Here is a 56584-nt window from a genome sequence, read left to right on the forward strand (position 1 = left end):
CCGCCCAGGAGGAGATCGACCACCTGGCCTGGTGCGACGCCCGCCTGCAGGAACTCGACGGCCATACCAGCCGGCTCAATCCGCTGTTCTACGCGGCCTCCTTCGGCATCGGCGCGGTGGCCGGGGCTATCGGGGATCGCGTCAGCCTGGGCTTCGTGGCGGCCACCGAGGAGCAGGTGGGCCGCCATCTCGATGCCCACATGGCGGAGCTGCCGCCGGGCGACCATCGCTCGCGGGCGGTACTGCGCCAGATGGCCATCGACGAGGCCCATCACGCCCAGCAGGCGCTGGAGGCCGGCGGCGCCCGCTTCCCGCGACCGGTCAAGGCGGGCATGACCTTGATGTCCAAGGTGATGACCAAATCTGTCTACAAGCTGTAAGCGCCCCTGCGGGGCGAGCTGGAAGCTATCAGCTTAAAGCTTGAAGGCCCCCCAGCAACGCAACCCCCACCGCGGACTGGCCGAGGTGGGGGGGGCGCTTTTTCTTCCAGCTTCGAGCTTGCGGCTTACAGCTCCCGCGCTCCGCGCGGATCAGTCCATGTTGCGGGAGTAGAAGATCTCCAGCATCTCCTTGCGCAGGCGCCCCTCGATGTCCCGGGCCTCCTCGAAGGTGATGTCCCGCCGCGAGGTGCCGAACAGATAGTTCTCCAGCTCGAAGTCCTTGAGCAGCATCTTGGTGTGGAACATGTTCTCCTGATACACGTTCACGTCCATCATCTGGTAGGCCTGCTTGGTGTCCTCGGCCAGGTAGTCCTGGATGGAGGTGATGTCGTGGTCGATGAACAGCTTCTTGCCGTCCACGTCCCGGGTGAAGCCGCGCACCCGGTAGTCCATGGTCACGATATCGGAATCGAAGCTGTGGATCAGGTAGTTCAGCGCCTTCAGCGGGCTGATGTGGCCACAGGTGGAGACATCGATGTCCAGGCGGAAGGTGCTGATGCCGTTGTCCGGGTGGGATTCCGGATAGCTGTGCACCGTGACATGGCTCTTGTCCAGGTGGGCGACCACGGTCTCGGGCAGCGGCCCCGGGCCCGGCTCGAGCTGCTCCGGGGCGGCCTCCTCCAGTTCGTGCTCGGCGATCAGGATGGTCACGCTGGCGCCATGGGGCTCGTAGTCCTGGCGCGAGATATTGAGCACATGGGCGCCGATGATGTTGGTCACATCCTTGAGGATCTGCGTCAGGCGCTCGGCATTGTAAAGCTCATCGATGTAGTCGATGTAGGCCCTGCGCTGCTCCTCGGTCTTCGCATAGCAGATATCGTAGATGTTGAAGCTCAGGGAGCTGGTCAGGTTGTTGAACCCGTGGAGTCGGAGATTGTCGGTCACGTCCGAGCCTCCCTCTGTGGCAGATGATGTCATCCCGACGAGCGGCGCCGGAACCCAGGCGTTCGAAAGGCGCGTATTATGCACAGCCACCGATGACGGCGCACCCGCCGGGCCACATTTTTTCGTCGCCCTCAGTCCTCGACGATGGTGAAGGAATGCGTCACTTCGACGCCCCCCCTGGCCAGCATGATCGAGGCGCTGCAGTACTTGTCGGCGGACAGCTCCACAGCCCGCTTGACCTGCTTCTCCTTGAGCCCCTGGCCGCTGACGGTAAAGTGCACGTGGATCTTGGTGAACACGCTCGGCACGCTGTCGGCGCGCTCGGCCTCGACGCTGGCCACGCAGTCGCTGACCGGGGCCCGGGACTTCTCGAGGATCTCCAGCACGTCGAAGGAGGTGCAGGCGCCCAGGCCCATCAGCAGCATCTCCATGGGCCGCGGGCCGGTGTTGTGGCCGCCGTGGTCGGGCGGGCCGTCGATGACCACACTGTGGCCGCTCCCGGCCTCGGCGACGAACTGGCGACCGTCGGTCCACTTGACGCTGGCTTTCATGGGCAGGGGTTCCTTCTCTTCGGTGGTGGAGGCATTGGCCCGGCATGCGGTCAGGCAGCATAGCAGCAGATGGCCGTCGACTCAGCCCCTGGACCCGCCGAGGGCCCGGTCCAGGGCCGCCAGGCGCGCGGGGGTGCCCACGTCGACCCAGGCACCGCGATGGTGGTGGCCCCCGACCCGGTCCTCGGCCATGGCCGCGCGCAGCAGCGGCGCCAGGGCGAAGGCCCCGTCGGGCCGGTCGGCCACCAGGACCGGGTCGAGCAGCGCCAGGCCGGCATAGGTCAGCCGCGGTTCGCCTTGTGCATGGACACGCCCCGCGGCGTCGAGGTGGAAGTCGCCCGCCGGGTGGTGGTCAGGATTGTCCACCAGCACCAGGCGCGCCCGGTCGTCGCCCAGCGGTGCCAGGGCAGACGGTGTAACGTCGCACCAGACGTCGCCGTTGACCAGCCAGAAGGGGGCCTCGCCGAGCAGCGGCAGGGCGCGGCGGATGCCGCCGCCGGTCTCCAGGGGCGTCGCCTCGCGGCTCCAGGCGATGCGCACGCCATGCTCGCTGCCGTCGCCCAGTGCCGCGATGATCTGCTCGGCACGGTAGCTGACATTGATCACCACCTCCCGGATGCCCGCGGTCGCCAGCCGCTCCAGGTGATGCACGATCAGCGGCTTGCCGGCCACCGGCAGCAGCGGCTTGGGGCAATGGTCGGTGAGCGGGCGCATGCGGGTGCCGAGACCGGCGGCCAGGATCATCGCCTTCATGCCGAGGCCTCCCGATCGATGCCGGCCTGCGCCAGCTTCGCCGCCAGGGCAGGACGGAAGGTCTCGGCGAGCCAGGCCCGGAAGGCGTCGTGGTCGTCGAGCTCGGCCAGGGCGTCCTCCAGGTGGGCGAGGAAGTGCGGCAGGCGGGCGAGGTAGCCCTCGCGGTGATCGCGCAGCGTCAGACGGCAGAAGATGCCCAGCACCTTGAGGGCGCGCTGGGCGGCCATGGCCGCCACCTGGCCCCGGAAGGCCGCGGGGGAGAGGGTGGCCGGCAACCGGCCGTCGGCCACGGCCCGCTGGCGGAAGCCCTCGACCCAGGCCGCGCGCCGCGCCGGCGCGAAGCGACAGTAGCGGCCATGCAGCAGCGAGATCAGGTCATAGCTCAGCGGGCCGGCCACCGCGTCCTGGAAGTCGATCAGGTACAGCCGGTCGTCCTGGACCATCAGGTTCATGGCATCGAAGTCCCGGTGCACGGTGACCACCGGCTGGGCCAGGGCGGCGTCGATCAGCGCCCGGCGCAGCGCCGGCCAGCCCAGCGGGGCGTCGAGGGCCAGCCAGCGGCCCAGGCACCACTCGGAGAAGAGGTCCAGCTCCCGGCCGAGCAGGTCGGCGTCATAGGCCGGCAGCCCGTCCGGGCGGGCGCGGGTCTGCAGTGCGTCGAGCAGCGCCAGGGCGCGCTCGTGCCAGGCCAGGGTCGCCGGGTCGTCGTCGCCGTCGAAACAAGCCTGCAGGGGGGTGTCACCCAGGTCGTCGAGCTCCAGGAAGCCGGCCTCGAGGTCGACGCCGTGCAGCGCCGGCACCGGCAGCCCCGCCTCCCGCTAGCGCCGGGCGATGGCCACGAAGGGGGTGCTGTCCTCCTGGACCGGCGGGGCGTCCATCAGGATGCGCGTGTCGCCGTCGGGCAGGGTCAGGCGGAAGTAGCGGCGAAAGCTGGCGTCGCCGGCGGCCAGGCGCAGGTCGAGGGCCTGGGGGGCGAGCCCGTGGCGGGCGGCGGCCCAGTGGCGCAGTCGCTGGTGGCGCGGGAGGGCATCGGCCTCTGGCATCTTCACCTCTCGGTCGTCGGGTGGCGGGGTGTCGGTTGACGGCCCCCGGGCGTCGCCGCATGCTGAGGCCCGACGTCGTCGGCGAAGACAGGGGCTCGTCGGCGGCACAGGTTGCACGGGGCCTGTATAATACCGATTCCCCCCGCCAAGGACATCGTGGAACATGGGCAAGCGACCCTCATGGACGGCCGTGGCAGGCCTAGTGACCTCTAGCGTGATGGCGAGCCCCCTGCAGGCGGCGCCTCCCGAGTCGCTGCCGGCGGCGCAGCTCGACTGGCGGCCCTGGGGCGAGGACCGCCCGGCCGGCGCCCTGTGCCGGGGCCGCTACGTGATGCCGGACTACCGCCTGGCCGCGCCCCCGGCGGGGCGCGTGGCCAGCGAGGCCGACAGCGGTCAGTACGGGGCGGACGGCGAGACCCTGCTCAGCGGAGAGGTGGTGCTGCGCCGCGCCGATACCCAGCTGGAGGCGCCACGGGTGCGCCTGCCGGCCTCCCGGGAGCGAGTCTTCGCCGAGGGGCCGGTGGCCCTGCGCGACCGCAACCTGCTGGTGCGCGGCGAGGCCGCCGAGTTCTCCCTGGAGAGCGACGATGCGCGCATCGACACCGCCCACTACGTGGCCCACGAGCAGCGCCTGCGTGGCGATGCGGTGCGCCTGGCCCGGGTGGCCGAGGATCGCTACCGGCTGACCGAGGCGAGCTTCACCACCTGCGAGCCGGGCAGCGACCTGTGGCGCCTGGTGGGCAACGACATCCTGCTGGATCGCCAGCGCGGCTACGGCACCGCCACCCATGCCCGCCTCGAGGTGGGCAAGGTGCCGGTCTTCTACTGGCCCTGGGTGCGCTTTCCCCTGGACGACCGTCGCCAGACCGGCTTCCTGTGGCCGACCCTGGGCTTCTCCGGCGACTCCGTCGACTATGCTCAGCCGTTCTACTGGAACATCGCCCCCAACCAGGATGCCACCCTGACGCCGCGCTGGATCAGCAACCGCGGCCTGCTGCTGGGCGCCGAATACCGCTACCTGCTGCCCGGCGACGCCGGCACCCTCGAGGGCGCCTACATCGCCGACGACCGCCAGGCCGGCGAGGAGGCCTCGGCGGGCTCCGAGCTGGAGAACGGCGATGCCCGCTGGTACATCGATGCCCGCCATGCCGGCCGCTTCGACCCCCGCACCCGCTATCAGCTGCGCTACGGGGCGGCCAGCGACGGTGCCTACTTCGACGACTTCGGCCTCACTTTCGGCGAGCAGGATACCGACAGCCTCGCCCGGCTGGCCCGTCTCGACTACCGGGGCGATGTCTGGCGGCTCGAGGCCAGGGCCCAGGGCTACCAGAAGCTCGACGACCCGCTCGACGAGGGCGACAAGCCCTTCTATCGCCTGCCGAGCCTGACCGCCAATGCCCGCTGGCGCCAGGACAGCGGCTTCTACCAGGAGTGGGGCTCCAACCTGACCTACTTCTGGCGGGACATCGAGGGTGACGAGAACGGCCTCTACGACTTCGCCGGCGGCCAGCGGCGCATCCCGATCCGCGAGGCGGCCAACGGCTCGCGGCTGCGCCTGACCCCCGCCACGGGCTGGCGCTTCGACGACACCTGGGGCTTTGTCGAGCCGCGCCTGGCGCTGGCCCATATCGCCTACGACCTCGACTACGGGACACGCGACACCGACCGCCCCGAGGGGCCGTCGCAGACCGTGCCGATCGCCTCGCTGGACGGCGGCCTGGTCTTCGAGCGCGACCTGGCGCTGGGCGGCGACGCCTTTCGCCAGACCCTGGAGCCGCGCCTGAACTATGCCTACGTACCGGCCCGGGACCAGAGCGACTTTCCCGACTTCGACACCAGCGAGCGGGCCTTCTCCTGGCACCAGCTGTGGTCGCCGTATCGTTTCACCGGGGGCGACCGGGTCGGCGACCTCAACCGTTTCTCCTACGGCACGGAGTCGCGCCTGCTGGAGGATGCCACCGGCCGCGAGCGCCTCTCCCTGGGCGTGGGGCAGGCGGTCTACTTCGAGGACCGCACCATCGACCTGGCCGGCGACCCCGACACCCTGCCCAGCGAGCAGAACTTTCCGCGCTTCTATGACGCCACCCGCGACCGCTCACCCTGGGTCACCCGCCTCGACTGGCGGGTCACCGACCACTGGCGCACCCGCTGGGAGTGGCTCTACGACGACCACCTGTCGCGCACCGAGCGCACCTCCCTGGGCCTGCAGTACCGGGCCGATGCCGGCCACGTGCTCAACCTCGGCTACAACTGGGAACTCGAGGGCTTCTCCCCCGCCGAGGACGCGGAGGACGCGCGGGGCTATGACCGCGAGGACTACGACCTGTCCTTCGCCATCAAGGCCACCCCAAGGCTCGACGTGATCGGCCGGGTGCTCTACGACAACACCAACGACCGGATGCTGGAGCAGCTGGCGGGTGTGCAGTGGAACGACTGCTGCTATGGTCTGCAGCTGGTCTGGCGGGAGTGGATCGACGACGAGGACACCGCCAACACCATCGACGACGACACCACCGACCGCGGCTTCTTCCTGCGCTTCGTGTTCAAGGGGCTTGGCGGCGTCGGTGGCGAGGCGGACACCCATTTCCGGGAGGCGATCCCGGGCTATCGCAGCACTGCCTTCGGCCGACCCTGAGGCAACCGACACCGATGAGAGGAAAGACAGACATGCGCAGTCGACAACTCGCCACCCTGATGCTGGGCTTGTGCCTCGCCCTGATGCCCCTGGCCGGCCAGGCCCAGGCGCGTCAGCCGCTGGACCGCATCGTGGCGGTGGTCAACGAGGGAGCCATCATGGCCTCCCAGCTCGAGGATCGCCTCGCCCAGACCCGCAACCGGCTCAGGGCCCGGGGCGTCGAGCTGCCGCCCGAGGCGGTGCTGCGCGAGCAGGTGCTCGATCGCATGATCGTCGAGGAGATCCAGCTGCAGATGGCCCTCGAGGCCAACCTCAGCGTCGACGACACCCAGCTCAACCGCCAGGTCCGGGCCATCGCCGAGAGCAACAACATGACCCTGGAGCAGTTCGCCGACGCCCTGGAGGCCGATGGCCTGTCGCTGGGCGTGGTCCGCGACCAGGTGCGCCGCGAGCTGCTGATGCGCGAGCTGCAGCAGCGCCGCGTGGCCAGCCGCGTGAACCTCTCCGAGCGGGAGGTGGAGCGCTACATCGAGCAGCAGGGCGGCAAGGTCAGCCGTGACCAGGCCCGCGAGGCGCTGTTCCAGCGCAAGGTCAGCGACGAGATGGAAGCCTGGATCCAGGAGATCCGCGCCGATGCCTTCATCGAAGAGCGGCTCGAGTCCGGCTCATGAGCGTGTCCCCGGTGCTGGCCCTGACCACCGGTGAGCCGGCCGGCGTCGGCCCCGAGCTTGCGGTGATGCTGGCCACCGAGGCCCCGGCCGCTGGGGCAGCGGACCACCGGGTCGTGGCGGTGGGGGATCCCGACCTGCTCGCCGAGCGGGCCGCGGCCCTCGGCCGGCCCCTGGAGCTGGTCGAGCTGGCCCCCCACGAGGCGCCGCCGGCGCCCTGCCCGGGGCGCCTGCCGGTCTGGCCGGTGCCCCTGCGCGCGCCCTGCCGGCCGGGCGTGCTCGACACCCGCAACGCCGACTATGTCCTCGAGACCCTCGACCGGGCCATCCGCGGCTGCCGCGACGGCGAGGCCGCAGGGCTGGTCACCGCGCCCCTGCACAAGGCCGTGATCCTCGAGGCCGGCCATGCCGGCTTCCGCGGGCATACCGAATACCTGCGCGACGCCTGTGGGGTCGACGAGGTGGTGATGATGCTCGCCACCGACCGGGCCCTGCATGCCGAGGCCCCCGACTGGCGGGGCGACCCCGCGCTGCGGGTGGCCCTGGCCACCACCCACTTGCCGCTGCGCGAGGTCAGCGATGCCGTGACGCCCGAGCGGCTGACACGGGTCCTGCGCATCCTCGATGCCGACCTCCGGCGCTGGTTCGGGGTGGCGGCGCCGCGCATCGCCGTCTGCGGGCTCAACCCCCACGCCGGGGAGGGCGGTCACCTGGGCCGCGAGGAGCTCGAGGTCATCGCCCCGACCCTGGCGCGGCTGCGCCAGGAGGGCCTGACCCTTGACGGGCCGCTGCCGGCGGATACCCTGTTCACCCCGCGTCACCTGGCGGGCGTGGACGCGGTGCTGGCGATGTATCATGACCAGGGCCTGCCGGTCCTCAAGTATGCCGGCTTCGGCCGCGCCGCCAACATCACCCTCGGCCTGCCGCTGGTGCGTACCTCGGTGGACCACGGCACGGCCCTGGACCTGGCCGGCCGGGGCGAGGCCGATCCCGGCAGCCTCGCCGTGGCCGTGGCGCTGGCTGCCGACATGGCCCGCCGCGGCGGGCACGCCTGAGGCGCCGTAGCGGCGCGTCGGATCGAATCGAACAGAAGGACACAGTCATGGCATCCCGCCCCCAGGGTCATCGCGCCCGCAAGCGCTTCGGCCAGAATTTCCTGCGTGACCCCGGCATCATCTCGCGGCTGGTGCGGGCCATCGGTGCCCGCCCCGGCGAGCGGCTGGTCGAGATCGGCCCCGGCCAGGGCGCCCTCACCGAGCCGCTGCTCGAGGCGGCGGGCGGCCACCTCGAGGTGATCGAGCTGGACCGTGATCTCATCCCGGGGCTGCGCGTGCAGTTCTTCGACCAGCCGGGCTTCGTCATCCACGAGGGCGACGCCCTCAAGGTCGACTTCCGCGCCCTGCGCGGCGACGGGCCGCCGCTGCGGGTGGTGGGCAGCCTGCCCTACAACATCTCCACGCCGCTGATCGGCCACCTGCTCGAGGCCGGCGACGCCGTGGCCGACATGCACTTCATGCTGCAGAAGGAAGTGGTGGAGCGCCTCGCCGCCCCGCCCGGCGGGGCCGATCGCGGTCGCCTCTCGGTGCTCGCCCAGTACCACTGCCGGGTCGAGTCGCTGTTCACGGTGCCGCCGGAGGCCTTCGTGCCGCGGCCCAAGGTGGAGTCGGCCATCGTCCGGCTGACCCCCCACGCGAGCCTGCCCCAGACGGCCCGGGACGAGGCGCTGCTGTTCCAGGTGGTGCGCGAGGCCTTCGCCCAGCGGCGCAAGACCCTGCGCAACAATCTCAAGGGGCGCCTCGCCGCCGGCGATCTGGAGGCCCTGGGCATCGACCCGGGTCGCCGCCCCCAGACCCTCACGGTGGAGGAATTCGTGCGTATCGCCAATCACCTGTCCGCGGAAGGGGAGGCGCCATGACCCCGTCATCGCTGGGCGACGAGATCCGCGTCGACGTCGAGCCCGCCTTCCGGGAGGACGAGTCGGCGCCGGAGGAAGAGCGCTTCGTGTTCAGCTATACCATCACGGTGCACAACCATTCCGGGCACAGCATGCAGCTGCTGGCGCGCCACTGGAAGATCACCCAGGGCAGCGGCAAGGTGCAGGAGGTGCGCGGCAAGGGCGTGGTCGGCCAGCAGCCGATGATCGGCCCCGGCCAGACCTTTCGCTATACCAGCCGGGCTATCCTCGACGGCCCGGTGGGGGTGATGGAGGGCGCCTTCACCTGCGTCGACACCGCCACCCAGCGGCCGTTCGAGGTGGCCATCGCGCCCTTTCGCCTGGCCGGGCCCAACCAGGTGCACTGAGCGTCGTCATCCACTGTCGATACGGAGGGCCCATGTCCACCTATGCCGTCGGCGACCTGCAGGGCTGCCACGCCGAGTTCGTCGCCTTGCTCGAGCGCCTGGCCTTCGACCCCGACCGCGACCGGCTCTGGCTGGCCGGCGACCTGGTCAACAGGGGCCCGGGGTCGCTGGCCTGCCTGCGCGAAGTCCGGGCCCTCGGCGAGGCGGCCCGCGTGGTGCTGGGCAACCATGACCTGCACCTGCTGGCGGTGGCCCGGGGCGGGGCGCGAGCCAAGCGCAAGGACACCCTGGCGGCGATCCTCGAGGCGCCGGATCGGGAGGCGCTGCTCGACTGGCTGCAGAGCCGGCCGCTGGTGGTGCGCGATGGCGCCACCCTGATGAGCCATGCCGGCCTGCCCCCCCAGTGGGGACTCGACCAGGCCGAGCGCCTGGCGGCGGAGCTGGAGAGTGCCCTCGGCAGCGAGCGCTCCGGCGCCTTCCTGCGCGACATGTACGGCAACGAGCCGGCCTGCTGGCGCGACGATCTGGACGGCATCGATCGCCTGCGGGTGATCGTCAACACCTTCACCCGCATGCGCTTCATCGATGCCCGGGGCTGCCTCGACTTCGTCGCCAAGGAGGGACTCGACAGCGCCCCGCCGGGCTTCGCCCCCTGGTTCCAGTATCCCCGGGACGACGATCCCCGGCTGCTGTTCGGCCACTGGGCGGCGCTGCAGGGCACCACCCCGGGCAGCCGGGTACGGGCCGAGGCCCTGGACACCGGCTGCATCTGGGGCGGCACCCTGACGGCGCTGCACCTGGAGAGCGGCAAGCGGATCAGCGTGCCCAGCCGCCACTGAATTTCCCCTGCGACCCGGAGACCCCATGACCACCGCGACCTTCCAGCATCTGGACATCCCGACCCTCGGCGCCTGGCTCGAGGACGACCGGGTCCTGACCCTGGTCGATATCCGCGACCCGGCGAGCTTCGCCGCCGGCCACATCCCCGGCAGCCGGCATCTCGACAATGCTTCGGTGCCGGCCCTGCTGGCCGAGGCGCCCCGGGACACGCCGCTGGTGGTGGTCTGCTACCACGGCCACTCCAGCCAGCAGGCCGCGGCCTGGCTGGCGGGCCAGGGGTTCGGCGAGGTCTACAGCCTCGACGGTGGCTTCACCGGCTGGCAGGTCCGCCACCCCGAGCGAGTGGAGGCCTGAGCCATGTCGGGCCGCCGTGACGGCCTCCTCGAGGGGCTCGAGGTCTACCGTGTCGGCGGGGCGGTGCGCGACGCCCGGCTGGGCTGGCCGGTCACCGATGTCGACTGGGTGGTGGTCGGCGCCACCCCCGAGACCCTCACGCGACGTGGCTTCAAGCCCGTGGGGCGCGACTTCCCGGTGTTCCTGCACCCCGAGAGCCACGAGGAGTTCGCCCTGGCGCGCACCGAGCGCAAGTCGGGGCACGGCTACACCGGCTTCGAGGTTCATGCCAGCCCCGAGGTCTCCCTGGAGGAGGACCTGGCCCGTCGCGACCTGACCATCAATGCCATGGCCGAGACCCCGGAAGGCGAGCTCGTGGACCCCTACGGCGGGCTGGCCGACCTGCAGGCCCGGGTGCTGCGCCACGTCTCGCCGGCTTTCGTCGAGGATCCGCTACGGGTGCTGCGCACCGCCCGCTTCCTGGCGCGCTATGCCGGCCTCGGCTTCGTCATCGCCGAGGAGACCCGCGCGCTGATGCGGGAACTGGTGACCAGCGGCGAGCTCGCCCACCTGGTGGCCGAGCGGGTCTGGACCGAGACCGAGAAGGCGCTGGGCGAGCCCTGGCCCGACGTCTACTTCCAGGCCCTTCACGACTGCGGCGCCCTGGCGATACTGATGCCGGAGCTCGCCGCCGACGCCGAGGCCCTGGACGAGGCCCTGGGCCGACTGCCACGCCTGCCCGACGACATTCCCCCTGACGAGGAGCCGCGCTGGCGCTGGGCCCGCCTGGTGGAGCACCTGGATGACGAGGCGCGCGAGGCCCTGGCCGAGCGCCTGAAGCTGCCCAAGGCGCCGCGCCGGTTGGCCGACCAGGCGGCCATGACGCGCACGCTGGGCGCGGCGGCCCGGGCCGGCCGGCTGGATGGAGCGCGGGTGCTGGCCTGGCTCGACGGCATCGATGCCTGGCGGCGGGGGGAGCGGGTGGCGCCGCTGATCGCCCTGGTCAGCATGGACGATCCCGGCCTGGCCGAGGACCTGGCCCTGGCCTGGCGGCTGGCGGCGCAGATCCTGCCCAGGGGGCTGGTCGAGGAGGGCTACAAGGGGCGAGGGCTGGGCGAGGAACTGGCCCGGCGGCGCCGGTCGGTGATCGACGAGGTATTGGCCGAGGACTGACCCTCAGTCCTCGCCGGACAGGGGGCGCCCGCGCCAGACGAAGGTCACCGGCCAGAGGGGCTGCTCGTCGGCGTCGAAGGCTTGCCACAGTACGCGATAGCGCTCGCCGGTGACCGGGTGACGGGTGTCGGGCAGTAGTTCCGCCAGGGGCCGCAGCACGAAGGCATGGTGCAGGATCTCGGCTCGTGGCAGCATCACGCCGTCATGCTCGCCGCTCAGGGTGTCCACGCTGAGCAGGTCGATATCCAGGGTGCGAGGGCTGAACTTGGGGCTGTTGGGGCGTCGACCGTTGGCGAACTCCAGCTGCTTGCACCAGGCCTGCAGCTCGCCCACCGACCAGTCGCTCTCGAACACCGCGACCAGATTGTAGAAATTGCGGCCGTCCTCGAAGCCTACCGGCTCGCTCTCGTAGACCCGCGACACGCGCAGGGCCTCGAAGGTCTCGGCCAGGGCGTCGAGGCAGACCCGAACATGATGTTCCCGATCGATATTGCTGCCGATGCTGACGCTGACCCGAGCCATCAGTGTCCCGCTCCCTGCTCGCCGCGCTCTATCCGCACGCCTACCGCGCCGGCGGCAGGCACCGCGCCGGGCTTGCGCAGGGTGAGACGCAGCCAGGGGATGCCGAACTCCTGGCGCAAGGCCTCGGCGAGGCGCTCGGCGAAGGTCTCGACCAGCTCGAAGCTGTACTGTGCACCGAACTCGGCGATGCGTTCGCTGATCGCGGCGTAGTTCAGGGTCTGCGCGAGGTCGTCACCCGCCGCGGCCGGGCGGATGTCGGTGGCCAGCTCCAGGTCGAGCACCAGGGTCTGGGTCAGGGTGCGTTCCCAGTCGTAGACGCCGATCACGGTGTCGACCTTCAGCGCTTCGATCAGTACGAGATCCATCGAGGGCTCCCCGAGCCGGTGGGCAGGACGGTGATAGTGCCGGATTGGCGGCCGATTGTACGACAGCGCGTCGCCAGACGACAGCGGCCGTCGGCTGTTCTGGCCGGGCCACGGCTGGCAGAATCGTGACCGAACCCTCCGCGAGACATCGTCGTGCTGGCACACCTCGAACTGACGCTGCCGTTGATGGCGCTGGGCTATCTCAGCGGCACCTGGCTCGGTGCCCTCACGGTCTGCCGGCTGGCCCGGGTGGGCGACCCCCGCCTGGCCGGCTCCGGCAATCCCGGCTTCTCCAACGTGCTGCGCCTGCACGGCCGTCGCCTGGCCCTGGCGACGCTGCTGGTGGATGCCACCAAGGGCATGCCGGTGCTCGGGCTGGCGATGCTGCTGGGTCTGCCACCCTGGTCTCAGGGCCTGGTCGGCCTGGGCGTGCTGCTGGGGCACAGCTACCCGGTCTGGTATCGCTTTCGCGGGGGCAAGGGCGTGGCCAGCGCCTTCGGGGTGATGTTGCTGCTGACGCCCTGGGTGGCGCTGTGCTGCGCGCTGTTGTGGTGCCTGCTGGCCTGGCGGATGCGTACCGCGGCCATCGCCTCGCTGGCCAGTGCTGCCGTGGCCCCCCTGGCCGCCGTCTGGCTGGCGCCAGGCTATGGCTGGGTGGTGATCGTCTTCACTCTGCTGGTGCTGGTGCGCCACGTGCTCAATATTCGCCGGCTGAGGCGCGGCGAGGAGCCGGGACTATAAGCTACCCGGCAACGCCGGGGCTTATCAGCTGGAAGAGCGGCGCTTCGCGCCTGGAAGAGCCGGGCTTCGCCCGTAGCTGGAAGATAGTCCGCTTCGCGGCCGTAAGCTGGAAGCTTGAAGAAAAAACCCTTGCCTCGGGCTCTGGAGGCTACATGCTGCCTTCCAGCTTCCAGCTTCCAGCTTCCAGCTTCCAGCTTCCAGCTTCCAGCTTCCAGCTTCCAGCTTCCAGCTTCCAGCTTCCAGCTTCCAGCTTCCAGCTTCCAGCTTCCAGCTTCCAGCTTTCAGCCTCCGTCAGGGGGCTGAAGCCCATCCATCGGCCAGCGCGGTACCGCCTGCATCTGGCCCGGCGCATCATGCTCCCCCGCGAGCAGGCGCTGAGCGCCCACATAGGCAATCATCGCCCCGTTGTCGGTGCAGAAGCGCCCGCGGGGATAGTGAACCTCGGCGCCGCGCTTGGCGGCCTCCCGCTCCAGGCGTTCGCGCAGGCGACGGTTGGCGCTGACCCCGCCGGCCACCACCAGGCGCCGAAGGCCGGTCGCCTCCAGGGCCCGGCGGCACTTGATCGCCAGGGTGTCGACCACGGCGTCCTCGAAGGCCCGGGCCACGTCGGCTCGGGCTGACTCGTCCAGGGCGCCCTCGGCCTCGAGCCGGCGGATGGCGGTCAGGGTATGGGTCTTCAGCCCCGAGAAGCTGAAGTCCAGGCCGGGGCGGTCGGTCATGGGGCGCGGGAAGCGCAGCCGTGCCGGGTTGCCCGACTCGGCCAGGCGCGCCACCGCGGGGCCGCCGGGGTAGTCGAGACCGAGCATCTTGGCTGCCTTGTCGAAAGCCTCGCCGGCCGCATCGTCCACGGACTCACCGAGCAGCCGGTAGCGGCCCAGGCCTTCGACCTCCACGAGCTGAGTGTGGCCGCCTGAAACCAGCAGGGCCACGAACGGAAAGGCCGGCGGTGCATCCTCCAGCATGGGGGCCAGCAGGTGGCCCTCCATGTGGTGGACGCCGAGCACCGGGATGTCCAGCGCCCGGGCCAGGCCGTGGGCGGTGCTGGCACCGACCATCAGCGCACCGACCAGGCCGGGACCGGCGGTATAGGCGATGGCATCGAGCTGGTGGCGCGTCAGGCCGGCCTCGTCCAGCACGCGCTGGATCAGCGGCAGCAGGCGCCGGGTGTGGTCGCGAGAGGCGAGCTCCGGCACCACGCCGCCGTACTCGGCGTGCATGGCGATCTGGCTGTGGAGGACGTCGGCCGCGAGGCCACGCTCGGTGTCATAGATCGCGACGCCGGTCTCGTCGCAGGAAGTCTCGATGCCCAGTACACGCATGGTCATGGCCTGTCAGCGGAAAATGGCGGCATTCTACGCCTTTTGGCCGGGCGGCGGCAGGGGCGTGGTCGGCGAAACGGTTTGCATGGAGCAGTCGCGGCGACTAGAATACTGTGCGCTGCAAGACTGGGTCGTGCGCCCGGGGGCGACATCCCGCGTTTTACCTCGTTTCGTTCCGGCTCGCCTGGCGATGTCGGTATTCCTCGATCGAGCGTGATGGGTGCCCCGGAAGGCGTGCGTTCAAACCGAACTCAAGTTTTCCAAGGTAGGTGAGTGCTTAATGCCTTCTGTCAAAGTACGTGATAACGAGCCGTTTGACGTCGCACTGCGTCGCTTCAAGCGTTCCTGTGAAAAAGCCGGTGTTCTCTCCGAAGTTCGTCGTCGCGAGCAGTACGAGAAGCCGACCGCAGAGCGCAAGCGCAAGGCGGCCGCTGCCGTCAAGCGCCATGCCAAGAAGCTGCAGCGCGAGCGCAAGCGTTTCGAACGGCTCTATTGATCCGTACTGGAGTCGGCCGGCGTTCTCGCGGGCCGTCTCGGGAGGGACGCCAAGCGGCCGCCAATCGGTGGCCGCTTGTTTTTGCGCCGTTTTTCGGCGCGTTGTCTTCAATGTCTGGATTGCCCGATGGCCGGTCAGATTCCCCAGCGCTTTATCGATGACCTGCTGGCCCGTGTCGACGTGGTCGAGGTGGTTGGCGAGCGGGTGAAGCTCAAGAAGGCCGGGCGCAACCATTCGGGGCTCTGCCCCTTTCATCAGGAGAAGTCGCCGTCGTTCACCGTCAGCGCCGACAAGCAGTTCTATCACTGCTTCGGCTGCGGCGCCCACGGCAACGCCCTGCGCTTTGTGATGGAGTACGACAAGCTGCGCTTTCCCGAGGCGGTGGAGCAGCTGGCGGCCCGCCTGGGGCTGGAGGTGCCCCGGGAGGGTGCCGACGATCCGCGAGCACAGGCCAGGGAGCGCAAGCGCAAGGAAGGCGTGAACCTGCTCGAGCTGTCGGCAAGCTTCTTCCGCGAGCGGCTGAAGATGCCGGAAGGGCAGGGGGCCCGGGGCTATCTGGAGCGGCGTGGCCTGTCGCCGGAGGTGCAGCAGGCCTTCGGCATCGGCTATGCCCCCGACGGCTGGGAAACGCTCAAGCGCCACCTCGGGGAGCGCGGCATCGCCGAGGCGGTGCAGGTGGAGTATGGCCTGCTGGTGCACCGCGAGGACAGCGGGCGCACCTATGACCGCTTCCGCGACCGGGTGATGTTCCCCATCCGTGACATCCGCGGTCGAACCATCGCCTTCGGCGGTCGCGTGCTGGGCGATGCCAAGCCCAAGTACCTGAACTCGCCGGAGACGCCGGTCTTCCACAAGGGGCGCGAGCTCTACGGCCTCTTCGAGGCGCGCCAGGCCGAGAGCCGTCTCGAGCGCCTGGTGATCGTCGAGGGCTACATGGACGTGGTGGCCCTGGCCCAGTTCGGTATCCGTAATGCGGTGGCCACCCTGGGCACGGCCACCACCGAGGAGCACCTGTCGCGGCTGTTCCGGCTGGTCGGCGAGGTGGTGTTCTGCTTCGACGGCGATCGGGCCGGTCGCCAGGCGGCGACGCGGGCCCTGCAGACGGTGCTGCCCCAGATGATCGACGGGCGCCAGGCGCGCTTCCTGTTCCTGCCCGAGGGCGAGGACCCGGATACCCTGGTGCGGCGCGAGGGGCCCGGGGCCTTTCAGGACCGCATCACCTGTGCCAGCCCGCTGTCGGAGTTCCTCTTCGAGCAGGCGGCTGAGGGGCGCGACCTCGAGCGTATCGAGGAGCGCGAGCGCTATGCCAGCCAGGTGCTGGCGGCCATCGGCCGCTTGCCGGAGGGTGTGCTGAAATCGCTGCTGCTGACGGAACTCTCGCGACGCACCGGCGTCGACCAGTCAAGCTTCGAGGCCCTGATGGCGAAGGAGGAGAATGGCGCGGCCGCGGTGCCGTCGGAGGTGCCCGTGGCACCTGCCGAGACGCCGGAAGTGGCATCGTCAGGCCGCCAGGCAGGCGGCGGGGCGGCGCTCGGGTTGATGGCCCGGGCCCTGCAGCTGCTGGTTCACGATCCGGGGCTGGTCGAGCGCCTCCCCGAGAGCGATGACTGGTGCAACCAGGACGACCCGGATGCCGGACTGTGTCGCGAGGTGGTGCGCCTGCTGAAGGCCGGGCGTTACCGCAGTGCCCAGGTGCTGCTGGCCCATTTCCACGGCATGCCGGAGGGCGAGCGGCTGGCCGCGCTGGCGCGGCGTGAACTGTTGATCCCGGCGCGCGCGCGCGCCACCGAGCTGGAGGGGCTGGTGGCCTATTTTCAGCGTCATCGGCAGCGGCCGAGTCGCCAGGAAGAGATCGATGCCCTGTTGGCAAAGCAGGGCAGTGGTGAGCGGTTGAGCGGCGAGGAGCGTCAGCGCCTGATGGCCTTGCTGGCCGAGGTGGGAAAATGACTCAAACGGTTGCGATAGCGCAAGAAATTGGCAGCGGGGTTGAAGTTTCTCCTACCATCACCATATACATCAGCGTCACCTGAACGGGACGCAACCTGACAACCTAACACACCTGAATGACCGCGCAAAGACATCGAACTGGCAAAACAGCGGTCTAACCCGCTATACTGTTCGGCTTATCGAGTTTTCTCCGCCTCAGTGCTTCAGGTGCTTCATTCTTCTTCGTCGAGATAGGGTTTCTATGGCTGGAAATGCGCAGCAGCAGTCACGTCTGAAGGAGTTGATCGCGCGCGGCAAGGAACAGGGCTTCCTGACCTATGCCGAGGTCAACGACCATCTACCCGAGGATATCGCCGACCCCGATCAGGTGGAAGACATCATCGGCATGATCAACGACATGGGTATCAATGTCGTCGAGGAAGCGCCCGATGAAGATACCCTGATGATGGCCGACCACTCCACCGACGAGTCGGCGGCCGAGGAGGCCGTGGCCGCGCTGGCGGCGGTGGAGAGCGATGTGGGGCGTACCACCGACCCGGTGCGCATGTACATGCGCGAGATGGGCACGGTGGAGCTCCTGACCCGTGAGGGCGAGATCGAGATCGCCAAGCGCATCGAGGAGGGCACCCGCGAGGTGATGTCCGCCCTGGCCTACCTGCCGGGTGCCGTGGACTCCATCCTCGAGGCCTACGATGCCACCCAGGACGAGGAGGCCCCGGGGCGCCTGTCCGACCTGTTCTCGGGCTTCATCGATCCCGACGAGGGGATCCCGGGTGTGGCCGAGGCGGAGGTGCCCGAGGAGCCCGAGACGACGGTCGGCGAGGCCGACGAGGACGAGGAGGGCGCCGACGAGGAAGAGGACAGCGGCGGCGGCCCGGATCCCGAGGAGGCGAAGGCGCGCTTCGAGCAGATCCGCGAGCAGAACGAGGCGGCGCGCCAGGCCATCGAGGCCCATGGTCGTGGCTCCGCTCAGGCCCAGGCCGAGCTCGCGCGGCTGGCCGAGCTGTTCTCGCCGATCAAGCTGGTGCCCAAGCATTTCGAGCGCCTGGTCGGTCAGGTGCGCATCAGTGTCGAGCAGGTGCGTGCCCAGGAAAAGGCGGTGATGCAGCTGTGCGTCAAGAAGGCCAAGGTGCCGCGCAAGACCTTCATCAAGGCCTTTCCCGGCAACGAGTCCCGCCAGGACTGGCTCGACGACTTCATGGCCGACAACGCCAAGTATGCCGATCGTCTGGCGCCCCTCAAGGCCGATATCCAGCGCGCCCAGCGCAAGATCGCCTTCGAGGAGGAGATGGTGCTGCTGCCGGTGACCGAGATCAAGGAGGTCAATCGCCGGCTGTCCATCGGCGAGGCCAAGGCCCGGCGGGCCAAGAAGGAGATGGTCGAGGCCAACCTGCGTCTGGTGATCTCCATCGCCAAGAAGTACACCAACCGGGGCCTGCAGTTCCTCGACCTGATCCAGGAAGGCAACATCGGCCTGATGAAGGCGGTGGACAAGTTCGAGTATCGGCGCGGCTACAAGTTCTCGACCTATGCCACCTGGTGGATCCGTCAGGCGATCACCCGCTCCATCGCCGACCAGGCGCGCACCATCCGCATCCCCGTGCACATGATCGAGACCATCAACAAGCTCAACCGGGTATCCCGGCAGATGCTCCAGGAGATGGGTCGCGAGCCGACGCCGGAGGAGCTGGGCGAGCGCCTCGAGATGCCCGAGGACAAGGTGCGCAAGGTGCTCAAGATCGCCAAGGAGCCGATCTCCATGGAGACCCCGATCGGCGACGACGACGACTCGCACCTGGGCGACTTCATCGAGGACGGCACCATGCTGCTGCCCATCGACTCGGCCACCGGCGAGGGCCTGATCGAGGCGACCCGCAACGTGCTCGGCGGACTCACCGCCCGCGAGGCCAAGGTGCTGCGCATGCGCTTTGGCATCGACATGAACACCGACCACACCCTGGAGGAGGTCGGCAAGCAGTTCGACGTGACCCGCGAGCGGATCCGCCAGATCGAGGCCAAGGCGCTGCGCAAGCTGCGCCACCCGTCACGCTCTGAGCCGCTGCGCTCCTTCCTCGACGAGTGACGCCGGGCGCCAGCCCGAGACCCCGACGCCCGCAGGCCTGCCTGCGGGCGTCGTCGTTTGTCAGGCCCCGGAAGCGTCGTCAAGACGCCGCCAGCGGCGGACCAGCAGCAACAGCTCGAACATCGCCAGCACCAGCAGGGTGTAGCCGAACAGCTCGGTGACCTCCTCGGCGGCATCCTTGAAGGTGCGCAGGTAGTGCTCGCCGAGGATCGCCTGCCACAGCTCGCTGCGCCCGTAGAGCCGCGAGAACACGTAGGTCGTCAGGAAGCCGGCGGCGAACAGGCCGAAGGCGAAGCTCCCGGCGCAGCGTTCGAGCTCGGCGACGAAGGCTCGGCGGCCCCGGATCACCACGAACAGCACCGGCAGCACCAGCAGGCTGACCAGGGTCTGCCAGGCGCCGTCGAAGACGTGGGCATCCAGCAGGGCATCCTGCTCGCGGATCAGCGAGGCGCCGAGCAGGCCGATCAGCAGCAGCGCCACATGGGGCAGCCGATGGTCGAGCAGGCGCACCGCCAGCGCCAGTGCCGTGGCGGTGGCCAGCAACAGGGACTGGGTCAGCTCGGTGAAGCCGAGCTCGGAGAACTGCTCGCCGGTGAGGCCCAGGGCTTCGTGCAGCACGCCCTGCATCAGGGCTCCCACCAGCAGGATATAGGCCAGGCCGCGCAGGCAGAGGGCGGGAAAACCGATTCGGTCGGGAGGCGATGTCGAGGGCATCCATGTTCTCGCGGTAACGGGGTGAAGCGTCAGAGACAAATTATACCTGTCTTGCCCTGCCGTCGCGCACCAATCGCCGACGCCCATTGGGCCGGCCGGCCTCCTCGATGAGCCAATCATGCACGGCACGCACGCGGCGATCGTCCAGGGCGCCGGTGGCGTAGACGATGCCGTAGTGCATGCCGGTGGCGACCCGCTGGTCGAAGGGCGCGATGAGTGCGCCGCTGTCCAGCTCCCCGGTGATCAGCGTCTGGCGGGCGATCGCCACGCCCATCCCGGCGATGGCCGCCTCCATGGTCAGGTGATTGCGGTTGAAGGTGTAGCCACGTCGCACGTTGACCAGGGGCGCCTCGATGGCTTCCAGGTAGTGCTCCCACTCGCCGTAGTCGTGGCTGCCGCGCCAGGCGGTGACGTCATGGAGCAGCGGGTACCAGGCGAGGTCCTCGGGGCGCCGCAACGGCGGGCGTCCGCGCAGCAGCGACGGGGCGCAGACCGGGAAGATGGTCTCCTCCATCAGGGGGGTGATCGCCAGGCCCGGGTAATGGCCGTCGTTGAGGTCCAGGGCCAGGTCGAAGTCACCCTCCCTGAGCGAAATACTGCTGTCCTCGGCGGTGACGTGCAGCTCGATGTCCGGGAAGCGGGCCTGCAGGCGGGGCAGGCGCGGCATCAGCCACTTGTTGAGGAAGGAGGGCACCGCCCGTAGCCGGATGATGCCGCTCATCACGCCGCTGCGCAGGCGCTTCACCTCCAGCCCTACCGACTGGTAGGCCTCGTCCACCACGCCGGCCAGGCGCCGGCCCTCCTCGGTGAGGGCCAGGCGCCGCGGCAGGCGACGGAACAGCTTGAAGCCGAGGCGGTCCTCGAGCTGCTTGATCTGCTGGCTGACGGCGCCGGTGGTCACGTGAAGCTCCTCCGCCGCCCGGGTAAAGGACAGGTGGCGGGCGCTGACGACGAAGACCTTCAGCCAGGCATGGGTCTGGGAATTCAGGAGACGGCTCATGGTTTAGCTATTCTATACTGTCGACGAGATATTCTCGATTGCCGAGGCACAACCCTGCCCCCAACATAAGGGGCAATCAAGGCAGAAAGCCAGCTGGCTTTAGCCTGACTGACAACAACGATGGCCACGAAGCCATCCGCCCCAGACTCGAGGCATTCCCATGGCAATCAGCGTCTTCGACCTTTTCAAGATCGGCATCGGCCCCTCCAGCTCGCACACTGTCGGCCCCATGCGTGCAGCCCACGACTTCGTCCAGGCCCTGCGTCGCCAGGACCTGCTGGAGCGGGTGGCCCGGGTCGAGGTGCATCTGCACGGCTCGCTGTCGTCGACCGGCAAGGGGCATGGCACCGACCAGGCCGCCATCATGGGACTGATGGGCGAACTGCCCGAGAGCATCGATCCGGCCATCGTCTCGCCGTGCATCGAGGAGCTGCTCGAGTCCCAGACCCTGCTGCTCGACGGTCACCTGGCGATCCCCTTCCTGTGGGCCCGGGACCTGCAATGGCACGACGAGAGCCTGCCCTATCACCCCAACGCCATGACATTGGTGGCCCACGGCCACGCCGGCGAGCTCTACCGCAACGTCTTCTACTCGGTGGGCGGTGGCTTCGTGATCGACGAGGCGCAGGCCGCCAGCGGCGAGCTGGATGCCGACACCACGGCTCTGCCCTATGACTTCAACAGCGCCGCCGAGCTGCTGGCGCTGTGCCGGCTGCACGACCTGCGCATCAGCGAGCTGATGATGGCCAACGAGAAGGCCTGGCGCAGCGAGGCCGAGGTCCGCGCCGGGCTGTGGCGGATCTGGGAGGCCATGCAGGACTGCGTCAACCAGGGGCTGGCGGCCGAAGGCGTGCTGCCCGGCGGGCTCGAGGTCCGGCGCCGCGCCGCCGCGCTGCACCGTCGCCTCGAGGCGATGGACGACGATCGCAGCCTGATCGCCTCCACCTTCTCGGCAATGGACTGGGTCAACGTCTTCGCCCTGGCGGTCAACGAAGAGAACGCCGCCGGCGGCCGCATGGTCACCGCCCCGACCAACGGCGCGGCGGGCATCATCCCGGCGGTGCTGCACTACTACATGAAGTTCCAGCCCGACGCCGACGAGCGCTGCGTGGTCGACTTCCTGCTGACCGCGGCCGCGGTCGGCATCCTGTGCAAGAAGAACGCCTCCATCTCCGGTGCCGAAGTGGGCTGCCAGGGCGAGGTCGGCTCGGCCTGCGCCATGGCGGCGGCGGGGCTGACCGAGGTGCTGGGCGGCACCCCGGGCCAGGTGGAGAACGCCGCCGAGATCGGCCTGGAGCACAACCTGGGGCTCACCTGTGACCCCGTGGGCGGCCTGGTGCAGGTGCCCTGCATCGAGCGCAACGCCATCGCCTCGGTCAAGGCCATCAACGCCGCCCAGATGGCGCTGCGCGGTGACGGCGAGCACTTCATCTCCCTGGACAAGGCGATCCGCACCATGCGCGATACCGGTGCCGACATGCAGGAGAAGTACAAGGAGACGTCCAAGGGCGGCCTGGCGGTCAACGCTATCGAGTGCTGACACCTCCTCTCTGTCGGGCGGCGGATGCCGTCGATTGCTGGCGTGCGGCCCGGAGCGGGTGGCGCGCCTTTTTTTGCTTTCAGGCGATGGGCTTCGGGACTCTACGCCATTGGTCGAGTTCGGCGTTTCTCCGGTTGCCGCTGCTCGCTTTGTCCTCTAGCTTACGTTGACGTAAAGGTAAGAACTGGCTGCAGCGCCAGTGACGCCACCGCCACCTTGGCAGCACAACAACGACAACAGCAACGCAACGGCGGATCGCCACGGCGGTCCCGAGAGGACGTCCCATGACCCAGGAGTTCGTGCTCGAGACACGCGGGTTGACCAAGGAGTTCCGCGGCTTTACCGCCGTGGACGACGTCAACCTGCAGGTTCGGGAAGGGCATATCCATGCCTTGATCGGCCCTAACGGCGCCGGCAAGACCACAGTCTTCAACCTGCTCACCAAGTTTCTGCCGCCGACCCACGGCGAGATTCTCTACCGCGGCAAGCCCATCACCGGCATGCGGGCCAACGAGATCGCCCGCCTCGGGCTGGTGCGCTCCTTCCAGATCTCGGCAGTCTTCGCCCACATGACCGCGCTGGAGAACGTGCGGGTGGCCTTGCAGCGCCGGCTCGGCACCTCCTTCCACTTCTGGAAGTCCGAACGCTCCCTCGAGCCCCTCAACGCGCGGGCCATGGCGCTGCTCGAGGAAGTTGGCCTCCAGGACTATGCCGACGTGCTCACCGTGGAGATGCCCTACGGACGCAAGCGCGCCCTGGAGGTGGCCACCACCCTGGCGCTGGATCCCACCCTGATGTTGCTGGACGAGCCCACCCAGGGCATGGGGGCCGAGGACGTCGACCGCATCGTCGAGCTGATTCGCCGCGTCTCGAAGGGCCGGACCGTCTTGATGGTGGAGCACAACCTCAGCGTGGTCAGCCGGCTGTGCGACCGTATCACCGTTCTGGCACGGGGCGCGGTGCTCGCCGAAGGCGACTACGCCAGCGTCTCCCGGGACCCGCAGGTGCGCGAGGCCTACATGGGCAGCGAAGCCGCCGACACAGAGGAGGCCAGCGCATGAGCCAGGCAGCCGAGGCAGTCACCGAGTACCGCGACCTGGACGGCGCCGAGATGCTCCGGGTTCGCGACCTGCACGCCTTCTACGGCGAGTCCCATATCCTTCACGGCGTCGATTTCGACGTGCGCCGCGGCGAGCTGGTCACCCTGCTGGGCCGCAACGGGGCCGGGCGCAGCACCACCCTCAAGGCGATCATGAACATGGTTGGCCAGCGCACCGGGTCCATCGTCATCAACGGCAGCGAGACCCTCGCCATGCGCCCGCACCGCATTCCACGGCTGGGCGTGGGCTACTGCCCGGAGGAACGCGGCATCTTCGCGAGCCTCGATGTCGAGGAAAACCTGCTGCTGCCCCCCACGGTGCGTTCCGGCGGCATGAGTCTCGACGAGATCTACGCGATGTTCCCCAATCTCTACGAGCGGCGCCGCAGTCGGGGTACCCGGCTGTCCGGCGGCGAGCAGCAGATGCTGGCCATGGCGCGGATCCTGCGCACCGGGGCACGCCTGCTGCTGCTCGACGAGATCACCGAGGGGCTGGCGCCGGTCATCAACCAGGCACTGGGCGAGGTGCTGGTCAAGCTCAAGGAGCGCGGCATGACCATCGTGCTGGTGGAGCAGAACTTCCGCTTCGCCGCCCCCCTCGCCGACCGCCACTTCGTCATGGAGCACGGCCGCATCATCGAGGAGATCCCGGCGGCCGAGCTGTCCGCCAAGCGTGAGCACCTCAACTCCCTGCTGGGGGTCTGACGGCACCGCCGTCGTCCCGGCATCGCCAACCGCTAGCCAACAACAACAAGCCGCCCCTCGGGGCACGGAGAGAACGATGACCTTCAACAAGAGCACACTCGCCAGCGCCATCGCCATCGCCGCCACCGCGCTGGCCACCGGCACCGCCCAGGCCCAGATGAGCGACGATGCCGTGCGCATCGGCTACCTGGCCGACATGTCCGGCACCTATCGCGACCTGGCCGGCCCGGGTGGCCTCGAGGCCCTGAATATGGCCGTCGAGGACTTCGGCGGCGAGGTCAACGGCGCGCCCATCGAGGTGTTCAGCGCCGACGATCGCAACAGCGCCGACGTGGGGGCCAATACCGTGCGCGGCTGGATCGACCAGGAGAACGTCGACCTGGTGGCCGGCATGGTGGCCTCGTCGGTATCCATCGCCGTGACCAAGGTCCTGGAGGAGGCCGGCGGCCTGGCCATCATCTCCGGCTCTGCGGCCTCCAGCATCACCAACGAGCACTGCACGCCGAACCACATCCACTGGGTCTACGACACCTACCCGCTGGCCCACGGCACTGCCAAGGCGGTGGTCGAGCAGGGCGGCGACAAGTGGTTCATGCTCACTGCCGACTATGCCTTCGGCCACGCCCTGGAGGGCGACGTGACCAAGGTGGTCGAGGAGAACGGCGGCGAGGTCGTCGGCGGGGTGCGCCATCCCTTCCCGACCAACGACTTCTCCTCCTACATCCTCCAGGCCCAGGGTTCCGGCGCCAATATCATCGGCCTGGCCAACGCCGGCTCCGACACCGTCAACGCCATCAAGACCGCCAGCCAGTTCGGCCTGACCCAGACCGGCCAGCAGCTTGCCGGTCTGCTGATCTTCCTCAATGACGTCCACGCCATGGGTCTCGAGGCCACCCAGGGCCTGCTGCTGACCACCGGCTGGTACTGGGACATGGACGAGCAGTCCCGTGAATGGGCCGAGCGCTACTTCGAGCGCGTCGGCCGCATGCCGACCATGGTCCAGGCCGGCGTCTACTCCAGCACCATGCACTACTTGGAGGCGGTGGAGGCCGCCGGCACGGATGAGGCCTCGGCGGTGCGCGCCCAGATGGCCGAGACCCCGGTGGAGGACTTCTTCGCCCGCAACGGCCGCATCCGCGAGGACGGTCGCATGGTCCACGACATGTACCTGGCCGAGGTGAAGACGCCGTCCGAGTCCACCGGCGAGTGGGACCTCTACGAGATCAAGAGCACCATTCCCGCCGACGAGGCCTACCGCCCGCTCAGCGAGAGCCAGTGCGATCTGGTCAACCAGTGAACTGAGCCCGACCGGCGGCGGCCGCGGCCGCCGCCCCCTACGGAAATGCTGTATAAATCGCCAAGCATAGTGAAGCGTGAAGCGCAAGGCGCACGGAGCACAGAAAGCGAGATATAACGAGCGGTTAGGCGAGCTTTCGAGCACCGCGCAACGAAGCGATTTGCATGCGCAGGCATTTATGCAGTGTTTCCCTGACGGCGAGGAGACCCTGCCATGACAATGATATTCGGGGTGCCGCTGGCGGTATTCATGGGCCAGCTGATGCTGGGCCTGATCAACGGCGCCTTCTATGCCCTGCTGAGCCTGGGGCTGGCGGTGATCTTCGGCCTGCTGAAGATCATCAACTTCGCCCACGGGGCCCAGTACATGCTGGGGGCCTTCGCGGCCCTGCTGGGTCTCCAGTACCTGGGCCTGAACTACTGGCTGGCCCTGCTGCTGGTCCCCCTGGTCGTGGGTGGGCTGGGCATGGTGATCGAGCGCACCATCCTGCGTCGCATCGCCCATCTCGACCATCTCTATGGCCTGCTGCTGACCTACGGCCTGGCGCTGATCTTCGAGGGCGCCCTGATCAATTTCTTCGGTGTGTCCGGGGCCAGCTACCCGGTCCCCGAGGCGCTGCAGGGCGGCCTCAACCTGGGCTTCATGTTCCTGCCCACCTACCGCGGCTGGGTGCTGGTGGCAGCGCTGGTCATCTGCCTGGCGACCTGGTTCATCATCGAGCGCACCCGCCTCGGCGCCTACCTGCGGGCCGGCACCGAGAACCCGGCGCTGATGCAGGCCTTCGGCGTCAACGTGCCACAGCTGATCACCCTGACCTACGGCTTCGGCGTGGCGCTGGCCGCCTTCGCTGGGGTGCTGGCCGCGCCCCTCTATCCGGTCTCGCCGACCATGGGATCGAGTCTGCTGATCGTGGTCTTCGCCGTGGTGGTGATCGGCGGCATGGGCTCGATCCTCGGGGCCATCCTCACCGGCCTGGGCATGGGCCTGGTCGAGGGGCTGACCAAGGTGTACTACCCCGAGGCCGCCAACACCGTGATCTTCCTGGTGATGATCCTGGTGCTGATGCTGCGTCCCGCGGGACTCTTCGGTAAGGAGGCATGACATGATGGCCACGACCCAATCTCTCACGCCCTCCATGAAGCGGCGCCGGCGGGCCCGCCAGCGCCGGGGGGCCCTCTATCTGGCGCTGCTGGGGATCGGCCTGGTCGCCCCCTTCGTCGCCTACCCGGTCTTCCTGATGAAGATCCTGTGCTTCGCGCTCTTCGCCTGCGCCTTCAACCTGCTGCTGGGCTATGCGGGGCTGTTGTCCTTCGGCCACGCGGCCTTCCTCGCCACCGGCGGCTATGTCACCGGCTTTCTGCTGTCGAGCTACCCGGGACTGACACCGGAGACCGGGATCCTCGCCGGGACCCTGGCCGGGGTGGCACTCGGCCTGGTGTTCGGTGCCCTGGCGATCCGCCGCCAGGGGATCTATTTCGCCATGGTCACCCTGGCGCTGGCCCAGATGATGTTCTTCTTCTTCATCCAGGCCCCGTTTACCGGCGGCGAGGATGGCCTGCACGGCGTGCCCCGGGGACAGCTGTTCGGCCTCATCGACCTGTCCAGCAACCTGGCCATGTACTACTTCGTGTTCGCGGTCTTCGTGATCGGCTTCGCCATCATCCAGCGCACCGTGCATTCACCCTTCGGCCAGGTGCTCAAGGCGATCCGCGAGAACGAGCCGCGAGCGGTGTCGCTGGGCTACAACGTCGACGCCTACAAGTTGGTGGCCTTCGTGATCTCGGCCGGCCTGGCCGGCCTGGCGGGATCCACCAAGACGGTGGTCTTCCAGCTGGCCTCGCTGACCGACGCGCACTGGCACATGTCCGGCGAGGTCATCCTGATGACCCTGCTGGGCGGGGTGGGCACTCTCTTCGGGCCCCTGGTGGGCGCGGGGCTGGTGGTCAGCCTGCAGACCCAGCTCGCTCAGTCGCCGCTGGGCAACTGGGTCAGCGTGATCCTCGGGGCGATCTTCGTGATCTGCGTGCTGAGCTTCCGCAGCGGCATCGTCGGCGAGATCCAGAAGACGGTACGCAAGAACTTCAAGTGAGCCTCAGTAACGCCTCCAGGCGGCGGAAGGGATGGGCCGGTCGACTGACCGGCCCATCTTTCTCTGGGCAGGACTTCGCCGATGCCCAGGCGCGTTCATCAGGAGTGTCCCGCTTGCCTCTCTCGCTGGAACGACGTTGAACACTGGCTCGTGGATGGGACCGATTGACCTTTACTCATGCTCGCCGATCGTTCGTGGGTGCGGGCCTTGGTGGAGGCCCCCTTGGCTTGGCAGACCGCGTCCGGGGCGGCCATCCCGGCGGCAGAGTATCCAGTCTGTCCGGCATGGTGATGAAGCGAAGTTCGTCGCGCCACCAAGGGGGCTTCGCTGGAAGGCCCAGATCGGCCCTGACGCTGTCCGGTAGAGCGGCGAGTTCGTCTCGTGCGCGGGGGAGCCGTGTCCTGAGAGACGATAGGGCCCTCAGGAGACGGCCGGCCCCCCGGAGCGGGGCGTTGTCGAAGGGCCGGACTCGGGCCAGAATTCCCAACATGGTGTCGCCTCCCTCGTGTTCCCCTCGTATCGAGGAGTCTGGGTGCGCACGGGAGTCTCCACCAGCGACGATCCCTATGGTTGGCATTAGTTGGATTTGAGGCGCTTATGGCCCATCCTCTGCCCCCGCTGAAGGCCTTGCGCGCGTTCGAGGCAGCGGCTCGGCACGGCAGCTTCGCCCTGGCCGCGGAGGAGTTGTGCGTCACGCCGGCCGCGGTCAGTCACCAGGTCAAGCATCTGGAAGCCTACCTGGAGGTGCGGCTGTTCCGGCGCCTCCCAAGGGGGCTGGAACTGACCGAACCGGGCGAACGCCTGCAGGCCGGGGTGAATGGCGCCTTCGAGCGTCTTGGTGAAGCAGTCAGTGCGGTGCGGACCTCGGCGGCCGGGCGGGTCGTGACCCTGAGCATTGCGCCTTCGCTCGCGGCGCGTTGGCTGGTGCCCCGGGTCCAACGTTTCCGCGACCGCTACCCTGACTACGAGCTGCGGATCGATGCCCGGGGGGAGGTTGTGGATCTGAGGCGCGACGATGTGGATGTCGCCTTACGTTATGGGCCCGGCGGTGAGGAGGGACGTGTCGAGCCCCTGCCGGCACAGTCGGTCTTCCCAGTCTGCAATCCCGTGCTTCTCGAATATGGCCCCCCCTTGGAGATCCTGAGGGACCTGGGGCGTCACACCCTACTGCATGTCGAGTGGCGTCATACTTCCCGCCAGGTGCCGGACTGGCGCTCTTGGCTCGAAGCTGTGGATGCCCCGGCCATGGACACCGAGGGCGGCCCGCGGTTCAGCCATCAGGCCATGGCCCTGGACGCTGCGGTGGCTGGCCAAGGCGTTGCCCTGGCCAGCGAGCTGCTGGTCGCGGATGATCTTGCCGCCGGACGCCTGGTGCGCCCCTTGGCTGAATCAGCGCCCCAGGCGTTTCACTACGCCTTGATCTGTCTCCCCGAGATGGCGCAGATACCACGGGTCCGGGCCTTTCGTGATTGGCTGTTCGATGAACTGAGGCAAGCGATCAAAGCTCAGTGAGCAGCTGACGGGACCTCTCCTCGAAGTGGTGAGGTGGGATGAAGGAGCTGCGGTGGACTCCGCGCCGGCCGATCACCAACTGGGTGACGCCGGCTAGGCGATCACCCGTCCGGGGGCCGAGACGATCGGCCATCACCACCGGGTGACGCTGCGCTGTCGGCACTACCCCGCGGCCATGGCCACGGTGGCCAGGCGCTTCCCGGGATGAGCGCGTGGGAGGTGCCGCCTGCTCCGCCGGTGCTATGGCTCCATCTCAACGGACACTGCGACCAAGCTCCCCTGCAGCGGGTGCGCCGCCGTATCCCCTCCGTGGGGAAGCCGGGTCTAGGGGGGGATATCTGGAGGACACGTCGTGGTGTCCCGCCGCGCGGGCAGGGTCTCGCCGATGTGCTCGACCAGGTAGTCGAGGAACTGGCGCACCTTGGGCGAGCGCTGCCGATGGCGGGGATAGACCGCCCAGACCGCGGTGTCGCCGTGGCGATAGGCGTCGAGGACGCTGATCAGCTCGCCCCGGGCCAGGTGCTCCTCGACGTAGTAGTCGGGCAGCTGGGCCAGCCCCAGCCCCTTGAGGACCGCATCGAGCAGCGCCGGGCCGGAGTTGCCGTGCCAGGGGCCGTCGACGCGGACCTCGCGGCGTACGCCGTCCACGTCGAAGCGCCAATGGTCCTTTGAGCCCACCAGGCAGCGGTGTCGGGACAGCTCGGAAAGGCTGTGGGGTTGGGCGATGCGGGTGAAGTAGGCCGGCGAGCCGACCACGTACTCGCGGCGCTCGCACAGCCGACGGGCGATCAGCGAGGAGTCCTCGAGCGCCCCCATGCGGATGGCGATGTCGAAGCCCTCGTCGATGATGTCCACCCGGCGGTTGGTGAAGTGCATGCGGACCCGCAGGCGGGGATGGCGAGCCATGAAGTCGTGGACCAGCGGGGCGAGGAAACGCTCGCCGAAGGTGGTGGCGCAGGTCAGGCCGAGTAGGCCGCTGGGTCGGTCCTGGAGGTCCTTGACCGCGGCTTCGGCCTCGTGGAGGCCTTCGACCAGATGGCGGCAGTGCTGGTAGTAGACCCGTCCCGCCTCGGTCAGACGCAGCCGGCGGGTGGTGCGGTAGAGCAGGGGGGTGTCGAGCTGCTGCTCGAGCTGTCCGACCAGGCGGCTGACATGGGAGCTCGACACCTTGAGCCGTTCGGCAGCAGCCTTGAAGGCGCCCAGGCGTACCACCTCGACGAAGGCCTCGACGCGGTCCCAGCGTTGCATGTGCTGTCCTCTTCATGGATTGTTGCTGTGTGGCAATAATGTGATGACTTTGATGCAGTTTATCGGAGTGTGCGCTCTTGCCTAGACTGCAGGAACCTGACACATCCATTCGAAGAGGACTGCACCATGAAATCACGCGCCGCCGTTGCCCTGGAAGCAGGCAAGCCCCTGGAGCTGGCCGAGATCGACGTAGAGGGCCCCAAGGCCGGCGAGGTGCTGGTGCGCATGGCCGCCACCAGCGTCTGCCACACCGATGCCTTCACCCTATCCGGTGCCGACCCGGAGGGGCTCTTCCCCTCGGTGCTGGGCCACGAGGGCGCCGGCATTGTCGAGGAGGTGGGCGAGGGGGTCACCGGCCTGCGCCCCGGCGACCACGTCATCCCGCTGTATACTGCCGAGTGCGGCCAGTGCAAGTTCTGCCTCTCCGGCAAGACCAACCTCTGCCAGGCGGTGCGCGCCACCCAGGGCAAGGGCGTGATGCCCGACGGCACCAGCCGCTTCTCGCTGGACGGCAAGCCGCTGCATCACTACATGGGCTGCTCGACCTTCAGCGAGTACACCGTGGTGCCGGAAGTGTCCCTGGCGGTGGTCTCCAAGGAGGCGCCGATGGACAAGATCTGCCTGCTGGGCTGCGGCGTCACCACCGGCATCGGCGCGGTGCTCAACACCGCCAGGGTCGAGCCGGGCGCCACCGTCGCCGTGTTCGGCCTGGGGGCCATCGGCCTGGCGGTGATCCAGGGCGCACAGATGGCCAAGGCCAGCCGCATCATTGCCATCGACGTCAATCCCGACAAGTTCGAGCTGGCCCGCCAGTTCGGCGCTACCGACTTCGTCAACCCCAAGGACCATGCCGATCCCATCCAGCAGGTGATCGTCGACATGACCGATGGCGGTGTCGACTACTCCTTCGAGTGCATCGGCAACGTCAACGTCATGCGCTCGGCGCTGGAGTGCTGCCACAAGGGCTGGGGCGAATCGGTGATCATCGGCGTGGCCGGCGCCGGTGAGGAGATCTCCACCCGCCCGTTCCAGCTGGTCACCGGCCGGGTCTGGAAGGGCTCGGCCTTTGGTGGCGTCAAGGGCCGCACCGAGCTGCCGGGGTATGTGGACCGCTACATGAAGGGCGAGATCAATATCGACGACTTCATCACCCATGACATGCCCTTCGAGAAGATCAACGAGGCCTTCGAGCTGCTGCACAAGGGAGAGAGCATCCGTACCGTCCTCCATTACTGAACTGCCTGCAGGAGATTGACGCATGACCATGACCGAACACCTCGAACTGGTCTCGGCCAACCGCTGCTTCGGCGGCTGGCACAAGCGCTACCGCCACCGCTCCCGGGCGCTGGACTGCGAGATGACCTTCGCCATCTATCTGCCGCCCCGGGCCGAGACCGAGCGGGTGCCCCTGCTGTGGTGGTTGTCGGGGCTGACCTGCACCGACGAGAACTTCATGCAGAAGGCCGGCGCGCAGCGGCTGGCCGCCGAACTCGGCATCGCCATCGTCTGCCCCGATACCAGCCCTCGCGGGCTGGACCTGCCCGGCGAGCATGACAGCTATGACTTCGGCTCCGGGGCGGGCTTCTACGTCAACGCCACCCAGGCGCCCTGGAAGGACCACTATCGCATGTACGACTATGTGGCCGAGGAGCTGCCGTCGGTGGTCCGCCAGCACTTTCCGGTCAACGGTCGCGAGTCGATCAGCGGCCATTCCATGGGGGGGCATGGCGCCCTGATCCTGGCGCTGCGTCGGCCGGGGCACTACCGCTCGGTATCGGCCTTCGCGCCGGTGGTCAATCCCTCCCAGTGTCCCTGGGGTCGCAAGGCCTTCGGCGGCTACCTGGGCGAGGATGTCGGCAACTGGACCCAGTACGACGCCTGTGAGCTGGTCGCCCGGGGGGCCTCCCGACAGCCGCTGTTCATCGATCAGGGCGAGGCCGATGACTTCCTCGAGGAGCAGTTGTGCCCGGAGCGCCTCGAGGCGGTATGCGCCGAGCGGGACCATCCGCTGACGCTGCGTCGCCAGCCGGGCTACGACCACAGCTACTTCTTCATCGCCACCTTCATCGACGACCATCTGCGCTACCACGCCCAGCATCTGCACGCGACCCGCTGAGGAGCTGACGGAGCATGCCGCCCGTCGGGGTGGCATGCTACTCTGACGGCCTCTGTCCCGAGGCGACACGCGGATTCTCGAGAGCGACGCGATTATCGCAGTCCACCGGGAACGGCCACCCGATAGGCAAATTTGACATGCCAAAAAACGACACCCGGGGTACATTTCGCTGTGAGCATGCCTGACAGCGACACCTGACGCGGCCGGCATGCCCAACGCCCGGATTCCCAAGAGCAATGACAAACGAATAGGGGCTAAAGATACTTGCGCTGGAGTACCCAAATGACAACCGCTCCCCAGGCCTCACGCACCGCCGTCGTCCCCCAGAGCATCGGCTTTATGCTGTTGGACAACTTCACCCTGATTTCCCTGGCCTCGGCCATCGAGCCCTTGCGCATGGCCAACCAGCTGGCCGGTCGCGAGCTCTATCGCTGGTTCACCCTGAGCCTCGACGGCTCCCCGGTGAAGGCCAGCGATGGCCTTCAGGTCACCCCGGATGCCGCCACCACCGTGCCGCTGGCGCTGGACACGGTGGTCGTCTGTGGCGGGGTCGGGCCCCAGCGCAGCGTCCAGCGCGAGCATGTCACCTGGCTGCAGTCCCAGGCGCGGCAGTCGCGCCGGCTGGGGGCGGTGTGCACGGGGACCTGGGCGCTGGCCCGCGCGGGACTGCTCGACGGCTTCGAGGCCAGCGTGCACTGGGAGTGCCTGGCCGCCATGCAGGAGGCCTTCCCCAAGGTCGCGCTCACCACCCGACTGTTCTCCATCGACCGCGACCGCGCCACCTCCTCCGGCGGCACCGCGCCGCTGGACATGATGCTGACCCTGATCAGCCGCGACCATGGACGCGAGCTCGCGGCGGGCATCTCCGAGATGTTCATCTACGACCGGGTGCGCAACGAGCAGGACCAGCAGCGGGTACCGCTCAAGCACGTGCTGGGCACCACCCAGCCACGCCTGCTGGAGATCGTCGCGTTGATGGAGGCCAACCTCGAGGAGCCCATCAGCCTCGACGAGCTGGCCGACTATGTGAACGTCTCGCGCCGCCAGCTCGAGCGGCTGTTCCAGAAGAACCTGCACTGTTCGCCGTCGCGCTACTATCTCAAGCTGCGCCTGACCCGGGCCCGCCAGTTGCTCAAGCAGACCCCGATGTCGATCATCGAGGTGGCGTCGGCCTGCGGCTTCGTCTCCACGCCACACTTCTCCAAGTGCTACCGGGAATACTTCGGCATCCCGCCGCGGGACGAGCGGCTGGGCAGCAGTGCCGTGGACCTGGTGCCGGTGACCCTGGGCAAGGAGACGGCAGCCATCCTGCAGTCCGCCTCCTACGAGCCGGTCGCCAGCGAGCCGGTGTCAGCGGCGATGACCGCCCTGGCCCAGGCCCAGGGCGAGCCCACCTATGCCAGCGTGCGGCTCAGAACATGAGCGAGGCCTGATGCGGGGCTGGTGGCGTCGGGCGGCGCGGGCCCTGGGGCTCGCCCTGCTGGGTTGGGTGGGGCTGTCGGTCTTGCTGGTGCTGATGTTCCGGGTGGTGCCGGTGGGGGGCTCCATGGTCATGCTCGAGCGCAAGGTGGAGGCCTGGCGCGGCGGTACCTCGCTGGACATCCGCCAGGACTGGCGCCCCTGGTCCCAACTTTCCAGCCAGGCCAAACTCGCGGTGATCGCCGCCGAGGACCAGCGCTTCCCCGTGCATCACGGCTTCGACCTCGTCGAGTTGCGCCGCGCCGTCACCGCCAGCCTCAACGGCGGCGACCTGCGCGGTGCCAGTACCCTCAGTCAGCAGACCGCCAAGAACCTCTTCCTGTGGACCGACCGCAGCTGGGTGCGCAAGGGGCTGGAGGCCTGGTTCACCCTGCTTATCGAGATGCTGTGGCCCAAGCAGCGGATCCTCGAGGTCTACCTCAACATCGCCGAGTGGGATGATGGGGTCTTCGGCCTGGAGGCCGCGTCCCGCCACTACTTCGGCGTCTCCGCATCGCAGCTCAGCGTCGTCCAGGCCAGTCGCCTGGCCGCCATCCTGCCCAACCCCCGCGGCTGGAGCGCATCCCGTCCCGGCTCACACGTGCTGGGTCGCAGCGCCTGGATCCGCCGCCAGATGCGCAACCTGGGCGGCCCCGGCTATCTCGACCGGCTCTAGGCGCCTGCCGGACTCAACGCTGAGCTGCTGCGAACCCAGGGCTTTCGGCCAACCTGATTCGATCGATTGCGTTAACTAGCGCGCTATTCGCCTCTATCGATCGATAAACCTGACTCGAATCCCGTGATTCGCGTGACGCTCGGTCAAGCCCGGCAGGCCCCTCGCCCTTTCCCGCCATGTCGCGATCGCGACGGCCATGACGCTTTTGGAATTTTCCCGGTCGCTTCCAGGCGCCGAGCCCGGGGGGGCGAGGGATATGCTGCCGGCAAGTTCATGCACCATTCCGGAGCCCCGTCATGACCCCAGCCGAGCTGCACCAGGACGCCATCGTCATCGATGGCCTGATCATCGCCAAGTGGAACCGCGAGCTGTTCGAGGATATGCGTCGCGGCGGCCTCACCGCCGCCAACTGCACCGTCTCCGTCTGGGAAGGCTTCCAGGGCACCGTCGACAACATCGTCAAGACCAATGCCCTGATGGCCGAGTCCAGCGATCTGGTGCGCCCGGTGCGGACCACTGCCGACATCACCCGGGCCAAGGAGGAGGGCAAGACCGGGATCATCTACGGTTTCCAGAATGCTCATGCCTTCGAGGACCAGATCGGCTACGTCGAGATCTTCAAGCAGCTCGGCGTGGGCATCGTGCAGATGTGCTACAACACCCAGAACCTGGTGGGCACCGGTTGCTACGAGCGTGATGGCGGACTCAGCGGCTTCGGCCACGAGATCGTCGCCGAGATGAACCGCGTGGGCATGATGTGCGATCTCTCCCACGTCGGCGAGAAGACCTCCACCGAGGTCATCGAGGCATCCACCAAACCCGTCTGCTACTCCCACTGCCTGCCCTCGGGGCTCAAGGACCATCCCCGCAACAAGTCCGATGCGGAACTGAAGTTTATCGCCGACCATGGCGGCTTCGTCGGCGTGACCATGTTCACCCCCTTCCTGCGTGCCGGCGTCGACGCCACCGTCGACGACTACGTCGAGGCCATCGAATACGTGATGAACATTGTCGGTGAGGACGCCATCGGCATCGGCACTGACTTTACCCAGGGCCACGACCAGAACTTCTTCGAGTGGCTGACCCACGACAAGGGCTATGCCCGTCGCCTGACCCGCTTCGGCAAGATCATCAACCCCGAGGGAATTCGCACCATCGGCGAATTCCCCAACCTCACCGAGGCGCTCTCGCGCCGTGGCTTCAGCGAATCCCAGGTCCGCAAGATCATGGGCGAGAACTGGGTCCGCGTGCTGCGCGATGTCTGGGGGGCATAAGGCTCGAGGTGTGAGGGGCGAGCCATCCTGCTGGCCAAAGCCCAAAGCCCAAAGCCCAAAGCCCAAAGCCCAAAGCCCAAAGCCCAAAGCCCAAAGCCCAAAGCCCAAAGCCCAAAGCCCAAAGCCCCGAGCGGTACCGCCAACGGCAACTGCCCGAAGCCCCATAACAATCAGCAAGATTCGAGGAATACGATCGTGACCAAGATGGCCCCCGAACTGCCCATCGAAGTGGACGCCGAGACCGGCGTATGGTCCACCGATGCGCTGCCCATGCTCTACGTGCCGCGCCACTTCTTCATCAACAACCACGTGGCCGTCGAGGAGGCCCTGGGCGCCGAGAAGTACGCCGAGATCCTCTACCACGCCGGCTACAAGAGCGCCTGGCACTGGTGCGAGAAGGAAGCCGAGCTGCATGGGCTCGACGGCGAGGCGGTGTTCGAGCATTACATGAAGCGTCTGTCACAGCGCGGCTGGGGGCGCTTCATCACGGAGGCCATCGACCTCGAGGCCGGCACCTGCCGGGTGCGGCTCGAGCACAGCGCCTTCGTCTACCAGTTGGGCAAGGTGGGCCGCAAGGTCGAGTACATGTTCACCGGCTGGTTCGCCGGGGCCATGGATCAGATCCTTGCCGCCCGTGGCAGTGAACTGCGCACCGTGGCCGAGCAGGTACAGAGCGCTGCCGAGGAAGGCTGCGACGTCGGGGTGTTCGTCACCCGTCCGCTCGACACCCTGCAGGGCTGAGGAGACATCACCATGGCATTCGACGCGATCTTCCAGCCGATCCAGATCGGCAACCTGACCATCCGCAACCGCGTGGTCAGCACCGCCCATGCCGAGGTGCATGCCACCGATGGCGGCATGACCACCGACCGCTACGTCAAGTACTACGAGGAGAAGGCCAAGGGCGGCTGTGGGCTGTGCATCTGCGGCGGCTCCTCGGTGGTCTCCATCGACAGTCCCCAGGCCTGGTGGAGCTCGGTCAACCTGTCCACCGACTGCATCATCCCGCACTTCCAGAATCTTGCCGACGCCGTGCACAAGCATGGTGGCAAGATCATGATCCAGATCACCCACATGGGGCGCCGCTCGCGCTGGGACGGCTTCGACTGGCCGACTCTGCTGTCGCCCTCCGGTATCCGCGAGCCGGTCCACCGCTCCACCTGCAAGACCATCGAGGAGGAGGAGATCTGGCGCATCATCGGCGACTTTGCCCAGGCCGCACGGCGGGCGAAGGAGGGCGGGCTGGACGGCGTCGAGCTGTCCGCCGTCCACCAGCATCTGATCGACCAGTTCTGGAGCCCGCGGGTCAACAAGCGCGAGGACCAGTGGGGCGGCAGCTTCGAGAACCGCATGCGCTTCGGCATGGAAGTGCTGAAGGCGGTGCGCGCCGAGGTCGGCGATGACTTTGTGGTGGGCATGCGCATCTGCGGCGACGAGTTTCACCCGGACGGCCTGTCCCACGACGACATGAAGCAGATCGCTGCCTACTACGACGCCACCGGGCAGGTCGACTTCTTCGGCGTGGTGGGCTCGGGCTGCGATACCCACGACACCTTGGCCAACGTCATTCCCAACATGGCCTATCCGCCGGAGCCCTTCCTGCACCTGGCGGCCGGCATCAAGGAGGTGGTCAAGGCGCCGGTGATCCATGCCCAGAACATCAAGGACCCCAACCAGGCCGAGCGCATCCTGGAGGGGGGCTACGTGGACCTGGTGGGCATGACGCGGGCCCACATCGCCGATCCCCACCTGATCGCCAAGATCAAGATGGGCCAGGTCGACCAGATCAAGCAGTGCGTGGGCGCCAACTACTGCATCGACCGCCAGTACCAGGGGCTGGACGTGCTGTGCATCCAGAACGCCGCCACTTCCCGGGAGTACCTGGGCCTGCCGCATATCATCGAAGCCAGTGAGGGCCCCAAACGCAAGGTGGTGGTGGTCGGCGGCGGGCCCGGCGGCATGGAGGCGGCGCGGGTGGCCGCCGAGCGGGGCCACGACGTGACGCTGTTCGAGGCCGCCGAACAGCTCGGCGGGCAGATCACCACGGCGGCCAGGGCGCCACAGCGTGACCAGATCGCCGGCATTACCCGCTGGTACCAGCTCGAGCTGGCACGGCTCGATGTGGATCTGCGTCTGGGCACCCGGGCCGACGAGGCCACCATCCTTGACCTGCGCCCCGACATCGTCGTGCTCGCCACCGGTGGCCAGCCGTACCTGGAGCAGTATCCCGAATGGGGCTATTCGGAGAACGCCGAGGAGAGCCTGGTGGTCAGCACCTGGGACATCCTCGATGGCCGGGTCGCGCCGGGCAAGAACGTGCTGATCTATGACGCCCTTTGTGAGTTCGCTGGCATGTCCGCGGCGGACTACCTGGCCGACAAGGGAGCCAAGGTCGAGATCGTCACCGACGACATCAAGCCCGGCGCGGCCGTGGGCGGCACCACCTTCCCGACCTACTACCGCAGCCTCTACGAGAAGGAGGTGATCATGACCTCCGACCTGATGCTGCACAAGGTCTACCGGGAGGGTGACTCACTGGTGGCGGTGCTCGAGAACGAGTACACCGGCACCCAGGAGGAGCGCGTGGTCGACCAGGTGGTGGTGGAGAACGGCGTGCGTCCCGACGAGGCCCTCTACTACGCCCTGAAACCCCAGTCCCGCAACAAGGGGCAGGTGGACCTGGAGGCTCTCTATGCCATCCAGCCCCAGCCGTGCCTGAGCGAGGAGGGCGAGGGACCGCTGCTGTTCCGGCTGGGTGACTGCACCGCGCCGCGCAACACCCATGCGGCGATCTACGACGCCCTGCGCCTTTGCAAGGACTTCTAGGCGAGCCCGGACGCGGCGCCTGACGCCGTCAGCGGCCCAGCGACCCGGTCGGCCATGACCGGGTCGCCCAACAATTCCAAGATTGCGAGGTGAGCCGAGATGCTCGATACCCTCCTGCCGATCCTGATCGCCGCCGCCCTGGCGCTGGCGGTGATCGGCGCCGGGCGGCGTGTCCGCCTGTGGCGCCAGGGGCGTCCCGCCCGGGTCCCCCTGCTCAAGGGACTCGCCGCCATGCCGCGGCGCTATCTGGTGGACCTCCACCACGTGGTGGCCCGCGACAAGGTGATGTCCAACACCCACGTGGCCACCGCCGGCGGCTTCGTCGCCGCGGCGGCACTGATGATCCTGGTACATGGCCTGGGCCTGGCCGAGGGCGTGCTCGGCTGGCTGCTGCTGGCGGCCAGCGCGACCATGTTCGTCGGCAGCTGCTGCGTGGCGCGGCGGCGTCGCAACCCGCCGTCACGGCTCTCCAGGGGGCCGTGGATGCGCCTGCCGAAGAGCCTGATGGCCTTCTCGCTTGGCGTCTTCGCCGTGACCCTGCCAAGCGTCGGCCTGCTGCCCGAGGACTTCGGCAGCTGGCTGCTGGCGCTGGCCCTGGCCGCGGTGGTGACCTGGGGACTCGCCGAGATGGTCTTCGGCATGACCTGGGGCGGGCCCATGAAGCATGCTTTCGCCGGCGCCCTGCACCTGGCCTTCCACCGTCGCGCCGAGCGCTTTTCCACTAAGAAGGGGGGGAGCGGCCGTTCCACCGGCCTCAAGGCCCTGGACCTGGACGATCCCGAGGCGCCGCTGGGCGTCGAGAACCCCGCCGATTTCACCTGGAACCAGCTGCTGGGCTTCGATGCCTGCGTGCAGTGCGGCCGCTGCGAGGCCATGTGCCCGGCCTTCGCCGCCGGTCAGCCACTCAATCCCAAGAAGTTGATCCAGGACATGGTGGTGGGCATGGCCGGGGGCAGCGATGCCGCCTATGCCGGCAGCCCCTATCCCGGCAAGCCGGTGGGCGAGCATCAGGGCAGTACCCATGGGCCCATCGTGGCGCGGGAGGGCAAGGCCCTGGTGGACGCCGAGACCCTGTGGTCGTGCACCACCTGCCGGGCCTGCGTCGAGGAGTGCCCGATGATGATCGAGCACGTCGATGCGATCGTCGACATGCGCCGCTTCCTGACCCTGGAGCACGGCAACACGCCCAACAAGGGCGCCGAAGTCCTCGACAACCTGATCGCCACCGACAACCCTGGCGGCTTCGACCCGGGGGCGCGGATGCACTGGGCCACCGACCTGGAGCTGCCGCTGATGGCGGACCGGCAGCAGGTCGACGTGCTGCTGTGGCTGGGCGACGGGGCCTACGACATGCGCAACCAGCGCACGCTGCGGTCGCTGGTCAAGGTGCTGCGCGCCGCCGGCGTCGACTTCGCCGTGCTCGGCAACGAGGAGCGCGACAGCGGCGACGTGGCACGTCGCCTGGGTGACGAGGCAACCTTCCAGAGCCTGGCCAAGCGCAACATCGCCACCCTGGCCCAGTACCGCTTCCAGCAGATCGTCACCTGCGACCCGCACAGCTTCCACGTGCTGGGCAACGAGTACGGCGAGCTGGGCGGTCACTACCGGGTCTATCATCACACCACCTTCATCGCCGAACTCTACGAGGCGGGCCGCCTGACCTTCCGTCCCTGGAAGAGTGGCAGCGTGACCTACCACGATCCCTGCTACCTGGGCCGCTACAACGGTGAGTACGAGGCGCCGCGCAACGTCCTGCGTGCCCTGGGCATCCAGGTCACCGAGATGGAGCGCTCCGGCTTTCGCTCGCGCTGCTGTGGCGGTGGCGGCGGCGCGCCGATCACCGACATCCCCGGCAAGCAGCGGATCCCGGACATGCGCATGAACGACGTGCGCGAGACCGGCGCCGAACTGGTGGCCGTGGGCTGTCCCCAGTGCACAGCCATGCTGGAGGGGGTGGTCGACAGTACCGCCGAGGTCCGCGATATCGCCGAGCTGGTGGCCGATGCCCTGGTCGAGGCGCCTTCCGGCCCGGCCGGCCGCGGCGAGGAGCAGATGCGGACGGTCCGTCCGCTGGCCGAGGAGGTAGCGTAATGTGCGACATCCAACGTCGTGATCCCCGCCAGGAGTGGATCGCCCGCAACCGCCTGCACCCCCGGCATCTCGAAGTGCTGGCGGATCTTGGCGGTCAGGCCGGCGGAGGGGCGGCCCGTGAGTGGATGGGGCCGCATGGCCTGATCCGCAGGAACCCCCATGGTGCGGGCTTTATCGGGCCCAATGGCGTGAAGCGCATCGACCGCAGTGGCGGCCAGCAGGGTCAGGGCGCCAGCGGTGCCCGTGCCTCGACCGCCGCCAGCAAGCCGCGGGTCGATATCGAGGTGCCGGCCTTCCTGGTGGCCGTGGTGCCGGATATGGCCGGCGGACGCCTGACCGGCCACGACCGCGACCTGCTGGGGCTGGCCCGGCAGCTGGCCGATGCCGACCCGACGGCCCGTGGCGCAGTGCTGGCCGTGGTCTTCGGTGAGCACAAGGAGGACGACTTCGCGGGGGCCGGTGTCGACCGCCTGTTGCACCTCGCCGAGATCGACGGCTTCGCCCCCGAGGCCTGCCTCGGCGCGCTGGTGGCGGCCGAGCAGGCCTGGACCCCACGGCACTGGCTGCTGCCGGATTCCAAGCTGGGCGGGGCCGACCTGGGGCGGCGCCTGGCGGCACGGCTCGGCGAGCGCCCGGCCACCGCTGTCTGGCAGCTCGACGCCGACGGCGAGGCACCCCTGGGCTGGCGCTGCACCGCCCGCGGGGCGGCGGGAACCCTGGATTTCCAGCGGCCCCTGCCTCGCCTGGTACTGGCCCTGGCCGAGTGTGCCGAACCGGTCAGCGAGACGCGCCACGCCGCCGAGCCCCTGGCGCTGTCCGTGGCCCTGCCCTCGCAGCTGGCGCGCATCGAGGACCTCGGCCAGGTGGCGGTCGACCCCGCCGGGGTGGCGCTGTCCGAGGCCGAGTTCATCCTCTCCGCCGGCAACGGCGTGCGTGACTGGGACGCCTTCCACCATGCCGCCGAGGTGCTGGGGGCGACGGAGGGAGCGTCCCGGGTGGCCGTGGACGACGGCTTCATGGCCCGCGACCGGCAGGTCGGGGCCACCGGCACCTGGGTCACCGCCCGGGTCTACGTGGCGGTGGGGATCAGCGGGGCGATCCAGCACCTCCAGGGCATCCAGACCTGCGACAAGGTGGTGGCCATCAACATGGATCCCGGTTGTGACATGATCAAGCGCGCCGACCTGGCGGTGATCGGTGACTCGGCCAGGGTGCTCGAGGCCCTGGTCGCCCTGGTGGAGCAGTCAAGGGAGGAGAAGCGCAATGCAGCCTGATACGCATCACGAGGGATCTCTCGCGGTGACCGTGCTGGTCTCCGTGGGGCGTCATCCGCTGACCGGGCGCGGCCGGCGCGCCGACCAGGATGCCCGCGGGGTGGAGCTGGCGCGCACCCTGAGGGGCGCCGAGGTCGAGCTGCTGCACGCCGGCCGCCTCGACGAGGGCAGTGAAGCGGCCCTGCGTGGCTACCTGGGCATGGGCTTCGATGCCCTCTCGCTGCTCGAGCAGCCCGCCGGGGCCGACGTGCTGCCCGCCCTGGCCGAGGCCCTCGAGGCGGCGGGGCCGCAGCTGGTGGTCGCCGGCGAGCGGGCCGAGCAGGGCGAAGGATCGGGCCTGCTGCCGTACCTGCTTGCCGAGCGACTGGGCTGGCCGCTGGTCAGTGGCCTGGCCGCCGTGGAAGACGTCGAGCACGGCGTCGCCACGCTGTTGCAGGCCCTGCCCCGGGGCCAGCGGCGCCGGCTCAGGGTTCGCCTGCCGGCCATCGTCACCGTCGACGCAGCGGCCCCGGCGCCGCGCCAGAGCGCCTATGGCCCGGCCCGTCGAGGCCGCCTGGACGTCCAGGCGGCACCGGTGATGGACGACGTCGATCTGGCCCAGTGGCCGGCCCAGCCGGCGCGCAAGCGGCCCAAGCGTCTGAAGATCGTCAAGGCCGCCTCGGCCCGCGACCGGTTCAAGGCCGCTGCGGCCAAGGCCGAGGGTGGTGGGGGCCAGGTGCTCAGCGATGTCACCCCGGAGGAGGGGGCCGAGGCCATCTTCAAGCTGCTCAAGGAAGAGGGCGTGCTGCGCTAGGTGCACGCCCTTCGCTGCCGTAACGCAAAGGCCCCGGTCATCGACCGGGGCCTTTCTACTGGGGGACAGGATAGGCTCAGGGGGCGATCCGCTGGCTGGCATCGGTGAAGCCCATCAGGGAGATGTCCAGGTCCATGCGGTTGCCGCGGGGGCCGACCAGGCTCAGGGTCGCGCTGCTACCGGAGCGCAGCGCCTCGAGCAGTGACGGCTCCACCGGGAGGTCGGCGCGACAGCCCTGGCGCAGGCAGACCTGGTAGGGGAACTGGGCCGGCTGGGCACTGCCTGCGCTCAGCTGCAGGCCGGGCGCGAGGCGCACGCCCAGCGGCAGCAGGAAGGTCATCGCCGGGCGCCCCTCGAGCTGCGGCGGGTAGGCGACCACCACCCGCATCATGGGCTGGTCACTGTCGGCGTTGGTGACCACCTGGTTCATGGTGCAGTTGCCCTGGCTGCTGTCGCTCGGGCAGACCACCTCCCAGTCATTGAATTGCTCGGTGGTGACATCGGTACGGGCCTGCTCCGATGAGGCCTGCTGGGCGAAGGCGTTGGGCGCCAGGGCCAGCAGCGACAGCAGGCCGGTCAGGCACAGGCGGCGGGCAACAGGGTTCGGCATCGGTGGTATCTCCTTGGCGTGGGTGGCCATGAACGTTCGATCGGGTCATGCAGCCGCGGCCGGCGCCCGGCATGGGGCCGCCTGCCGGGCGATGGCCCGGACGGGAACTCCTACCATGCCCCCTCGACCCCCTCGAGGTCGAGTCCCGAGCGGATTTCGCCGGCCTCCCGCGGTGGCGTGGCGGGGGAGGGGGGCAAACGACGACCCCGGCAGGGGCCGGGGTCGTCGAGACGTGCGGGGGACCGTATCACGCAGCCGGGGCGAGCCCCAGGCTGCGATGTTCCTCCCGCAGGCTCTTCACCAGACCCACGCACATGACCAGCAGGATGAAGGTGAAGGGCAGGCCGGTGGCCACGGCTCCCGCCTGGAGGGCGCCGAGGGCCTTGTCACCGCCGCCGTAGAGCAGGATGCCAGCGATCACCCCTTCCAGGGTCGCCCAGAAGACCCGCTGGCTGCGCGGGGCGTCGACCTTGCCCCCGGCGGTGATGTTGTCGATCACCAGGGAGCCGGAGTCGGAGGAGGTGATGAAGAACACCAGTACCAGGACGATGGCCATGGTGGAGGTCAGGGTGGACAGCGGCAGGTGCTCGAGCATCTGGAACATCGCCAGCGAGACCTCGCCGATGCCGTCGGCCAGGGCGCCGACGCCACCCGCGGACTGGGCGAGGGCGTTGCCGCCGAAGGCGGACATCCACACGATGGTGACCAGGGTGGGCACCAGCAGCACCGCCATCAGGAACTCGCGAACGGTGCGCCCACGGGACACTCGGGCGATGAACATGCCGACGAAGGGCGACCAGGAAATCCACCAGGCCCAGTAGAACACCGTCCAGCCGTGGAACCAGGTGCTGTCCTCGCGGCCGACCCAGCTGGACAGCGGTACGATGCGGCTCAGGTAGGCGATGCTGGTGTCCCACAGGCCGTTGACGAACATCATGGTGGAGCCGGTGATCACCACGAATACCAGCAGCAGCAGGGCGATCACCATGTTGATGTTGGAAAACAGCTTGACGCCGCCGTCGATGCCGCGCCACACCGAGAACAGCGCTACGCCAGTGACGCCGACGATGATGGCGATCTGGGTGCCCAGGGTGTTGGGCACGTCGAACAGGTAGTTGAGCCCGCCGGCCGCCTGGGAGGCGCCGAAGCCCAGCGAGGTGGCCAGGCCGAAGATGGTGGAAAGCACCGCGACGATATCGATCACGTGGCCGAACCAGCCGCGTACCCGCTCGCCGAGCAGCGGCGTAAAGGCTGAGCGAAGGGTCAATGGCAGACCGCGGTTGTAGGCGAAGAAGGCCAGCGACAGGCCGACCACGGCATAGATGGCCCAGGGATGCAGGCCCCAGTGGAACATGGTCGCGCCGATGGCGGCGCTGGCCCCCTCGGGAGTGCCGGCGGCGGCATTCAGCGGCGTGCCGTACCAGTCGGTGTAGTAAGCGACCGGTTCGGCCACGCTCCAGAACATCAGGCCGATGCCCATGCCGGCGGCGAACAGCATGCTGAACCAGGACAGCGTGGAATGCTCGGGCCGGGCTCTTGGGCCGCCCAGACGGATGCGCCCGAGGGGCATCACGATCAGTGCCAGGCACAGGATCACGAAGACGTTGCCGGCGATCATGAACAGCCAGTCGAAGTGCTCGATGGCAAAGCCGCGTGCTGCTGTCAGCTGAGTGTTGGCGGCGTCGGGGTAGACCAGGGCGTAGAGGATGAAGGCCAGGATGGCCAGGGCGGAGAAGGGAAAGACGGGGTTGTGGAAATCCAGCCCCAGGATCTGCTTGTTGTCCTGGCCGGGGGTCAGGATGGGGTCGTCGTCATGCGTCATGCGAGGTCCTCTTTTGTTGTTGTCGCGTGGATCATGTTTGAGACGCTTTGTTGTCGTTTTTTACCGGATAGGCGTGAGCTTCTTGTTAATTAAGCATCGAAATATGGCCACCATCATCGATTTTCGTCATTGGAATCGGGGTGATTGGAATGCCGTCAATCGAAGAAGGCTATTTCGGATGGCTTGAAGGGGTAAAGCTAATGTTTCTAAGCGATAGGCTTACCATTGGTAACCTATCATCGGCTATCTACCCGTCATGTCTCGGTCGGTTATTCATCCGGAAACTACCCGGACAAACGCCGAACATTCTCGGCGCGAGCGGAACCCGGGGGGTGTCGCGAGAACGACCTCCGGATGGGCGTTACCGTCACGACGGCGACGATGTCTCGATCAGGCATGCCGGTGACTCGCTCGGAACATTTTGCAGAGGCGAAGAGGCTATGGTCGTGGGGCGGCGTGCGCGCCGCCCCCTACAACAACGTCGAAGGAAGCCAGCCATGAGTGCAGCCAACCGCGGAGTCGTCTACAAGGGCCCGGGAGAGGTCGCCGTCGAGTCCATCGCCTATCCGGAGCTCGCCCTGGGCAACCGCAAGTGCGAACACGGCGTGATCCTCAAGGTCGTCACCACCAATATCTGCGGCAGCGACCAGCACATGGTGCGTGGCCGCACCACCGCGCCCTCCGGCCTCGTGCTGGGCCACGAGATCACCGGCGTGGTGGTGGAGTGCGGACGCGACGTCGAGTTCCTCACCCCGGGCGACCTGGTCTCGGTGCCGTTCAACATCGCCTGCGGCCGCTGCCGCAACTGCAAGTCCGGCCAGACCGGCATCTGCCTCAACGTCAATCCGGCGCGTCCCGGCGCCGCCTATGGCTACGTCGACATGGGCGGCTGGGTCGGCGGCCAGACCGAGTACGTCATGGTCCCCTATGCCGACTTCAACCTGCTGAAGTTCCCGGACGCCGACCAGGCCATGGAGAAGATCAAGGACCTCACACTGCTGTCCGACATCTTCCCCACCGGCTTCCACGGCTGCGTCACCGCCGGTGTCGGCCCGGGCTCCACCGTCTACATCGCCGGGGCCGGCCCGGTCGGCCTGGCCGCGGCCGTGTCCGCCCAGCTGCTGGGGGCGGCCTGCGTGATCGTCGGCGACATGATCGAGGAGCGCCTGGCCCAGGCCCGCAGCTTCGGCTGCGAGACCATCGACCTGACCCAGGACGGCGACATGGCCGACAAGATCGAGGTGATTCTCGGCGAGCGCGAGGTCGATGCCTTCGTCGACTGCGTCGGCTTCGAGGCTCATGCCTGCGGCTGCAACCACGGCAAGGAGGCGCCGGCGACGGTGCTGAACTCCGCCATGTCGCTGACCCGTGCCGGCGGCCAGATCGGCATTCCGGGGCTGTACGTGACCGAGGACCCGGGCGCGGCCGACGAGGCGGCCAAGCAGGGCAGCCTGAGCATGCGCTTTGGCCTCGGCTGGGCCAAGTCGCACAGCTTCCATACCGGCCAGTGCCCGGTGATGAAGTACCACCGGCCGCTGATGCAGGCGATCCTGTTTGGCAAGGTGAACATCGCCGACGCGGTCAACGTCCAGATGATCACTCTGGACGAGGCGCCGAAGGGCTATGCCGACTTCGATGGCGGGGCAGCGAAGAAATTCGTCATCGACCCCCACGGCAGCGTGGCAGCCTGAGAGGCTTGAATTCGGCCGAGGGGGCGCGCCAGGTAGCCGGCGCGGCGAGCCTTCGGGGTGATCGACTCCCACGGCAGCGCGGCGGCCGGACGGCACTGCCCGCTCCTCCGACGGCGCCCCATGGGGCGCCGTCGGCTTGTGTGCTTAGCCGATTGCGACATCGCCATGCCATTGCCGGCCCCGGCGCCCAATCCCGGCGTTGTCAGCCCCCGGGGGTGGTGCCACCATGCGATAAGTGAGCCGACAAAGAACACAATGAGTGCCCCATGACCGTTCAGACCGTGACCCCCAAGCGCCGCTTTCGCGGCAAGCCCCGAGGCCGGGATCTCGACCCTGCCGCGCTCGACGCCCTGCGGCGGCTGTTGGGTGACGAGCGCGAGGTGCCCGAGCGCCGCCACCGCGACCTGCTGATCGAGCATCTCCACGTCATCCAGGACGATCATGGGCACCTGGCGCTGGCCGACCTGCGCGCGCTGGCCGCCTACATGAACCTGCCGATGGCGGCGGTCTATGAGACCGCCACCTTCTATGCCCACTTCGACGTGGTTCATGACGACCAGGCCCCGCCGCCGGCGATCACGGTGCGGGTCTGCGATTCAGTGTCCTGTCAGCTGGCCGGCGCCGCCGCTCTCAAGGCCGAGCTCGAGGCCGGCGCCGACCCCGAGCGGGTCCGCGTGCTGCGGGCGCCCTGCATGGGGCGCTGCGACATGGCCCCGGTGGTCGAGGTGGGGCACCGCCATGTCAACCATGCCACTCTGGAGGCGGTGGAGGCGGTGGTGGATACCGGCCACTTCCATCCCGAGGCGATCCTCTGGCAGAAGCTCGAGGCCTACCGGGAGGCCGGCGGCTATCGCCTGCTGGCCGATTGCCGGGCGGGTCGGGTGAGCGTGGAACGCCTGATGGAGACCCTGGAGACCGCCAACCTGCGGGGCCTGGGCGGGGCCGGCTTCCCGACCTTCAAGAAGTGGCATTTCGTGCGCGCCGAGGCGGGGCCGCGCTACTGCGCGATCAATGCCGACGAGGGCGAGCCCGGGACCTTCAAGGACCGCCACTACCTGGAGCGCGAGCCCCATCGCTTCCTGGAGGGGGCGCTGGTCAGTGCCTGGGCCGTCGAGGCCGAGGCGCTCTATATCTATTTGCGCGACGAATACCCCGGCCTGCACCGGGTGCTCCATGCGGCGATCGCCGAGCTGGAGGCCGCCGGCCTGGTTGCGCCGGGGGACATCGTGATGCGCCGCGGCGCCGGCGCCTACATCTGCGGCGAGGAGTCGGCGATGATCGAATCGCTGGAGGGCAAGCCCGGCAAGCCCCGGCACCGCCCTCCCTTCGTCGCCCAGCGCGGGCTCTTCGACCGCCCGACCCTGGTCAACAACGTCGAGACCGTCTACTGGATCCCGACGATCTGGGCCCGCGGCGCAGGCTGGTTCGCCGACCAGGGGCGCCACGGGCGCAAGGGGCTGCGCAGCTTCTCGGTCTCCGGCCGGGTCAATCGTCCCGGCGTCCACCTGGCCCCGGCCGGCATCACCCTCAATGAGCTGATCGAGGAATACTGCGGCGGGTTGCCGCCGGGCCACCGGTTGGCCGCCTACCTGCCCGGCGGCGCCTCCGGCGGCATCCTGCCGGCGTCCAGGGCGGATATCCCGCTGGACTTCGACACCCTCCAGGAGCACGGCTGCTTCATCGGCTCGGCGGCCATCATCGTGCTCTCCGATCAGGACGATCTGCGTGCGGTCGCGACCAACCTGCTGGCCTTTTTCGCCGATGAGTCCTGCGGCCAGTGCACGCCCTGCCGGGTGGGCACCGAGAAGATGCTGACCCTGCTGGAGCGTGACACCTGGCAGGCCGCGGACCTCGAGCGGCTCTCCCGGGTGATGATGGACGCCTCCATCTGTGGCCTCGGCCAGGCGGCGCCCAATCCGGTGCTGGGGCTGCTCAAGGACTTCCGCGACGAGCTCGCCGCGCAGAACGTGATCGTGAAAGGGTAGGGAGAGATGCCATGACGACCGAGACCTTTACCCTGACCCTGGACGGCGTGGACGTCAGCGCCGAGCCGGGGGAGACCCTCTGGCAGGTGGCCAAGCGGGCCGGCGAGACCATCCCGCACCTGTGCTTCAAGGACGCCTACGGCTACCGGGCCGACGGCAACTGCCGGGCCTGCATGGTGGAGATCGAGGGCGAGCGTGCCCTGGCCGCCAGCTGCCTGCGCGAGGCGCGACCCGGCATGGTGGTCAGGAGTGCCTCCTCGGAGCGGGCCCGCACCGCCCGGGAGGGCGTGCTGGAGCTGCTGGTCGTCGACCAGCCCGCCCGCGAAGCCGGTCCTGACCGCTCGAGCCACTTCTGGGACATGGCCGAGGCACTTGCCGTCGACGCCGACGCCGTCCGCCAGTGGCTGCCGTCTCGCGATGAGCGCGTCACGCCGACGGTCCACCACGTCCCCGAGCGGGACGCCTCGCCGGTGCACGACCGCTCCCACTCGGCGATGGCCGTCAATCTCGACGCCTGCATCGAATGCAACCTCTGCGTGCGGGCCTGTCGCGAGGTCCAGGTCAACGACGTCATCGGCCTGGCCCATCGCGGCGCCGCGGCCAAGATCGTCTTCGACTTCGACGACCCCATGGGGGACAGTACCTGCGTGGCCTGCGGCGAGTGCGTCCAGGCCTGCCCCACGGGGGCGCTGATGCCCGCGACCCTGGTCGACGAGGCGGGCCGGGGCGACTCGGCGGTGGCCGATCGCCGCATCGACTCGGTGTGCCCCTACTGCGGGGTGGGCTGCCAGCTCACCTACCACATCAAGGACGATGCCATCCTGCACGTCTCCGGCCGCGACGGCCCCTCCAACCACAACCGGCTGTGCGTCAAGGGCCGCTTCGGCTTCGACTACCCGCGCCATCCCGCGCGCCTGACCACCCCGCTGATCCGCAAGCCCGGGGTGCCCAAGGGCCTCGATCCGGCCTTCGATCCGGCCGACCCGACCAGCCATTTCCGCGAGGCGAGCTGGGACGAGGCCCTCGACCTGGCGGCCAGGGGGCTCGTCGACCTGAAGGCGGCCCATGGCCCCGATGCCCTGGCCGGTTTCGGCAGCGCCAAGTGCTCCAACGAGGAAGCCTGGCTGTTCCAGAAGCTGGTGCGCACCGGCTTCGGCTCCAACCACGTCGACCACTGTACCCGGCTGTGCCACGCCAGCTCGGTGGCCGCGCTGATGGAGTGCATCGGCTCCGGTGCCGTGACTGCCTCCTTCATGCAGGCCCTCGAGGCCGACGTGGTGATCCTCACCGGCTGCAATCCGGCGGTGAACCATCCGGTGGCGGCGACCTTCTTCAAGCAGGCCGCCAAGCAGGGGACCCGGATCATCATCATCGACCCCCGCGGCCAGGCCCTGGGCGCCTATGCCCATCAGACCCTGCGCTTCACCCCGGGGGCCGACGTCGCGCTGTTAAATGCCATGCTCAATGTCATCGTCACCGAGGACCTGGTCGACCATGACTACGTCGACGCCCATACCGAGGGCTTTGCCACCCTGGCCGAACATGTCCGGGAGCTGACGCCGGAGGCCATGGCGCCGAGCTGCGGCGTGTCGCCCGAGGCGATCCGCCAGGTGGCACGGGAATACGCCACCGCCGAGCGCGCCATGATCTTCTGGGGCATGGGCATCTCCCAGCACGTCCACGGCACCGACAATGCCCGTTGCCTGATCTCCCTGGCCCTGGCCTGCGGCCACACCGGTCGTCCCGGCACCGGGCTGCATCCGCTGCGCGGCCAGAACAACGTCCAGGGCGCCTCCGACGCCGGCCTGATCCCCATGGTCCTGCCGGACTACCAGCCGGTGGGCGATGCCCAGGTGCGCGCCGCCTTCGAGGAGCTGTGGGCGACCCCGCTGGAGGAGCGGCCGGGCCTCACCGTGGTGGAGATCATGGACGCCATCGCCGCGGGCACCATCAAGGGCATGTACATCCTCGGCGAGAACCCGGCGATGTCCGACCCCGACCTGGAGCATGCCCGGGCCTCGCTGGCCAGCCTCGAGCACCTGGTGGTGCAGGACCTCTTCGTCACCGAGACGGCCCAGTTCGCCGACGTGATCCTGCCCGCCTCGGCCTGGCCAGAGAAGGACGGCAGCGTGACCAACACCAACCGCCAGGTGCAGCTGGGTCGCCGGGCCGTGCCGCTGCCCGGCGAGGCGCGGCCCGACTGGTGGATCATCCAGGAGCTCGCCCGGCGCTTCGGCCTGGCCTGGGACTATGGGCATCCGCGGGAGGTCTTCGCCGAGATGACGCGCGGCATGGCCTCGCTGGACCACATCAGCTGGGAGCGCCTGGAGCGCGAGCAGTCGGTGACCTATCCCTGCCCGGCGGATGACGCTCCGGGGGCCGACGTGGTGTTCAGCGACGCCTTCCCCACGGCCACGGGCCGGGCGAAGTTCTCGCCGACCCTGCCGCTGCCGCCGGACGAGCCCGTCGACGGCGACTACCCCACGGTGTTGACCACCGGCCGCCAGCTCGAGCACTGGCATACCGGGTCCATGACGCGTCGCGCGCGGGTCCTCGATGACCTGGAGCCGGAGGCCGTGGCCAGCCTGGCCCCGGGCGAGCTGCGGCGTCTCCGCCTCGCCCCCGGCGAGCCGGTGACCATCACCACCCGGCGTGGCCAGATCACGCTCAGGACCCGGGTCGATCCGGCGATGGCCGAGGGCATGGTGTTCGTGCCCTTCTGCTACGCCGAGGCGGCGGCCAATGTGCTGACCAACCCGGCACTGGATCCCTACGGCAAGATTCCCGAGTTCAAGTATGCCGCCTGCCGGCTGGCGCCGGCGCCCGTCGAGGCGCTGTCCTGAACGCGGCGCGGAAAGAGGAGAAAACCACCATGATGATTGTCGACCTGATCGACGGGGATGACTTCCGCGACCGCCTGGTCGCCCTGGGCATTCGCATTCCGGAAGGCGCCTGCCCCGAGACCTGTGCTCGGATGGCGCTGCTCAAGCACATGGAGGTCGGGGTGCCGGGCCTGCAGGATCTGGTGCGTGAAATGATGACTCACACCGATATCATGCTGCCGTCGGTGCGCGCCGCCATCGAGCGCTTCCTGCTGCCCGGCCTGCGCTGACCGCGCGGCACCCGCCTGGCCAGGCCATGAACGACAGGACCCGCCGATGGCGGGTCCTGTCGTGTGGGGGGAGGGGGTCAGCCCTGGGCCAGCTGGAGGTGGGGCGCGCTGTGGCCCAGGTTCTCCAGCATGCGCTCGCTGTACCAGTCGATGAAGTCGATGACGCCGAACTCGAAGGTTTCCGAGTAGGGGCCCGGCTCATAGCCCTTGGAGTTGATGCCGCGCTGGTTTTCCTCGGCGAGGCGACGGTCCTGGTCATTGGTGGCGTCCCATACCCGGCGCAGCTGGGCCGGGTCGTAGTCGACACCCTCTACGGCGTCCTTGTGCACCAGCCACTTGGTGGTCACCACGGTCTGCTGGGGGCCCAGCGGCATGACCCGGAACACCACGGCATGGTCGCCCATGTAGTGATTCCAGGAGTTGGGCAGGTGGAGAATACGCAGCGAGCCCATGTCGGCATCCGGCAGCCGTCCCATCAGTTTCTTGCAGCCCGGCTTGCCGTCCATGGTCATCGACACCGTCCCTTCCAGCAGCGGGGTGCGGGTCAGGCGATTGCGCTTGCCGATGCGCTTGAGCTGCCAGGGCACGCCGGCCGCGTCCCAGTCCTGCTGCTTGCGAGCCACCAGGGCCCGATAGGCCGGGGTCGCCCTGGGGTCGTCGCTGTCGTCGAACTCCTGGAGGGAATTGAGCAGTTCGGGGTGGGCCCCGTTGCAGTGGTAGCACTCGCGGTTGTTCTCGATGACCAGCTTCCAGTTGGCCTGCTCGACGAGGCTCGACTCCACGGCGACCTTGACGTTGTCCATGTCATAGGGGGCCAGGTAGTGTTCGAGGGAGGCGAGCAGCTCATCGATGGCCGGCGGCGCGTCGGCCAGGCTGACGAAGATGTAGCCCCCGGCGGTGCGCACATGGACGGGCTTGAGCCCGTAGGCGCCGAGGTCGAAGTTCTCGCCCATGTCGCTGCCGGCGAACAGCAGGCGGCCGTCCAACTCGTAGGTCCACTGGTGGTAGGGGCAGACCAGCTTGGCCACCTTGCCCTTCTCGCTGACGCACAGCCGGGAGCCCCGATGCCGGCAGACGTTGTGGAAGGCGTGAACCTCCCCGTTGCTGCCACGCACGATGACCACCGGGTTGTCGCCCACCTCGAGGGTGATGAAGTTGCCCTTGGCGGGGATCTCGCAGGTCATGCCGGCGAACAGCCACTCCTTCTCGAAGATCTCCTGCATCTCCAGGCGAAACAGTCGCTCGTCGTTGTAGAACGGTTGCGGCAGCGTGAAGTGGGGCCGACGCTGCTGCAGCATCTCCACGGTGGCCTCGCGGGCCGGGGCCAGGGGATCATCCAGACGAGCGGGAGACATGGGATCCATGAGGGCACATCCTCTTGCAGGGCCGCTGGGCGGCTTTAGGGTTGTTCAGTACTGCGGAGTATGGCGCCGCGCACCAGGTGGGCCGTGGCGGGGTGGAGCGAGTGTGGAACACTGCAGCAGGGGGGGATTGTCTGCCGGCGACGTGATGTGATGCAGCCGCGACGCGGAGGGTGGCGAAAGTTGGCGGGCCTGGATGTGATGGACATGCCCATGTCGCAGACAGGCAAGTGGCCGGCGGCGCGGCTGCGCAGAATTCGGCCAACGGCAGGCGGTGGCACCGCGGTCGGAGACCTTCATGCTGCAGCCCAGGCGACACGAACATGACAATGAGCTTCCTCAATCCCGTTACTACCCAGACCTGGACCAACGGTCGCCACCTGGTGCGTTGCGTCAAGGTGATCCAGGAGACCTGGGATACCCGTACCTTCTGCTTCATGGCCGAACAGCCGGTCATGTTCTTCTTCAAGCCGGGGCAGTTCGTGACGCTGGAGCTGGAGATCGATGGCCAGCCCATCATGCGTTCCTACACCATCTCCAGCTCGCCGTCGGTGCCCTACAGCTTCTCCATCACCGTCAAGCGCATGCCGGGTGGTCAGGTCTCCAACTGGTTGCATGACAACCTCAAGGTCAACGACGAGCTGGCAGTACACGGCCCGGTCGGCAACTTCAACATCATCGACTACCCTGCCGACAAGCTGCTCATGCTCTCCGGCGGGGTGGGGGTCACGCCGCTGATGTCCATGGTGCGCTGGCTGTTCGACACCAACGCCGCCGTGGACCTGCAGTTCGTGCACAGCTCCCGCTCGCCCCGTGATGTCATCTACCATCGCGAACTGGAGCATATCTTCTCGCGGATTCCCGATTTCAAGCTGCATATCGTCTGCGAGCGCAGCGATGAGCTGGGCGAGGCCTGGTCGGGCTTCCGGGGCTACCTGAGCCAGGCGATGCTGGAGCTGATGGCGCCGGACTTCATGGACCGCGAGATCTTCTGCTGCGGCCCGACGCCGTACATGAACGCCGTGAAGCACCTGCTCGAGGCGAACGGCTTCGACATGAGCCGCTACCACGAGGAGTCCTTCGGCGCCACGCCGCTGGAGGTCCAGGAGGAGGTGATCGAGCACGTCGAGCAGGCCGAGGCCGAGGCCGAGGAGCTCGATGCCGCCGACATGATCAGTGTCGAGTTCAGCACCACCGGCAAGAGCGTGCGGATCCAGCCCGACGAGACGGTGCACACCGCCGCCGCCAAGCTGGGGCTGCATATCCCCAAGGCCTGTGGCATGGGTATCTGCGGCACCTGCCGGGTGGCGCTGAGCTCGGGGGAGGTCGAGATGGAGCACAATGGCGGAATCACCGACGAGGACATCGCCGAGGGCTACATTCTCTCCTGCTGCAGCAAGCCCAAGGGCGACGTGGTGGTGGAGTACTGATCGCACCGACCCCCGGGCCCGCCGCTAGTCGGCGGGCTCGAGCCGGAAGAGCCCGCCATCGGGCCGGTCATTGAGCAGGTAGACCAACCCCTCCGGTCCCTGGCGCACGTCGCGGATACGCCCGATCTGGCCGTCGAGCAGCACCTCGGCCCGGCGCACTTCATCGCCTTCCACGGTCAGCCGGACGAGCCGCTGGCTGCGCAGGCCGCCGGCCAGCAGATCGTCCTGCCAGCCGGCAAAGGGCCGGCTGCTGACATGGGCCAGCCCCGACGGTGCAAAACGCCCCTCGAACACGTACAGCGGGTCGCGCATGCCCGGGGCGCTGTCGCGGCCGATCGGCCGGTTGGTGGCGTAGTCCCGGCCGAGAGTCACCTCCGGCCAGCCATAGTTGACGCCCGCCTCGATGCGGTTGATCTCGTCACCGGTACGCGGGCCGTGTTCGCTGGCCCAGACGCTGCCATCGGTTGCCACGGCCAGGCCCTGAATATTGCGATTGCCCAGGGTGTAGACCGCATCGTCCACCCGCGGGTCGTCGACGAAGGGATTGTCGCCGGGCACGCCGCCGCTCTCGGTCAGACGAATCACGCTGCCGGCATGGTCGCGGCCGTCCTGGGCCCGCGGCCCCTCGCCACGGTCACCGATGGTCAGCAGCAGGGTGCCGTCCTGCCGCCAGGCAAGGCGCCCGCTGTAATGATGGGTGGGGGACGAGAACCTCTCCTGGGCGAAGATCTCCTCGACGTCGGCGAGCCGGGTGCCGGAGAGTCGCGCCCGGCCCACCGCCGTGCCCGTTCCGCCGGGACCGGATCGCGCATAGCTGAAGTAGAGCCAGTCATGCTCGCCATCACCGTACTCGGGGTGCAGCGCCAGGTCGAGCAGTCCGCCCTGGCCCCGGGCGGCCACCCGGGGCACGCCGTCAACGCGCCGGCTATGGCCCTGGCCATCGATCAACGCCAGCCGGCCGGGCCGTTCGCTGACCAGGAAACGGCCGTCGGGCAGGAAGGCGACGGACCAGGGGTGTTCGAGGCCCTCGGCCAGGCGCACCAGGCGCACGTCATGGACCGCGCCGTCAATCCGTTCGGCGATCACGCTGGCCGCCGGGACGTGCCCGCTGGCGACGAGCATCAGGGTGGCGAGCAGCCATGCGCCCCGACGACGCGGGGCAGGGAGCGTCGGGGGGGTGCCGGGTGGCGGGCAAAGCGAGGCAGCGGGCATCGCAGAGTCTCTCCCTGTCGCAGCCTGGTCACTGGTCCCAGTTACTCTAGCAGGCCGGGGAGGGCATGGCCGGGCAGGGTGAGTAGTAATTTGAATGATTAATCAAAATACAGCATCATGAAAACGCCCTGATTTGATAACACAATCGAATATAAAGGACGATTCCCATGATGCTCACTACACGACGCGCCTGGCTCGCGGCCGGCCTGGCACTCGGTCTCGCCGGCAATGCCCAGGCCGAGGTCAGCGTGACCCGCGGGGCCACTTCGATTCCCGACGGGGAGGCCACTGCCGCCGAAGACTTGACCATTGCCAACGGCCACCTGGCCTTCGCCCTGGCCATCGAGTCACGGCCGCCCTGGGGGGTGCCTCGAGGGACGCTGGTGGACCTGGCGGCCGTCAAGGACGGCGAGCAGGACCTCGACCGGGTCGCCTTCGCCGACTTCATTCCCGACAACTGGTCGGCCTGGCCCAACAGCGAGAAGTCCGTGGAGGTCCTGGAGGACAGCCCCGAGCGAGCCGTGGTACGGGTCCGCCGTGACTGGGGCGAAGCC

General features: G+C 68.4%; 51 protein-coding genes (2 of these 51 cut by a window edge). 36 read left to right on the forward strand and 15 right to left on the reverse strand.

Features of this window, described 5'->3' with window-relative positions; genetic code table 11:
• Positions 1 to 380, forward strand: the 3' portion of a protein-coding gene (gene coq7, locus EKG36_RS09700; protein ID WP_126483519.1) for a 2-polyprenyl-3-methyl-6-methoxy-1,4-benzoquinone monooxygenase. The gene continues 265 nt to the left of window position 1, outside the view; 380 of the gene's 645 nt are visible here — the last part of the coding sequence; the start codon falls outside the window, past its left edge; it ends in the stop codon at positions 378 to 380.
• 150 nt (positions 381 to 530) lie between these two features.
• Here coq7 and speD read toward each other — a convergent pair whose 3' ends face one another.
• From speD to EKG36_RS21010, 5 genes are all read right to left on the reverse strand, one after another.
• Entirely contained in the window at positions 531 to 1325 is a 795-nt protein-coding gene (gene speD, locus EKG36_RS09705; RefSeq protein ID WP_126483521.1) for an adenosylmethionine decarboxylase, read from the reverse strand.
• Between the two features lie 131 nt (positions 1326 to 1456).
• Entirely contained in the window at positions 1457 to 1876 is a 420-nt protein-coding gene (locus EKG36_RS09710) for an OsmC family protein (RefSeq protein WP_126483523.1), read from the reverse strand.
• A gap of 81 nt (positions 1877 to 1957) precedes the next feature.
• Complete coding sequence (gene murU / locus EKG36_RS09715) at positions 1958 to 2629, reverse strand: N-acetylmuramate alpha-1-phosphate uridylyltransferase MurU (RefSeq protein ID WP_126483525.1); 672 nt, start codon at positions 2627 to 2629, stop codon at positions 1958 to 1960.
• On the reverse strand, positions 2626 to 3435 hold the full coding sequence (locus EKG36_RS09720; protein WP_342774442.1) for an aminoglycoside phosphotransferase family protein: 810 nt from the start codon (positions 3433 to 3435) through the stop codon (positions 2626 to 2628). The genes murU and EKG36_RS09720 overlap by 4 nt, the downstream gene beginning before the upstream one ends.
• Before the next feature lie 12 nt (positions 3436 to 3447).
• On the reverse strand, positions 3448 to 3672 hold the full coding sequence (locus EKG36_RS21010; protein ID WP_342774441.1) for a hypothetical protein: 225 nt from the start codon (positions 3670 to 3672) through the stop codon (positions 3448 to 3450).
• A 163-nt stretch (positions 3673 to 3835) separates the two neighbouring features.
• Here EKG36_RS21010 and EKG36_RS09725 point away from each other — a divergent pair, with 163 nt between their 5' ends.
• Genes EKG36_RS09725 through EKG36_RS09760 form a run of 8 tightly spaced genes read left to right on the forward strand, consistent with a single transcriptional unit; the run spans position 3836 to position 11622 of the window.
• The gene (locus EKG36_RS09725) at positions 3836 to 6307 is read left to right on the forward strand and encodes an LPS-assembly protein LptD (protein WP_126483527.1); all 2472 of its coding nucleotides are present in this window, start codon (positions 3836 to 3838) and stop codon (positions 6305 to 6307) included.
• Positions 6308 to 6339: 32 nt separating this feature from the next.
• Positions 6340 to 6978, forward strand: a complete 639-nt coding sequence (locus EKG36_RS09730; RefSeq protein ID WP_126483529.1) for a SurA N-terminal domain-containing protein — start codon at positions 6340 to 6342, stop codon at positions 6976 to 6978.
• Entirely contained in the window at positions 6975 to 8030 is a 1056-nt protein-coding gene (gene pdxA / locus EKG36_RS09735) for a 4-hydroxythreonine-4-phosphate dehydrogenase PdxA (RefSeq protein ID WP_126483531.1), read from the forward strand. Before EKG36_RS09730 ends, pdxA begins: the two co-directional genes overlap by 4 nt.
• A 47-nt stretch (positions 8031 to 8077) precedes the next feature.
• Positions 8078 to 8890: a 16S rRNA (adenine(1518)-N(6)/adenine(1519)-N(6))-dimethyltransferase RsmA gene (rsmA, locus tag EKG36_RS09740; RefSeq protein WP_126483533.1), complete on the forward strand. Its 813-nt coding sequence runs from the start codon at positions 8078 to 8080 to the stop codon at positions 8888 to 8890.
• A complete protein-coding gene (gene apaG / locus EKG36_RS09745; protein WP_126483535.1) occupies positions 8887 to 9276 on the forward strand; it encodes a Co2+/Mg2+ efflux protein ApaG in 390 nt (129 codons plus the stop codon). The genes rsmA and apaG overlap by 4 nt, the downstream gene beginning before the upstream one ends.
• Positions 9277 to 9308: 32 nt before the next feature.
• Positions 9309 to 10115 carry a symmetrical bis(5'-nucleosyl)-tetraphosphatase gene (locus EKG36_RS09750; protein WP_126483537.1) on the forward strand — a complete coding sequence of 269 codons (807 nt, stop codon included), beginning with the start codon at positions 9309 to 9311 and terminating at the stop codon, positions 10113 to 10115.
• Between the two features lie 25 nt (positions 10116 to 10140).
• Complete coding sequence (glpE, locus tag EKG36_RS09755) at positions 10141 to 10470, forward strand: thiosulfate sulfurtransferase GlpE (protein WP_126483539.1); 330 nt, start codon at positions 10141 to 10143, stop codon at positions 10468 to 10470.
• A gap of 3 nt (positions 10471 to 10473) precedes the next feature.
• Entirely contained in the window at positions 10474 to 11622 is a 1149-nt protein-coding gene (locus EKG36_RS09760; protein ID WP_126483541.1) for a tRNA nucleotidyltransferase/poly(A) polymerase-related protein, read from the forward strand.
• 3 nt (positions 11623 to 11625) lie between these two features.
• Here EKG36_RS09760 and folK read toward each other — a convergent pair whose 3' ends face one another.
• Both folK and folB read right to left on the reverse strand, forming a co-directional pair.
• Entirely contained in the window at positions 11626 to 12144 is a 519-nt protein-coding gene (folK, locus tag EKG36_RS09765) for a 2-amino-4-hydroxy-6-hydroxymethyldihydropteridine diphosphokinase (protein WP_126483543.1), read from the reverse strand.
• Positions 12144 to 12509 carry a dihydroneopterin aldolase gene (gene folB / locus EKG36_RS09770; protein ID WP_126483545.1) on the reverse strand — a complete coding sequence of 122 codons (366 nt, stop codon included), beginning with the start codon at positions 12507 to 12509 and terminating at the stop codon, positions 12144 to 12146. The genes folK and folB overlap by 1 nt, the downstream gene beginning before the upstream one ends.
• A gap of 153 nt (positions 12510 to 12662) precedes the next feature.
• Here folB and plsY point away from each other — a divergent pair, with 153 nt between their 5' ends.
• Positions 12663 to 13250 (forward strand): glycerol-3-phosphate 1-O-acyltransferase PlsY, encoded by a 588-nt coding sequence (plsY, locus tag EKG36_RS09775; protein ID WP_281274423.1) that lies wholly within the window; start codon positions 12663 to 12665, stop codon positions 13248 to 13250.
• A gap of 281 nt (positions 13251 to 13531) precedes the next feature.
• Here the strand turns inward: plsY and tsaD are convergent, their stop codons facing one another.
• On the reverse strand, positions 13532 to 14569 hold the full coding sequence (gene tsaD / locus EKG36_RS09780) for a tRNA (adenosine(37)-N6)-threonylcarbamoyltransferase complex transferase subunit TsaD (RefSeq protein WP_126483718.1): 1038 nt from the start codon (positions 14567 to 14569) through the stop codon (positions 13532 to 13534).
• A gap of 280 nt (positions 14570 to 14849) precedes the next feature.
• Between tsaD and rpsU the strand changes: the two genes are divergently transcribed.
• From rpsU to rpoD, 3 genes are all read left to right on the forward strand, one after another.
• Positions 14850 to 15065 carry a 30S ribosomal protein S21 gene (gene rpsU, locus EKG36_RS09785; RefSeq protein ID WP_013333229.1) on the forward strand — a complete coding sequence of 72 codons (216 nt, stop codon included), beginning with the start codon at positions 14850 to 14852 and terminating at the stop codon, positions 15063 to 15065.
• Positions 15066 to 15191: 126 nt separating this feature from the next.
• Positions 15192 to 17012 (forward strand): DNA primase, encoded by a 1821-nt coding sequence (dnaG, locus tag EKG36_RS09790; RefSeq protein ID WP_126483547.1) that lies wholly within the window; start codon positions 15192 to 15194, stop codon positions 17010 to 17012.
• A gap of 241 nt (positions 17013 to 17253) precedes the next feature.
• Positions 17254 to 19095: an RNA polymerase sigma factor RpoD gene (rpoD, locus tag EKG36_RS09795; protein WP_126483549.1), complete on the forward strand. Its 1842-nt coding sequence runs from the start codon at positions 17254 to 17256 to the stop codon at positions 19093 to 19095.
• Between the two features lie 60 nt (positions 19096 to 19155).
• On the opposite strand, the gene EKG36_RS09800 is transcribed toward rpoD, so the two are convergent.
• A complete protein-coding gene (locus EKG36_RS09800) occupies positions 19156 to 19809 on the reverse strand; it encodes a hypothetical protein (RefSeq protein ID WP_126483551.1) in 654 nt (217 codons plus the stop codon).
• Positions 19810 to 19849: 40 nt separating this feature from the next.
• Entirely contained in the window at positions 19850 to 20809 is a 960-nt protein-coding gene (locus EKG36_RS09805; RefSeq protein WP_126483553.1) for a LysR substrate-binding domain-containing protein, read from the reverse strand.
• A 160-nt stretch (positions 20810 to 20969) separates the two neighbouring features.
• Between EKG36_RS09805 and EKG36_RS09810 the strand changes: the two genes are divergently transcribed.
• The 7 genes from EKG36_RS09810 (at position 20970) to gcvA (ending at position 29051) form a co-directional block, all read left to right on the forward strand.
• Positions 20970 to 22349: an L-serine ammonia-lyase gene (locus EKG36_RS09810; RefSeq protein ID WP_126483555.1), complete on the forward strand. Its 1380-nt coding sequence runs from the start codon at positions 20970 to 20972 to the stop codon at positions 22347 to 22349.
• 284 nt (positions 22350 to 22633) lie between these two features.
• Positions 22634 to 23410 (forward strand): ABC transporter ATP-binding protein, encoded by a 777-nt coding sequence (locus EKG36_RS09815; RefSeq protein WP_126483557.1) that lies wholly within the window; start codon positions 22634 to 22636, stop codon positions 23408 to 23410.
• The gene (locus EKG36_RS09820) at positions 23407 to 24153 is read left to right on the forward strand and encodes an ABC transporter ATP-binding protein (protein WP_126483559.1); all 747 of its coding nucleotides are present in this window, start codon (positions 23407 to 23409) and stop codon (positions 24151 to 24153) included. The genes EKG36_RS09815 and EKG36_RS09820 overlap by 4 nt, the downstream gene beginning before the upstream one ends.
• 76 nt (positions 24154 to 24229) lie before the next feature.
• Positions 24230 to 25450, forward strand: coding sequence for an ABC transporter substrate-binding protein (locus tag EKG36_RS09825; protein WP_126483561.1), 1221 nt, complete (start codon positions 24230 to 24232; stop codon positions 25448 to 25450).
• A gap of 213 nt (positions 25451 to 25663) precedes the next feature.
• Positions 25664 to 26551, forward strand: coding sequence for a branched-chain amino acid ABC transporter permease (locus tag EKG36_RS09830; protein WP_126483563.1), 888 nt, complete (start codon positions 25664 to 25666; stop codon positions 26549 to 26551).
• A 4-nt stretch (positions 26552 to 26555) separates the two neighbouring features.
• The gene (locus tag EKG36_RS09835) at positions 26556 to 27539 is read left to right on the forward strand and encodes a branched-chain amino acid ABC transporter permease (RefSeq protein ID WP_126483720.1); all 984 of its coding nucleotides are present in this window, start codon (positions 26556 to 26558) and stop codon (positions 27537 to 27539) included.
• A gap of 597 nt (positions 27540 to 28136) precedes the next feature.
• Complete coding sequence (gcvA, locus tag EKG36_RS09840; RefSeq protein WP_126483565.1) at positions 28137 to 29051, forward strand: transcriptional regulator GcvA; 915 nt, start codon at positions 28137 to 28139, stop codon at positions 29049 to 29051.
• A gap of 324 nt (positions 29052 to 29375) precedes the next feature.
• Here the strand turns inward: gcvA and EKG36_RS09845 are convergent, their stop codons facing one another.
• Positions 29376 to 30299: a LysR family transcriptional regulator gene (locus EKG36_RS09845; protein WP_126483567.1), complete on the reverse strand. Its 924-nt coding sequence runs from the start codon at positions 30297 to 30299 to the stop codon at positions 29376 to 29378.
• Between the two features lie 126 nt (positions 30300 to 30425).
• Here EKG36_RS09845 and EKG36_RS09850 point away from each other — a divergent pair, with 126 nt between their 5' ends.
• From EKG36_RS09850 to etfB, 10 genes are all read left to right on the forward strand, one after another.
• The gene (locus EKG36_RS09850; RefSeq protein ID WP_126483569.1) at positions 30426 to 31535 is read left to right on the forward strand and encodes an S-(hydroxymethyl)glutathione dehydrogenase/class III alcohol dehydrogenase; all 1110 of its coding nucleotides are present in this window, start codon (positions 30426 to 30428) and stop codon (positions 31533 to 31535) included.
• A 22-nt stretch (positions 31536 to 31557) separates the two neighbouring features.
• On the forward strand, positions 31558 to 32415 hold the full coding sequence (gene fghA, locus EKG36_RS09855; RefSeq protein ID WP_126483571.1) for an S-formylglutathione hydrolase: 858 nt from the start codon (positions 31558 to 31560) through the stop codon (positions 32413 to 32415).
• Positions 32416 to 32697: 282 nt separating this feature from the next.
• Positions 32698 to 33837 (forward strand): choline metabolism transcriptional regulator GbdR, encoded by a 1140-nt coding sequence (gene gbdR, locus EKG36_RS09860; protein ID WP_126483573.1) that lies wholly within the window; start codon positions 32698 to 32700, stop codon positions 33835 to 33837.
• A gap of 10 nt (positions 33838 to 33847) precedes the next feature.
• Complete coding sequence (mtgA, locus tag EKG36_RS09865) at positions 33848 to 34549, forward strand: monofunctional biosynthetic peptidoglycan transglycosylase (RefSeq protein ID WP_126483575.1); 702 nt, start codon at positions 33848 to 33850, stop codon at positions 34547 to 34549.
• Between the two features lie 296 nt (positions 34550 to 34845).
• Entirely contained in the window at positions 34846 to 35823 is a 978-nt protein-coding gene (locus EKG36_RS09870; RefSeq protein ID WP_126483577.1) for a dipeptidase, read from the forward strand.
• Between the two features lie 195 nt (positions 35824 to 36018).
• Positions 36019 to 36564: a 4-vinyl reductase gene (locus EKG36_RS09875; protein ID WP_126483579.1), complete on the forward strand. Its 546-nt coding sequence runs from the start codon at positions 36019 to 36021 to the stop codon at positions 36562 to 36564.
• A 12-nt stretch (positions 36565 to 36576) separates the two neighbouring features.
• The gene (gene dgcA, locus EKG36_RS09880; RefSeq protein WP_126483581.1) at positions 36577 to 38649 is read left to right on the forward strand and encodes a dimethylglycine demethylation protein DgcA; all 2073 of its coding nucleotides are present in this window, start codon (positions 36577 to 36579) and stop codon (positions 38647 to 38649) included.
• Between the two features lie 99 nt (positions 38650 to 38748).
• Entirely contained in the window at positions 38749 to 40740 is a 1992-nt protein-coding gene (locus EKG36_RS09885; protein WP_126483583.1) for a (Fe-S)-binding protein, read from the forward strand.
• Positions 40740 to 42014, forward strand: coding sequence for an electron transfer flavoprotein subunit alpha (gene etfA, locus EKG36_RS09890; RefSeq protein WP_126483585.1), 1275 nt, complete (start codon positions 40740 to 40742; stop codon positions 42012 to 42014). Before EKG36_RS09885 ends, etfA begins: the two co-directional genes overlap by 1 nt.
• Positions 42004 to 42807 (forward strand): electron transfer flavoprotein subunit beta, encoded by an 804-nt coding sequence (gene etfB / locus EKG36_RS09895; RefSeq protein WP_126483587.1) that lies wholly within the window; start codon positions 42004 to 42006, stop codon positions 42805 to 42807. The genes etfA and etfB overlap by 11 nt, the downstream gene beginning before the upstream one ends.
• Positions 42808 to 42883: 76 nt before the next feature.
• Here the strand turns inward: etfB and EKG36_RS09900 are convergent, their stop codons facing one another.
• Positions 42884 to 43417 carry an invasion associated locus B family protein gene (locus EKG36_RS09900; RefSeq protein WP_126483589.1) on the reverse strand — a complete coding sequence of 178 codons (534 nt, stop codon included), beginning with the start codon at positions 43415 to 43417 and terminating at the stop codon, positions 42884 to 42886.
• Positions 43418 to 43664: 247 nt separating this feature from the next.
• Positions 43665 to 45239, reverse strand: a complete 1575-nt coding sequence (locus EKG36_RS09905) for a BCCT family transporter (protein WP_126483591.1) — start codon at positions 45237 to 45239, stop codon at positions 43665 to 43667.
• 497 nt (positions 45240 to 45736) lie between these two features.
• Between EKG36_RS09905 and fdhA the strand changes: the two genes are divergently transcribed.
• The 4 genes from fdhA to EKG36_RS09925 all read left to right on the forward strand — a co-directional run bounded on the left by fdhA (position 45737) and on the right by EKG36_RS09925 (position 52027).
• On the forward strand, positions 45737 to 46930 hold the full coding sequence (gene fdhA / locus EKG36_RS09910) for a formaldehyde dehydrogenase, glutathione-independent (protein WP_126483593.1): 1194 nt from the start codon (positions 45737 to 45739) through the stop codon (positions 46928 to 46930).
• 266 nt (positions 46931 to 47196) lie between these two features.
• The gene (locus EKG36_RS09915) at positions 47197 to 48915 is read left to right on the forward strand and encodes an NADH-ubiquinone oxidoreductase-F iron-sulfur binding region domain-containing protein (RefSeq protein WP_126483595.1); all 1719 of its coding nucleotides are present in this window, start codon (positions 47197 to 47199) and stop codon (positions 48913 to 48915) included.
• Positions 48916 to 48926: 11 nt separating this feature from the next.
• On the forward strand, positions 48927 to 51758 hold the full coding sequence (gene fdhF / locus EKG36_RS09920) for a formate dehydrogenase subunit alpha (protein WP_185827528.1): 2832 nt from the start codon (positions 48927 to 48929) through the stop codon (positions 51756 to 51758).
• Positions 51759 to 51787: 29 nt separating this feature from the next.
• Positions 51788 to 52027 carry a hypothetical protein gene (locus EKG36_RS09925; RefSeq protein ID WP_126483599.1) on the forward strand — a complete coding sequence of 80 codons (240 nt, stop codon included), beginning with the start codon at positions 51788 to 51790 and terminating at the stop codon, positions 52025 to 52027.
• A gap of 77 nt (positions 52028 to 52104) precedes the next feature.
• Here the strand turns inward: EKG36_RS09925 and EKG36_RS09930 are convergent, their stop codons facing one another.
• Positions 52105 to 53391: an aromatic ring-hydroxylating oxygenase subunit alpha gene (locus EKG36_RS09930; protein WP_126483601.1), complete on the reverse strand. Its 1287-nt coding sequence runs from the start codon at positions 53389 to 53391 to the stop codon at positions 52105 to 52107.
• Positions 53392 to 53711: 320 nt separating this feature from the next.
• On the opposite strand from EKG36_RS09930, the gene EKG36_RS09935 reads away from it, so the two are divergent.
• Entirely contained in the window at positions 53712 to 54818 is a 1107-nt protein-coding gene (locus tag EKG36_RS09935) for an FAD-binding oxidoreductase (protein ID WP_126483603.1), read from the forward strand.
• 24 nt (positions 54819 to 54842) lie between these two features.
• On the opposite strand, the gene EKG36_RS09940 is transcribed toward EKG36_RS09935, so the two are convergent.
• Entirely contained in the window at positions 54843 to 56030 is a 1188-nt protein-coding gene (locus EKG36_RS09940) for a PQQ-dependent sugar dehydrogenase (RefSeq protein ID WP_246007479.1), read from the reverse strand.
• A gap of 167 nt (positions 56031 to 56197) precedes the next feature.
• On the opposite strand from EKG36_RS09940, the gene EKG36_RS09945 reads away from it, so the two are divergent.
• Positions 56198 to 56584, forward strand: the beginning of a protein-coding gene (locus EKG36_RS09945) for a CehA/McbA family metallohydrolase (RefSeq protein ID WP_126483605.1). 1899 nt of this gene lie beyond the right edge of the window; 387 of the gene's 2286 nt are visible here — the first part of the coding sequence; it begins with the start codon at positions 56198 to 56200; its stop codon lies beyond the right edge, outside the window.

Origin of the sequence: Halomonas nitroreducens, from assembly GCF_003966155.1 — a bacterium.
In the GTDB taxonomy this organism is placed as follows: Bacteria; Pseudomonadota; Gammaproteobacteria; order Pseudomonadales; family Halomonadaceae; genus Halomonas; species Halomonas nitroreducens.

Bases quoted from the DNA above. Each gene is read 5' to 3' on its own strand.
- EKG36_RS09710 (WP_126483523.1), bottom strand. From the start codon at position 1,876: ATGAAAGCCAGCGTCAAGTGGACCGACGGTCGCCAGTTCGTCGCCGAG.
- murU (WP_126483525.1), bottom strand. From the start codon at position 2,629: ATGAAGGCGATGATCCTGGCCGCCGGTCTCGGCACCCGCATGCGCCCG.
- EKG36_RS21010 (WP_342774441.1), bottom strand. From the start codon at position 3,672: ATGCCAGAGGCCGATGCCCTCCCGCGCCACCAGCGACTGCGCCACTGG.
- EKG36_RS09725 (WP_126483527.1), top strand. From the start codon at position 3,836: ATGGGCAAGCGACCCTCATGGACGGCCGTGGCAGGCCTAGTGACCTCT.
- EKG36_RS09730 (WP_126483529.1), top strand. From the start codon at position 6,340: ATGCGCAGTCGACAACTCGCCACCCTGATGCTGGGCTTGTGCCTCGCC.
- pdxA (WP_126483531.1), top strand. From the start codon at position 6,975: ATGAGCGTGTCCCCGGTGCTGGCCCTGACCACCGGTGAGCCGGCCGGC.
- rsmA (WP_126483533.1), top strand. From the start codon at position 8,078: ATGGCATCCCGCCCCCAGGGTCATCGCGCCCGCAAGCGCTTCGGCCAG.
- apaG (WP_126483535.1), top strand. From the start codon at position 8,887: ATGACCCCGTCATCGCTGGGCGACGAGATCCGCGTCGACGTCGAGCCC.
- EKG36_RS09750 (WP_126483537.1), top strand. From the start codon at position 9,309: ATGTCCACCTATGCCGTCGGCGACCTGCAGGGCTGCCACGCCGAGTTC.
- glpE (WP_126483539.1), top strand. From the start codon at position 10,141: ATGACCACCGCGACCTTCCAGCATCTGGACATCCCGACCCTCGGCGCC.
- EKG36_RS09760 (WP_126483541.1), top strand. From the start codon at position 10,474: ATGTCGGGCCGCCGTGACGGCCTCCTCGAGGGGCTCGAGGTCTACCGT.
- folK (WP_126483543.1), bottom strand. From the start codon at position 12,144: ATGGCTCGGGTCAGCGTCAGCATCGGCAGCAATATCGATCGGGAACAT.
- folB (WP_126483545.1), bottom strand. From the start codon at position 12,509: ATGGATCTCGTACTGATCGAAGCGCTGAAGGTCGACACCGTGATCGGC.
- tsaD (WP_126483718.1), bottom strand. From the start codon at position 14,569: ATGCGTGTACTGGGCATCGAGACTTCCTGCGACGAGACCGGCGTCGCG.
- rpsU (WP_013333229.1), top strand. From the start codon at position 14,850: ATGCCTTCTGTCAAAGTACGTGATAACGAGCCGTTTGACGTCGCACTG.
- dnaG (WP_126483547.1), top strand. From the start codon at position 15,192: ATGGCCGGTCAGATTCCCCAGCGCTTTATCGATGACCTGCTGGCCCGT.
- rpoD (WP_126483549.1), top strand. From the start codon at position 17,254: ATGGCTGGAAATGCGCAGCAGCAGTCACGTCTGAAGGAGTTGATCGCG.
- EKG36_RS09800 (WP_126483551.1), bottom strand. From the start codon at position 19,809: ATGCCCTCGACATCGCCTCCCGACCGAATCGGTTTTCCCGCCCTCTGC.
- EKG36_RS09805 (WP_126483553.1), bottom strand. From the start codon at position 20,809: ATGAGCCGTCTCCTGAATTCCCAGACCCATGCCTGGCTGAAGGTCTTC.
- EKG36_RS09810 (WP_126483555.1), top strand. From the start codon at position 20,970: ATGGCAATCAGCGTCTTCGACCTTTTCAAGATCGGCATCGGCCCCTCC.
- EKG36_RS09815 (WP_126483557.1), top strand. From the start codon at position 22,634: ATGACCCAGGAGTTCGTGCTCGAGACACGCGGGTTGACCAAGGAGTTC.
- EKG36_RS09820 (WP_126483559.1), top strand. From the start codon at position 23,407: ATGAGCCAGGCAGCCGAGGCAGTCACCGAGTACCGCGACCTGGACGGC.
- EKG36_RS09825 (WP_126483561.1), top strand. From the start codon at position 24,230: ATGACCTTCAACAAGAGCACACTCGCCAGCGCCATCGCCATCGCCGCC.
- EKG36_RS09830 (WP_126483563.1), top strand. From the start codon at position 25,664: ATGACAATGATATTCGGGGTGCCGCTGGCGGTATTCATGGGCCAGCTG.
- EKG36_RS09835 (WP_126483720.1), top strand. From the start codon at position 26,556: ATGGCCACGACCCAATCTCTCACGCCCTCCATGAAGCGGCGCCGGCGG.
- gcvA (WP_126483565.1), top strand. From the start codon at position 28,137: ATGGCCCATCCTCTGCCCCCGCTGAAGGCCTTGCGCGCGTTCGAGGCA.
- EKG36_RS09845 (WP_126483567.1), bottom strand. From the start codon at position 30,299: ATGCAACGCTGGGACCGCGTCGAGGCCTTCGTCGAGGTGGTACGCCTG.
- EKG36_RS09850 (WP_126483569.1), top strand. From the start codon at position 30,426: ATGAAATCACGCGCCGCCGTTGCCCTGGAAGCAGGCAAGCCCCTGGAG.
- fghA (WP_126483571.1), top strand. From the start codon at position 31,558: ATGACCATGACCGAACACCTCGAACTGGTCTCGGCCAACCGCTGCTTC.
- gbdR (WP_126483573.1), top strand. From the start codon at position 32,698: ATGACAACCGCTCCCCAGGCCTCACGCACCGCCGTCGTCCCCCAGAGC.
- mtgA (WP_126483575.1), top strand. From the start codon at position 33,848: ATGCGGGGCTGGTGGCGTCGGGCGGCGCGGGCCCTGGGGCTCGCCCTG.
- EKG36_RS09870 (WP_126483577.1), top strand. From the start codon at position 34,846: ATGACCCCAGCCGAGCTGCACCAGGACGCCATCGTCATCGATGGCCTG.
- dgcA (WP_126483581.1), top strand. From the start codon at position 36,577: ATGGCATTCGACGCGATCTTCCAGCCGATCCAGATCGGCAACCTGACC.
- EKG36_RS09885 (WP_126483583.1), top strand. From the start codon at position 38,749: ATGCTCGATACCCTCCTGCCGATCCTGATCGCCGCCGCCCTGGCGCTG.
- etfA (WP_126483585.1), top strand. From the start codon at position 40,740: ATGTGCGACATCCAACGTCGTGATCCCCGCCAGGAGTGGATCGCCCGC.
- etfB (WP_126483587.1), top strand. From the start codon at position 42,004: ATGCAGCCTGATACGCATCACGAGGGATCTCTCGCGGTGACCGTGCTG.
- EKG36_RS09900 (WP_126483589.1), bottom strand. From the start codon at position 43,417: ATGCCGAACCCTGTTGCCCGCCGCCTGTGCCTGACCGGCCTGCTGTCG.
- EKG36_RS09905 (WP_126483591.1), bottom strand. From the start codon at position 45,239: ATGACGCATGACGACGACCCCATCCTGACCCCCGGCCAGGACAACAAG.
- fdhA (WP_126483593.1), top strand. From the start codon at position 45,737: ATGAGTGCAGCCAACCGCGGAGTCGTCTACAAGGGCCCGGGAGAGGTC.
- EKG36_RS09915 (WP_126483595.1), top strand. From the start codon at position 47,197: ATGACCGTTCAGACCGTGACCCCCAAGCGCCGCTTTCGCGGCAAGCCC.
- fdhF (WP_185827528.1), top strand. From the start codon at position 48,927: ATGACGACCGAGACCTTTACCCTGACCCTGGACGGCGTGGACGTCAGC.
- EKG36_RS09925 (WP_126483599.1), top strand. From the start codon at position 51,788: ATGATGATTGTCGACCTGATCGACGGGGATGACTTCCGCGACCGCCTG.
- EKG36_RS09930 (WP_126483601.1), bottom strand. From the start codon at position 53,391: ATGGATCCCATGTCTCCCGCTCGTCTGGATGATCCCCTGGCCCCGGCC.
- EKG36_RS09935 (WP_126483603.1), top strand. From the start codon at position 53,712: ATGACAATGAGCTTCCTCAATCCCGTTACTACCCAGACCTGGACCAAC.
- EKG36_RS09940 (WP_246007479.1), bottom strand. From the start codon at position 56,030: ATGCCCGCTGCCTCGCTTTGCCCGCCACCCGGCACCCCCCCGACGCTC.